The organism is Telluria sp. GW821-FHT07G12, from assembly GCF_059418525.1.
In genome coordinates this window covers 53,780-100,152 of the sequence record NZ_JBWKQA010000006.1, presented here as the reverse complement: position 1 = coordinate 100,152, position 46,373 = coordinate 53,780, and the positions used below count along the sequence as shown (strand labels likewise).

General features: G+C 64.2%; 65 protein-coding genes and 2 tRNA genes. 44 read left to right on the top strand and 23 right to left on the bottom strand.

From position 1 onward, the window contains the following. A tRNA-Leu gene (locus AC07PE_RS21400) sits at positions 1 to 79 on the bottom strand. A gap of 360 nt (positions 80 to 439) precedes the next feature. On the opposite strand from AC07PE_RS21400, the gene rnr reads away from it, so the two are divergent. From rnr to AC07PE_RS21380, 4 genes are all read left to right on the top strand, one after another. Further along, positions 440 to 3,097: a ribonuclease R gene (gene rnr, locus AC07PE_RS21395; protein WP_498768225.1), complete on the top strand. Its 2,658-nt coding sequence runs from the start codon at positions 440 to 442 to the stop codon at positions 3,095 to 3,097. A 4-nt stretch (positions 3,098 to 3,101) separates the two neighbouring features. Beyond that, on the top strand, positions 3,102 to 3,848 hold the full coding sequence (gene rlmB, locus AC07PE_RS21390; protein ID WP_498768223.1) for a 23S rRNA (guanosine(2251)-2'-O)-methyltransferase RlmB: 747 nt from the start codon (positions 3,102 to 3,104) through the stop codon (positions 3,846 to 3,848). 81 nt (positions 3,849 to 3,929) lie between these two features. After that, complete coding sequence (gene cysE / locus AC07PE_RS21385; RefSeq protein ID WP_498768221.1) at positions 3,930 to 4,670, top strand: serine O-acetyltransferase; 741 nt, start codon at positions 3,930 to 3,932, stop codon at positions 4,668 to 4,670. Between the two features lie 26 nt (positions 4,671 to 4,696). Further along, positions 4,697 to 5,377: a YceH family protein gene (locus tag AC07PE_RS21380; RefSeq protein WP_498768219.1), complete on the top strand. Its 681-nt coding sequence runs from the start codon at positions 4,697 to 4,699 to the stop codon at positions 5,375 to 5,377. Between the two features lie 3 nt (positions 5,378 to 5,380). Here the strand turns inward: AC07PE_RS21380 and AC07PE_RS21375 are convergent, their stop codons facing one another. From AC07PE_RS21375 to AC07PE_RS21335, 9 genes are all read right to left on the bottom strand, one after another. Continuing rightward, positions 5,381 to 6,094, bottom strand: coding sequence for a hypothetical protein (locus tag AC07PE_RS21375; RefSeq protein ID WP_498768217.1), 714 nt, complete (start codon positions 6,092 to 6,094; stop codon positions 5,381 to 5,383). Further along, on the bottom strand, positions 6,091 to 6,918 hold the full coding sequence (locus AC07PE_RS21370; RefSeq protein ID WP_498768216.1) for a hypothetical protein: 828 nt from the start codon (positions 6,916 to 6,918) through the stop codon (positions 6,091 to 6,093). The genes AC07PE_RS21375 and AC07PE_RS21370 overlap by 4 nt, the downstream gene beginning before the upstream one ends. Beyond that, positions 6,915 to 7,700, bottom strand: coding sequence for a hypothetical protein (locus tag AC07PE_RS21365; RefSeq protein ID WP_498768215.1), 786 nt, complete (start codon positions 7,698 to 7,700; stop codon positions 6,915 to 6,917). The genes AC07PE_RS21370 and AC07PE_RS21365 overlap by 4 nt, the downstream gene beginning before the upstream one ends. Before the next feature lie 7 nt (positions 7,701 to 7,707). Beyond that, positions 7,708 to 8,700, bottom strand: coding sequence for a hypothetical protein (locus AC07PE_RS21360; RefSeq protein WP_498768214.1), 993 nt, complete (start codon positions 8,698 to 8,700; stop codon positions 7,708 to 7,710). Further along, positions 8,697 to 9,569, bottom strand: coding sequence for an ABC transporter ATP-binding protein (locus AC07PE_RS21355; RefSeq protein ID WP_498768213.1), 873 nt, complete (start codon positions 9,567 to 9,569; stop codon positions 8,697 to 8,699). Before AC07PE_RS21355 ends, AC07PE_RS21360 begins: the two co-directional genes overlap by 4 nt. Next, positions 9,566 to 9,931 carry a GntR family transcriptional regulator gene (locus tag AC07PE_RS21350; RefSeq protein ID WP_498768212.1) on the bottom strand — a complete coding sequence of 122 codons (366 nt, stop codon included), beginning with the start codon at positions 9,929 to 9,931 and terminating at the stop codon, positions 9,566 to 9,568. Before AC07PE_RS21350 ends, AC07PE_RS21355 begins: the two co-directional genes overlap by 4 nt. A gap of 249 nt (positions 9,932 to 10,180) precedes the next feature. Next, the gene (locus tag AC07PE_RS21345) at positions 10,181 to 10,945 is read right to left on the bottom strand and encodes a UDP-2,3-diacylglucosamine diphosphatase (RefSeq protein WP_498768210.1); all 765 of its coding nucleotides are present in this window, start codon (positions 10,943 to 10,945) and stop codon (positions 10,181 to 10,183) included. Between the two features lie 50 nt (positions 10,946 to 10,995). Further along, the gene (locus tag AC07PE_RS21340; RefSeq protein WP_498768208.1) at positions 10,996 to 11,487 is read right to left on the bottom strand and encodes a peptidylprolyl isomerase; all 492 of its coding nucleotides are present in this window, start codon (positions 11,485 to 11,487) and stop codon (positions 10,996 to 10,998) included. 38 nt (positions 11,488 to 11,525) lie between these two features. Continuing rightward, positions 11,526 to 12,119 carry a peptidylprolyl isomerase gene (locus tag AC07PE_RS21335; RefSeq protein WP_498768206.1) on the bottom strand — a complete coding sequence of 198 codons (594 nt, stop codon included), beginning with the start codon at positions 12,117 to 12,119 and terminating at the stop codon, positions 11,526 to 11,528. 240 nt (positions 12,120 to 12,359) lie between these two features. On the opposite strand from AC07PE_RS21335, the gene cysS reads away from it, so the two are divergent. From cysS to AC07PE_RS21305, 6 genes are all read left to right on the top strand, one after another. Further along, positions 12,360 to 13,757, top strand: coding sequence for a cysteine--tRNA ligase (gene cysS / locus AC07PE_RS21330; RefSeq protein WP_498768204.1), 1,398 nt, complete (start codon positions 12,360 to 12,362; stop codon positions 13,755 to 13,757). A gap of 11 nt (positions 13,758 to 13,768) precedes the next feature. Next, on the top strand, positions 13,769 to 14,404 hold the full coding sequence (locus tag AC07PE_RS21325) for a DNA-3-methyladenine glycosylase family protein (protein ID WP_498768583.1): 636 nt from the start codon (positions 13,769 to 13,771) through the stop codon (positions 14,402 to 14,404). A gap of 60 nt (positions 14,405 to 14,464) precedes the next feature. Beyond that, a complete protein-coding gene (locus tag AC07PE_RS21320; protein ID WP_498768202.1) occupies positions 14,465 to 15,442 on the top strand; it encodes an acetyl-CoA carboxylase carboxyltransferase subunit alpha in 978 nt (325 codons plus the stop codon). A gap of 23 nt (positions 15,443 to 15,465) precedes the next feature. After that, on the top strand, positions 15,466 to 16,869 hold the full coding sequence (gene tilS, locus AC07PE_RS21315; protein WP_498768200.1) for a tRNA lysidine(34) synthetase TilS: 1,404 nt from the start codon (positions 15,466 to 15,468) through the stop codon (positions 16,867 to 16,869). 150 nt (positions 16,870 to 17,019) lie between these two features. Further along, complete coding sequence (locus AC07PE_RS21310) at positions 17,020 to 18,267, top strand: aspartate kinase (protein ID WP_498768198.1); 1,248 nt, start codon at positions 17,020 to 17,022, stop codon at positions 18,265 to 18,267. A 99-nt stretch (positions 18,268 to 18,366) separates the two neighbouring features. After that, positions 18,367 to 18,459 (top strand) — tRNA-Ser (locus AC07PE_RS21305). Between the two features lie 67 nt (positions 18,460 to 18,526). On the opposite strand, the gene AC07PE_RS21300 is transcribed toward AC07PE_RS21305, so the two are convergent. The 6 genes from AC07PE_RS21300 to AC07PE_RS21275 are packed head-to-tail and all read right to left on the bottom strand — an operon-like array spanning position 18,527 to position 21,362. Then, positions 18,527 to 18,742: an AlpA family transcriptional regulator gene (locus tag AC07PE_RS21300; RefSeq protein WP_498768196.1), complete on the bottom strand. Its 216-nt coding sequence runs from the start codon at positions 18,740 to 18,742 to the stop codon at positions 18,527 to 18,529. A 13-nt stretch (positions 18,743 to 18,755) separates the two neighbouring features. Beyond that, the gene (locus tag AC07PE_RS21295) at positions 18,756 to 19,073 is read right to left on the bottom strand and encodes a hypothetical protein (RefSeq protein ID WP_498768194.1); all 318 of its coding nucleotides are present in this window, start codon (positions 19,071 to 19,073) and stop codon (positions 18,756 to 18,758) included. A 58-nt stretch (positions 19,074 to 19,131) separates the two neighbouring features. Continuing rightward, on the bottom strand, positions 19,132 to 19,764 hold the full coding sequence (locus tag AC07PE_RS21290) for a hypothetical protein (RefSeq protein ID WP_498768192.1): 633 nt from the start codon (positions 19,762 to 19,764) through the stop codon (positions 19,132 to 19,134). Beyond that, positions 19,761 to 20,561: a hypothetical protein gene (locus AC07PE_RS21285; RefSeq protein WP_498768190.1), complete on the bottom strand. Its 801-nt coding sequence runs from the start codon at positions 20,559 to 20,561 to the stop codon at positions 19,761 to 19,763. Before AC07PE_RS21285 ends, AC07PE_RS21290 begins: the two co-directional genes overlap by 4 nt. After that, positions 20,558 to 20,746: a hypothetical protein gene (locus AC07PE_RS21280; RefSeq protein ID WP_498768188.1), complete on the bottom strand. Its 189-nt coding sequence runs from the start codon at positions 20,744 to 20,746 to the stop codon at positions 20,558 to 20,560. Before AC07PE_RS21280 ends, AC07PE_RS21285 begins: the two co-directional genes overlap by 4 nt. Beyond that, positions 20,739 to 21,362 carry a hypothetical protein gene (locus AC07PE_RS21275; RefSeq protein WP_498768186.1) on the bottom strand — a complete coding sequence of 208 codons (624 nt, stop codon included), beginning with the start codon at positions 21,360 to 21,362 and terminating at the stop codon, positions 20,739 to 20,741. The genes AC07PE_RS21280 and AC07PE_RS21275 overlap by 8 nt, the downstream gene beginning before the upstream one ends. Before the next feature lie 123 nt (positions 21,363 to 21,485). On the opposite strand from AC07PE_RS21275, the gene AC07PE_RS21270 reads away from it, so the two are divergent. Then, complete coding sequence (locus AC07PE_RS21270) at positions 21,486 to 22,067, top strand: hypothetical protein (protein WP_498768184.1); 582 nt, start codon at positions 21,486 to 21,488, stop codon at positions 22,065 to 22,067. A 14-nt stretch (positions 22,068 to 22,081) separates the two neighbouring features. Here the strand turns inward: AC07PE_RS21270 and AC07PE_RS21265 are convergent, their stop codons facing one another. From AC07PE_RS21265 to AC07PE_RS21245, 5 genes are all read right to left on the bottom strand, one after another. Next, a complete protein-coding gene (locus AC07PE_RS21265) occupies positions 22,082 to 22,303 on the bottom strand; it encodes a DUF551 domain-containing protein (protein WP_498768182.1) in 222 nt (73 codons plus the stop codon). Continuing rightward, positions 22,300 to 22,701, bottom strand: a complete 402-nt coding sequence (locus tag AC07PE_RS21260; RefSeq protein ID WP_498768180.1) for a hypothetical protein — start codon at positions 22,699 to 22,701, stop codon at positions 22,300 to 22,302. The genes AC07PE_RS21265 and AC07PE_RS21260 overlap by 4 nt, the downstream gene beginning before the upstream one ends. Beyond that, complete coding sequence (locus AC07PE_RS21255; RefSeq protein WP_498768178.1) at positions 22,698 to 22,997, bottom strand: hypothetical protein; 300 nt, start codon at positions 22,995 to 22,997, stop codon at positions 22,698 to 22,700. The genes AC07PE_RS21260 and AC07PE_RS21255 overlap by 4 nt, the downstream gene beginning before the upstream one ends. Then, positions 22,994 to 23,446, bottom strand: a complete 453-nt coding sequence (locus AC07PE_RS21250) for a hypothetical protein (protein WP_498768176.1) — start codon at positions 23,444 to 23,446, stop codon at positions 22,994 to 22,996. The genes AC07PE_RS21255 and AC07PE_RS21250 overlap by 4 nt, the downstream gene beginning before the upstream one ends. Positions 23,447 to 23,542: 96 nt before the next feature. Continuing rightward, positions 23,543 to 24,364, bottom strand: a complete 822-nt coding sequence (locus AC07PE_RS21245; protein ID WP_498768174.1) for a S24 family peptidase — start codon at positions 24,362 to 24,364, stop codon at positions 23,543 to 23,545. A 108-nt stretch (positions 24,365 to 24,472) separates the two neighbouring features. Here AC07PE_RS21245 and AC07PE_RS21240 point away from each other — a divergent pair, with 108 nt between their 5' ends. The 10 genes from AC07PE_RS21240 (at position 24,473) to AC07PE_RS21195 (ending at position 31,222) form a co-directional block, all read left to right on the top strand. Then, the gene (locus tag AC07PE_RS21240; protein WP_498768172.1) at positions 24,473 to 24,718 is read left to right on the top strand and encodes a hypothetical protein; all 246 of its coding nucleotides are present in this window, start codon (positions 24,473 to 24,475) and stop codon (positions 24,716 to 24,718) included. A gap of 188 nt (positions 24,719 to 24,906) precedes the next feature. Continuing rightward, a complete protein-coding gene (locus AC07PE_RS21235) occupies positions 24,907 to 25,968 on the top strand; it encodes a ParB/RepB/Spo0J family partition protein (protein ID WP_498768170.1) in 1,062 nt (353 codons plus the stop codon). Continuing rightward, positions 25,965 to 27,464 (top strand): DEAD/DEAH box helicase, encoded by a 1,500-nt coding sequence (locus AC07PE_RS21230; protein ID WP_498768168.1) that lies wholly within the window; start codon positions 25,965 to 25,967, stop codon positions 27,462 to 27,464. The genes AC07PE_RS21235 and AC07PE_RS21230 overlap by 4 nt, the downstream gene beginning before the upstream one ends. Further along, positions 27,461 to 28,417, top strand: coding sequence for a toprim domain-containing protein (locus AC07PE_RS21225; protein WP_498768166.1), 957 nt, complete (start codon positions 27,461 to 27,463; stop codon positions 28,415 to 28,417). Before AC07PE_RS21230 ends, AC07PE_RS21225 begins: the two co-directional genes overlap by 4 nt. A gap of 417 nt (positions 28,418 to 28,834) precedes the next feature. Then, positions 28,835 to 29,017, top strand: coding sequence for a hypothetical protein (locus AC07PE_RS21220; RefSeq protein ID WP_498768164.1), 183 nt, complete (start codon positions 28,835 to 28,837; stop codon positions 29,015 to 29,017). Positions 29,018 to 29,057: 40 nt separating this feature from the next. Next, a complete protein-coding gene (locus AC07PE_RS21215; RefSeq protein ID WP_498768162.1) occupies positions 29,058 to 29,303 on the top strand; it encodes a hypothetical protein in 246 nt (81 codons plus the stop codon). An 11-nt stretch (positions 29,304 to 29,314) separates the two neighbouring features. Further along, entirely contained in the window at positions 29,315 to 30,010 is a 696-nt protein-coding gene (locus tag AC07PE_RS21210; protein WP_498768160.1) for a recombination protein NinG, read from the top strand. Further along, the gene (locus tag AC07PE_RS21205; protein ID WP_498768158.1) at positions 30,007 to 30,522 is read left to right on the top strand and encodes a hypothetical protein; all 516 of its coding nucleotides are present in this window, start codon (positions 30,007 to 30,009) and stop codon (positions 30,520 to 30,522) included. Before AC07PE_RS21210 ends, AC07PE_RS21205 begins: the two co-directional genes overlap by 4 nt. Continuing rightward, a complete protein-coding gene (locus tag AC07PE_RS21200) occupies positions 30,519 to 30,914 on the top strand; it encodes a hypothetical protein (RefSeq protein ID WP_498768157.1) in 396 nt (131 codons plus the stop codon). The genes AC07PE_RS21205 and AC07PE_RS21200 overlap by 4 nt, the downstream gene beginning before the upstream one ends. Continuing rightward, positions 30,911 to 31,222 (top strand): hypothetical protein, encoded by a 312-nt coding sequence (locus tag AC07PE_RS21195; RefSeq protein ID WP_498768155.1) that lies wholly within the window; start codon positions 30,911 to 30,913, stop codon positions 31,220 to 31,222. Before AC07PE_RS21200 ends, AC07PE_RS21195 begins: the two co-directional genes overlap by 4 nt. Positions 31,223 to 31,480: 258 nt before the next feature. On the opposite strand, the gene AC07PE_RS21190 is transcribed toward AC07PE_RS21195, so the two are convergent. Both AC07PE_RS21190 and AC07PE_RS21185 read right to left on the bottom strand, forming a co-directional pair. Continuing rightward, complete coding sequence (locus AC07PE_RS21190; RefSeq protein WP_498768153.1) at positions 31,481 to 31,900, bottom strand: type II toxin-antitoxin system HicB family antitoxin; 420 nt, start codon at positions 31,898 to 31,900, stop codon at positions 31,481 to 31,483. A gap of 139 nt (positions 31,901 to 32,039) precedes the next feature. Continuing rightward, positions 32,040 to 32,222 (bottom strand): type II toxin-antitoxin system HicA family toxin, encoded by a 183-nt coding sequence (locus tag AC07PE_RS21185; RefSeq protein ID WP_498768151.1) that lies wholly within the window; start codon positions 32,220 to 32,222, stop codon positions 32,040 to 32,042. Positions 32,223 to 32,364: 142 nt separating this feature from the next. On the opposite strand from AC07PE_RS21185, the gene AC07PE_RS21180 reads away from it, so the two are divergent. The 23 genes from AC07PE_RS21180 to AC07PE_RS21070 all read left to right on the top strand — a co-directional run bounded on the left by AC07PE_RS21180 (position 32,365) and on the right by AC07PE_RS21070 (position 46,360). Then, positions 32,365 to 32,787: a hypothetical protein gene (locus AC07PE_RS21180; protein WP_498768149.1), complete on the top strand. Its 423-nt coding sequence runs from the start codon at positions 32,365 to 32,367 to the stop codon at positions 32,785 to 32,787. After that, entirely contained in the window at positions 32,784 to 32,963 is a 180-nt protein-coding gene (locus tag AC07PE_RS21175; RefSeq protein ID WP_498768147.1) for a hypothetical protein, read from the top strand. The genes AC07PE_RS21180 and AC07PE_RS21175 overlap by 4 nt, the downstream gene beginning before the upstream one ends. Then, positions 32,960 to 33,289, top strand: a complete 330-nt coding sequence (locus tag AC07PE_RS21170) for an HNH endonuclease (protein WP_498768145.1) — start codon at positions 32,960 to 32,962, stop codon at positions 33,287 to 33,289. The genes AC07PE_RS21175 and AC07PE_RS21170 overlap by 4 nt, the downstream gene beginning before the upstream one ends. A 96-nt stretch (positions 33,290 to 33,385) precedes the next feature. Further along, complete coding sequence (locus AC07PE_RS21165; protein ID WP_498768143.1) at positions 33,386 to 33,970, top strand: TerS protein; 585 nt, start codon at positions 33,386 to 33,388, stop codon at positions 33,968 to 33,970. Then, positions 33,967 to 35,538: a terminase large subunit gene (locus AC07PE_RS21160; protein ID WP_498768141.1), complete on the top strand. Its 1,572-nt coding sequence runs from the start codon at positions 33,967 to 33,969 to the stop codon at positions 35,536 to 35,538. The genes AC07PE_RS21165 and AC07PE_RS21160 overlap by 4 nt, the downstream gene beginning before the upstream one ends. Before the next feature lie 8 nt (positions 35,539 to 35,546). Then, positions 35,547 to 36,818 (top strand): phage portal protein, encoded by a 1,272-nt coding sequence (locus AC07PE_RS21155; protein WP_498768139.1) that lies wholly within the window; start codon positions 35,547 to 35,549, stop codon positions 36,816 to 36,818. Further along, on the top strand, positions 36,790 to 37,485 hold the full coding sequence (locus tag AC07PE_RS21150; RefSeq protein WP_498768137.1) for a head maturation protease, ClpP-related: 696 nt from the start codon (positions 36,790 to 36,792) through the stop codon (positions 37,483 to 37,485). The genes AC07PE_RS21155 and AC07PE_RS21150 overlap by 29 nt, the downstream gene beginning before the upstream one ends. A 70-nt stretch (positions 37,486 to 37,555) precedes the next feature. After that, positions 37,556 to 38,773: a phage major capsid protein gene (locus AC07PE_RS21145; RefSeq protein WP_498768135.1), complete on the top strand. Its 1,218-nt coding sequence runs from the start codon at positions 37,556 to 37,558 to the stop codon at positions 38,771 to 38,773. Between the two features lie 51 nt (positions 38,774 to 38,824). Further along, complete coding sequence (locus AC07PE_RS21140) at positions 38,825 to 39,007, top strand: hypothetical protein (RefSeq protein WP_498768133.1); 183 nt, start codon at positions 38,825 to 38,827, stop codon at positions 39,005 to 39,007. Positions 39,008 to 39,010: 3 nt separating this feature from the next. After that, positions 39,011 to 39,214, top strand: a complete 204-nt coding sequence (locus AC07PE_RS21135) for a hypothetical protein (RefSeq protein WP_498768131.1) — start codon at positions 39,011 to 39,013, stop codon at positions 39,212 to 39,214. Further along, complete coding sequence (locus AC07PE_RS21130; protein WP_498768129.1) at positions 39,211 to 39,681, top strand: phage tail fiber protein; 471 nt, start codon at positions 39,211 to 39,213, stop codon at positions 39,679 to 39,681. Before AC07PE_RS21135 ends, AC07PE_RS21130 begins: the two co-directional genes overlap by 4 nt. A 2-nt stretch (positions 39,682 to 39,683) precedes the next feature. After that, a complete protein-coding gene (locus tag AC07PE_RS21125; protein WP_498768127.1) occupies positions 39,684 to 40,571 on the top strand; it encodes a hypothetical protein in 888 nt (295 codons plus the stop codon). 2 nt (positions 40,572 to 40,573) lie between these two features. Next, positions 40,574 to 41,077 carry a hypothetical protein gene (locus tag AC07PE_RS21120; RefSeq protein WP_498768125.1) on the top strand — a complete coding sequence of 168 codons (504 nt, stop codon included), beginning with the start codon at positions 40,574 to 40,576 and terminating at the stop codon, positions 41,075 to 41,077. A 123-nt stretch (positions 41,078 to 41,200) separates the two neighbouring features. Further along, the gene (locus AC07PE_RS21115; protein ID WP_498768123.1) at positions 41,201 to 41,959 is read left to right on the top strand and encodes a hypothetical protein; all 759 of its coding nucleotides are present in this window, start codon (positions 41,201 to 41,203) and stop codon (positions 41,957 to 41,959) included. Continuing rightward, positions 41,956 to 42,519 carry a head-tail connector protein gene (locus tag AC07PE_RS21110; protein WP_498768121.1) on the top strand — a complete coding sequence of 188 codons (564 nt, stop codon included), beginning with the start codon at positions 41,956 to 41,958 and terminating at the stop codon, positions 42,517 to 42,519. The genes AC07PE_RS21115 and AC07PE_RS21110 overlap by 4 nt, the downstream gene beginning before the upstream one ends. After that, entirely contained in the window at positions 42,516 to 42,851 is a 336-nt protein-coding gene (locus tag AC07PE_RS21105) for a phage head closure protein (RefSeq protein WP_498768119.1), read from the top strand. The genes AC07PE_RS21110 and AC07PE_RS21105 overlap by 4 nt, the downstream gene beginning before the upstream one ends. Then, positions 42,844 to 43,359 (top strand): HK97-gp10 family putative phage morphogenesis protein, encoded by a 516-nt coding sequence (locus AC07PE_RS21100; protein ID WP_498768117.1) that lies wholly within the window; start codon positions 42,844 to 42,846, stop codon positions 43,357 to 43,359. The genes AC07PE_RS21105 and AC07PE_RS21100 overlap by 8 nt, the downstream gene beginning before the upstream one ends. Then, on the top strand, positions 43,356 to 43,754 hold the full coding sequence (locus AC07PE_RS21095; protein WP_498768115.1) for a DUF3168 domain-containing protein: 399 nt from the start codon (positions 43,356 to 43,358) through the stop codon (positions 43,752 to 43,754). Before AC07PE_RS21100 ends, AC07PE_RS21095 begins: the two co-directional genes overlap by 4 nt. Further along, complete coding sequence (locus tag AC07PE_RS21090) at positions 43,751 to 44,164, top strand: hypothetical protein (protein ID WP_498768113.1); 414 nt, start codon at positions 43,751 to 43,753, stop codon at positions 44,162 to 44,164. The genes AC07PE_RS21095 and AC07PE_RS21090 overlap by 4 nt, the downstream gene beginning before the upstream one ends. Beyond that, on the top strand, positions 44,161 to 44,361 hold the full coding sequence (locus tag AC07PE_RS21085; RefSeq protein ID WP_498768111.1) for a hypothetical protein: 201 nt from the start codon (positions 44,161 to 44,163) through the stop codon (positions 44,359 to 44,361). Before AC07PE_RS21090 ends, AC07PE_RS21085 begins: the two co-directional genes overlap by 4 nt. Positions 44,362 to 44,363: 2 nt before the next feature. Then, positions 44,364 to 45,524: a hypothetical protein gene (locus tag AC07PE_RS21080; RefSeq protein WP_498768109.1), complete on the top strand. Its 1,161-nt coding sequence runs from the start codon at positions 44,364 to 44,366 to the stop codon at positions 45,522 to 45,524. Positions 45,525 to 45,626: 102 nt separating this feature from the next. Continuing rightward, positions 45,627 to 46,001 (top strand): hypothetical protein, encoded by a 375-nt coding sequence (locus tag AC07PE_RS21075; RefSeq protein ID WP_498768107.1) that lies wholly within the window; start codon positions 45,627 to 45,629, stop codon positions 45,999 to 46,001. Between the two features lie 71 nt (positions 46,002 to 46,072). Next, on the top strand, positions 46,073 to 46,360 hold the full coding sequence (locus AC07PE_RS21070; RefSeq protein ID WP_498768105.1) for a DUF1799 domain-containing protein: 288 nt from the start codon (positions 46,073 to 46,075) through the stop codon (positions 46,358 to 46,360). The last annotated feature ends 13 nt before the right edge of the window (positions 46,361 to 46,373 follow it).

Here is a 46,373-nt window from a genome sequence, read left to right as displayed (position 1 = left end):
CCACGGAGGGACTCGAACCCCCACACCTCGCGGCACATGGACCTGAACCATGCGCGTCTACCAATTCCGCCACGTGGGCCGGGTCTTGCAATCATCGCTCGACGTTGCCGTCGAATTCCGCTACGATATCAGGCTTTGCCGGTTTGCGCTAGACCAACTTTTAAGTCGTTCAAAACGCCGGCTGCACCTTCGCAGCAACCCCGCATCCGGCTGGGCCGTTTGCGAAGAGACCGAAAGTATAGCGGATGAATGGCAAAAGTCAAAGGCCCCATGGAAGGGTAGCCATGACACGCTTGCACGGACCGTGTTAGGCGAATCCCCCGGTCCTCCGTTACACTACGCCTGTCAAGGTGTCAATCCAACCAACATTGCGCCGCCGGCAAGTGCAGACAGCACGAGCGATCGGCGCGTCACTGGCTCAACAAGAATAGAAAACGATTTGAAGCACCCAACTCATACCATTCCAAGCCGCGAGGAAATTCTCGGCGTTTTCCGCGATGCCAAGGGGCCGCTCGACAGCGGCGCACTGGTACGCGCCCTGCAGGTGGATCCGGAAGCGGAAGGCGTCCTCACGCGCCGCTTGAATGCGATGGAGCGCGACGGCCAGCTCCGCGCGAATCCCGCCGGCCAGTATGCATTGACCGACCACTCGAGCTTCGTCTCCGGCCGCGTCAGCGCGCACCGCGACGGCTACGGTTTCGTGATCCCGGACGAGCCGGGCGACGACCTGTTCCTGCCCGATAAGGAGATGCAGAAGGTCCTGCACGGCGACAAAGTGCTGGCGCGTATCGTCGGCACCGACCGCCGCGGCCGTCCGGAAGGCACGATCGTCGAAGTCACCGAGCGCGCCAATACCCACGTGATCGGCCGCCTGCTGCAGGAAAACGGCGTCTGGATCGTGGCGCCGGAAGACAAGCGCATCGCCCAGGACATCCTGGTCGACGGCTCGCCGGGCAAGGCGAAATCGGGGCAGGTGGTCAGCGTCGAACTGGTCGAGCAGCCTTCGCGCTTCCGCCAGCCGATCGGCCGCGTGGTCGAGGTGCTGGGCGAGCTGGACGACCCCGGCATGGAGATCGAGATCGCGGTGCGCAAATTCGGCGTGCCGCACGTGTTCTCGCCAGCCGCCATCAAGCAGGCCAACAAGCTGCCGAACGAAGTCCGCGACGCCGACCTCGGCGACCGCGTCGACCTGCGCGACGTGCCGCTGGTGACCATCGACGGCGAGGATGCGCGCGACTTCGACGACGCCGTCTATTGCGAACCGGTGAAGATCGGCCGTATGAAGGGCTACCGCCTGCTGGTGGCGATCGCCGACGTCAGCCACTACGTGAAGCCGGGCGATGGCCTGGACAACGACGCCATCGAGCGCTCGACCTCGGTCTACTTCCCGCGCCGCGTGATCCCGATGCTGCCGGAGAAGCTGTCGAACGGCCTGTGTTCGCTGAACCCGGCCGTCGACCGCCTGTGCCTGGTGTGCGACATGGTCATCACCGCCGCCGGCGAAGTGACCGCCTACCAGTTCTACCCGGCCGTGATGCACTCCGCGGCGCGCATGACCTACAACGAGGTCGCCGCCATCCTCGGCAACACCAAGGGCCCGGAAGCCGCACGCCGTCCCGGCATCGTGCCGCACCTGCTGAACCTGAACGAAGTGTTCCGCGCGCTGCTGCAGCAACGCCAGGCGCGCGGTGCGATCGACTTCGAGACCACCGAGACCTACATCGTCTGCAATGCGATGGGCAAGATCGAGAAGATCATCCCGCGCACCCGCAACGATGCGCACCGCCTGATCGAGGAATGCATGCTGGCGGCGAACGTCTGCGCGGCCGATTTCCTGATCCGCCACGACCAGCCGAGCACCTTCCGCATCCACGCGGTGCCGACCGAAGAAAAGCTGAACCAGCTGCGCACCTTCCTCAAGCAGGTGGGCCTGAACCTCGGCGGCGGCAACAAGCCGGAAGCGCGCGACTACGCCGCACTGATGCAGCAGATCAAGGAGCGCCCGGACGCGACCCTGCTGCAGACCATGCTGCTGCGCTCGATGCAGCAGGCGGTCTACAGCCCGGACAACGTCGGCCACTTCGGCCTCGCCTACGAGCACTACGCCCACTTCACCAGCCCGATCCGCCGTTATCCGGACCTGCTGACCCACCGCGCGATCAAGGCGGTCCTGCTGGGTAAGAAGTACGAGCCGACCGGCATCGATCTGTCGAAGCTGAACAGCACCGTGTCGAACGCGACCCGCAAGCAGCAGGCGAAAGACAAGGCCGAGGGCAAGCAGAAGAACCCGAAAGACCTGACGATCTGGGACGCGCTGGGCGTGCACTGCTCGGCCAACGAGCGCCGCGCCGACGAAGCCTCGCGCGACGTCGAGAACTGGCTCAAGTGCTACTACATGAAGGACCGCCTGGGCGAATCCTTCACCGGCGTGATCTCGGGTGTGACCCCATTCGGCATCTTCGTGCAGCTGGATGAACTGTTCGTCGAGGGCCTGGTGCACGTGACCGGCCTCGGACAGGATTATTTCGAATACGACGAAGCCCGCCACGAACTGCGCGGCAAGAACAGCGGCCAGGTCTATGCGCTCACCGGCCAGGTGACCGTGCAGGTGGCGCGCGTGGATCTCGAAGCGCGCAAGATCGACCTGGTGCTGGCCGCGCCGGAACAGCAGCAGGGGATTCCTGCGCCGCTGGAGCGCGCCCGCGCCGCTGCCGTCGATTCGATGGGATCGAAGCCGCCGCGCCGCAGGAAAGCCAAAGAAGCGGCCAAGGCCGAAGCCAATGGCCGTGTCGCTCCCGTGCCGGCCTCGCCGCAGCAGATACACGGCATGAAAGGCGAGCCGCCGGTGCCGCCCGATTTCAGCACCAGCGACGAGAGCGAGGACGACATCGTCTTCGTGCCGCCGACCCGCCGCAGCCGCGGCCGCAACAGCGGCAACGGCAGCAGTGGCAACGGCAGCAACGGCAACGGCAGGGCGAACGCCAAGCCGGCCGCCAAGAAAGCGGCCGCCAAGAAACCAGCAGCAAAACAGAGCGCTCCGAGCAAGAGCGCCGCCAAGGCCCCCAAGGCCGTCTCCAAAACCAGTAAAAAGAAGTAAGTGAATGAAAAATAAAATGATTTTCGGCTTCCATGCGGTGACCTCGCGGCTGCGCCACGAGGCCCAATCGGTGGAAGAGATCTTCGTCGACGCAGGCCGCAACGACCGCCGCATGACGGACCTGATCGCCAACGCCAAATCGGCCGGGGTCCGCGTGATGCCGGTCGAGGCCGAGCGTCTCGACAAGATCGTCGGCACCCGCCGCCACCAGGGCGTGATCGCCTTTGCCAGCCAGCTGTCGCTGGCGCGCAATCTGGATGAGCTGCTGGATGCGGTGGAAGGCCCGCCGCTGCTGCTGATCCTGGACGGCATCACCGATCCGCACAACCTGGGCGCCTGCCTGCGCGTGGCCGACGGCGTCGGCGCGCATGCCGTGATCGCCCCGAAGGACCGCTCGGTCGGCCTGAACGCCACCGCGGCCAAGGTCGCCAGCGGCGCCGCCGAGACCGTCCCATACATCACCGTGACCAACCTGGCGCGCACCATGCGCGACCTGAAGGAACGCGGCGTCTGGCTGATCGGTACCTCCGACGATGCGGACAAGGGCCTGTACGAAGGCGATTTCACCGGCCCGACCGCGCTGGTGATGGGTTCGGAAGGCGAGGGCATGCGCCGCCTCACCCGCGAAACCTGCGACGTGCTGGTCAACATCCCGATGTTCGGCTCGGTCGAGAGCCTGAACGTGTCGGTGGCCTCGGGCGTCTGCCTGTACGAAGCGCGCCGCCAGCGCCTGGCGCTGGAACCAAAATAACTCGTCGTTCCCGCGCAGGCGGGAACCGAAGTTCTGGTACCGGCCAAGCAGGGGCGGCACGGATACGTTACCATCTCGCCTATGTTTTTTTCCAAGCTGCGCGAAGATATCCAGAGCATCATCGAACGTGACCCGGCCGCCCGCAACGGCTGGGAGGTGCTCACCTGCTACCCCGGCCTGCATGCGGTCGTCATGCACGGCTGGGCGCATGCCTGCTGGCGCGCCGGCCTGAAGTGGCCGGGGCGCTTCATCTCCTACATTGCCCGCATCATCACCGGTATCGAGATCCACCCCGGCGCCATCATCGGCCGGCGGGTCTTCATCGACCATGGTTTCGGCGTGGTGATCGGCGAAACCGCCGTGGTCGGCGACGACTGCACCATCTACCAGGGCGTGACCCTGGGCGGCACGACCCTGGTGGCCGGCACCAAGCGTCACCCGACGCTCGAGCGCGGCGTGATCGTCGGCGCCGGCGCCCAGGTGCTGGGCGCCTTCACGGTCGGCGAATACGCCAAGATCGGCTCGAACGCGGTGGTGGTCAAGCCGGTGCCGGCCGGCGCCACCGCGGTCGGCAACCCGGCCCACATCGTGCGCAAGGAAGACCAGACCCGCAGCGCCCAGATGTTCGCGGCCTATGGCGTCACGCCGAACGGCGACGATCCGCTGTCGAAGGCGCTGCGCAACCTGATCAACCACGTGGCCCAGCAGGACGAGCAGATCGAGCGCCTGTGCTCGACCATCAAGGCCGCCGGCATTTCCTGCGCCGGCCTCGCCGAGAACGACAAGCTCGACCAGGATCAGCTGAACCGCATGGTCGAATGAGCAGTTTAAATTACTCAAGTGAGCAAATGAGCCAAGACGATATTCCCGGCAGCTTCGACCTCGCATCCGATTTGGACCCGAACGAAGTCCGCGTGCTGGCCGTGCTGGCCGAAAAAGAAGCGCTTACGCCCGACAATTACCCGATGTCGCTGAATGCGATCATGAACGGCTGCAACCAGCTGTCGAGCCGCGACCCCGTCATGCAGCTGTCCGAGGACGTGGTCCACGACACCCTGCAGCGTCTCATGCAGCGCAAGCTGGTGGGCAGCATGTCGCAGGCCGGTGCGCGCGTGATCAAGTACGAGCACCGGATGCGCATCAAGTGGTCGCTGGAGCAGGACAAGGTGGCGGTGCTGACCGTGCTGATGCTGCGCGGCCTGCAGACCGCCGGCGAGATCCGCACCCGCAGCGGCCGCCTGCACGAGTTCAAATCGGTGGCCGAGGCCGAGAGTGCGCTGCAGTTCCTGATCGATAAGTACCCGCCGCTGGTGGTGCGCCTGGAGCGCGCGCCGGGCACCAAGGAGCCGCGCTACGGCCAGCTGCTGGGCGGCGAGATCGATGTGGCGCGCATGGATGCCGGCGCCGGCGCCTCGGCTTCATCGGGCGGCGGGCGCACGGCCCAGTTGGAGCAGGAAGTGGCGGCGCTGCGTGCGGAAGTCGACGAACTCAAGGCGCAGTTCGCAGCCTTCCGCCAGCAATTCGAATAAACCTCAGGGCGCGTACTTCAGCGTGATGAGCGCATCGTCCGGCCAGGCTGGGTTGCCGAGCGGCGCCATGTAGGCGTCGCCATGCAGCTCCAGCTCGGACGAGCGGCCACCGTGGCTGATGACGGCGCCCTCGAGCCCGCGCTCGCCGGGGAAGCTTGCATTCATGTCCTTCTTGCCGCACCAGTCGGTGCTCAGCATCAGCGTGTTGATCGCGGCCCTGGCCAGCAAGGGGATCTGTTCCTTGACGATGGCCACGCCGACCCGGCATTCGAGGCGCAGGTCGCCCAGGCGTCGCACATTGTCCGCCAGGCCGGGCGTGCGGATCTCGGGACGCGCCGTGAAGCGGCCGCTCTTCTGGTTCAGGATGAAATAAGCGTCGGCATCGTAGGCGGCCCGGCTGCGCGCGATATCCAGCATGCCGCCGGCGCCGATGGCGACCGGCACCGAACTCTCGTCGCTGGCCAGCCGCAGCGCCAGGCCCTCGGTGGCGGCGGGCTTGCCGTCGGGGCCCAGCAGCTGGAAGCGCAGCGGCGCCGCCGGTGCCATCCCGTGATGCTCGTCGAAGGCCTCGAAGCCGGCCCAGATGCTGCGGTAGGAGCGCATCTCCGGGTTTCTAATGCTGTTGACCTCGACCGACTTCGGCGCGGCCGCGGACTCCTCGGCCGCTTGCGCTCCACCGGCCAGCGCCAGGCAGAGGAAGAGGGCGCGCGCGCTCATGGCGCTTTGTCCTTCGTTTGCTGCTCCGGGATCACCATGCCCTCGGGCGCCGGCGGCTCCGGCTGGAACGCATATTCGACCTCGACGATCGCGTCATTGCTCCAGCTGGTATCGCCGATCGGCAGGCGGAACTCCTTGCCTTTCACCTTCAATGCCATGCTGCGCTCACCGTCGCGCAGGGTGGCTGCGCTCAGCCGGGCCAGCGCCTGGCGCGACCAGGTGCGGTCGCCGCCTCGCGGGGTCTCGCCCTTGAACCACGAGCACCAGTCGGTAGTCAGCAGGAAGCTGTTCCCCAGGGCGATGGCCCAGAACGGCGCCTCTTCCTTGGCGATCGCGATCTTGATCTGGCAATCGAGGCGGACGTCGCCCATCCGGTACTGCTTGTCGCCCAGGCCCGGGGTGCGGATGTAAGTATCGAAGCGGGCGTCGCTCTTCTTGCGGTTGAGGAGCATCTCGGCCTTGGCGTCGTAGGCCGCCTGGCTGCGCGGGACCGAAAAGCGCAGGTCCTGGTCGATCGCGAGCGGGATCGAGAAGTCGTCGGCGGCGATGCGCGCCGCCAGCGGTTCGCTGCCCAGCGTCTTGTCGCGCCGCGCCTCGATCTGGAAGCGCAGCTGGGGCACTGCGGGCGCCAGCGCGTGCAGCTCTTCGAACTTGTCCAGCCCGGCGACGACGGCGCGGTAGCTGTGCATTTCCGGACTCTTGATGGCGTTGATGTGGACGGTGCCTGCTTCGTCCTTGTCCGCCTGCGCCGCCAGGGCAGGGGCGCAGGCCAGCATCAAGGGCAGCAGGAGGACGGCAGGGTGCAGCGTTGCGGTGTTCTTCATGGTGCGGATGCTTTCATTATTGTCGTGGTTTCGACGATGGCCTCGTTGCCCCAGCTGGTATCGCCGATCGGGACTTCGACCCGGTGTCCCTTGACGCGCAAGGCCGTGCTGCGCGGGCCTTCGCGCAGGACTGCGCTGGCCGGCTCCTCCGGCATCGCGACGTCCCAGGTGTTGTCGGCATCCTTCATGAAGGCGCACCAGTCGCTGCCGCGCATGACGGTATTCCCGAGCAGGACGATGTGCAGCGGTGCTTCCTTCTTGGCGATGGCGACGAAGACCTGGCATTCGAGGCGGATATCGCCCAGGCGGCGCTGGTTGCCGGCCAGTCCGGGCGAGTGCACGTAGGGCCAGACCCGCACGTCGCTGCGCTTTTTACTGAGGCGCAGTTCGGCGTCGGCGTCCAGGGCCGGGCGGCTGCGCGGCACCTGGAAGCGGCCGGCGTCGTCGAGCGCGAGGGGCAGGGCGTAGCCCTCGTCGCCGGCCAGCACGGCGCCCAGCGGTTCGCCGCCCGGCGCGTCGCCACCGGGCGCGCCTTTCAGCAGCGCTTCATCCAGCAGCTTGCCGGAGCGCGTGCGGGCCTGGAACAGGAGCGGCGCCTGCGGCGCCAGCGCGTGCAGCTCGTCGAACTTGTCCAGCCCGGCCGTCACGGCGCGGTAGGTATGCGTCTCCGGGTTTTTGACGCCCTTCACCTGGACCGTGCCGGCCTCCTTGTCCTGCGGCGCGGCGCCGGCGGCGCCGCTCCACAAGGCCAGTCCCAGCATGGCGTAGCAGATGGCTCGCATGCGGGCCTCAGCCCTCGTCGCGCCAGCGGCGCAGGCGGATCGCGCCGAAGATCATGGCGCCGCCGATTGCCGCGCCGATCCAGGCCTTGGCAGTGGCCAGGGTCAGCCACGATGCCGTGAACAGGACCTGGGTGTCGACGCCGCCGCCGGCGCGGTGGACGGCTTCCGGCACACCGCCGGTGAAGCCGAACCAGATGCCGGGCAGCAGGCCGCCGATACCGCGCGCCACCACTTCATTGGCGAACCACTGCACGTCCAGCGCATCGTTCTGGAAGCCGCCGAGGGCCATGCTGATCCACTTGGCCAGCAGCAGCACCATCAGCGGCACGCCGACCGCCCACAGGAAGGGCTTGGTCCGGGCCCAGCTCGAGACCAGCATCAGCCAGCCGATGGTCGGCAGCGCCCACACCATGTACACCGGCAGCAGGCCCAGCATGCGCACCGGCTGCAGGTAGAGGTCGGGCGAGGCGAGCAGCATGCCGAACATGTTGATGCCGGCGGAGGCCATCACGGCGGCGCCGATCAGCAGGAGGGCCAGCGAGGCCACGATGGCGAAGCCCATGGTGATCAAGGGCGCCACGCACAGGGCGGTGGCCACCTTCGACAGCACGGTGGTGCCGTCCGAGACCGGCAGCGATTTCCAGAACAGGATGCTGCGGTCGCGGCGCTCATCGTACAGGGCGCCCAGGCAGTAGAAGAACAGGGTGGCCGTCATCAGGATGAAGAGCGGCATGCCGGCCGCGAGATACATGCCGCTGGCGATGCCGGCGATTTCCGAGCGCGCTTCCATCGGCATCGCGGCGGCGAGAGCGCCCTGGCTGACGACGTGGCCGTTGATCATCACGCGCGTGGGACCGCCGTGCACGACCACGGCGTACACCAGCGAGCCGCCGACGAACAGCACCAGCGCCGCCGCCACGATCAGCTGGGCCCAGAACATCGATCCCTTGTGCTCCCAGAATTCGCGGCGGAGCAGCCAGTTCATGGTCTTGGTGTTCATGCGTAGCTTCCTTTCATGGTCGCGACGAACAGGTCGGCGACGCTTGGATTGCGGGTTTCGCCGAGCGCGGCGAGCTGCTGGCGCGAGGCGCTGCCCGGCGCGGCCGAATCGAACAGCATCACGGCCTTGCCGAACACGGTGCGGCGGTCGATCGGCGACAGCGCATTGGCGGCGCTGATCTTGTCGTGCGAGACCATCACTTCCACGTAGCGCTCGCCGATTTCCTCCATCGAGGCGGCCAGCACGATCTTGCCTTCGCGGATGAACATCAGGTCGGTCAGGATGTGCTCGACTTCCTCGACCTGGTGGGTGGTGATGACGATGGTCTTGTGCTCGTCAAAATAGTCTTCCAGCAGGTTCTGGTAGAACTGCTTGCGGTAGATGATGTCGAGGCCCAGGGTCGGCTCGTCCAGCACCAGCAGCTTGGCATCGATGGCCATCACGAGCGCCAGGTGCAGCTGGACGATCATGCCCTTGGACATCTCCTTGACCTTCATATTGGGCTTGAGCTTGGTGTTGGCGATGTAGCGCTCGGCCTTCTCGCGGTTGAAGCGCGGATGCACGCCCTGCACGAAGTCGATCGCATCCTTGACCTTCATCCAGCGCGGCAGGATGGCGACGTCGGCGATGAAGCAGACGTCCTGCATCAGGTCGTCGCGCTGGGTACGCGGATCGAAGCCCAGCACTTTCAGCTGGCCGTCGAAGGGGATCAGGCCGAGGGCGGCCTTCAGGGTGGTGGTCTTGCCCGAGCCGTTCGGGCCGATCAGGCCGACGATGCGGCCGGCCGGCACTTCGAAGTCGATGCCGTCGACGGCGACGCGCTTGCCGTAGCGCTTGGACAGGCCTTTGGCGGAGAGGACGGTGCTCATGCCCGGCCTCCGTGTTCGCTGGCGAGCAGCTGGTCGACGTTCAAGCCGAGCAGGCGGATGCGCTCCAGCATCGCCGGCCATTCTTCGCGCAGGAAGCGCTCGCGTTCGCTTGCCAGCAGTTTTTCGCTGGCGCCTTCAGTGACATACATGCCGATCCCCCTTCGTTTTTCTACTAGTTGTTCGTCGACCAGTTCCTGGTAAGCCTTCGAGACCGTGATCGGGTTCAGCTGGTACTCGGCCGCGATCTGGCGTACCGAGGGCAGCGGATCGCCGGCCTTCAGGGCGCCGTCGAGCATCATGCCGATCACTCTTTCCTTCAATTGCCGATAGATCGGCGCGTTGTCGTTCCAGCCGATGCTCATTGCCGGCTCCTCTGCGTTGCGGTGCGGCTCGTGTGCTTCATGCCTGCCTCCTCGTTGATGGGGCACTACTTCAGCGTAGTATTGAAGTGGTGTTGTAGTGAAGTATAACACCAGTTCGGGAGCCGTCAACAGAATTTGAACGTATGTATTCAGAGGAGGAAATGCAGTATTAGCTCGGCAATTCCGGAAAGGCCCAGTGTAAGGATACTGTTGCCCTTCATGCAAGCTGGGAATTCTGTCAGGGGTGCTTCAGAGCGGCTGGCCGTCGAGGCCGTGTCGGGTGATGGCGCCGTCGTTGGTAATGGCGATCCAGCCGCCGCGTACCGGTTCGGCATCCAGTTCCCAGTCGGGCAGGACGAAGCGGCGGCGCCCGGTCTGCGGATCAAGGTGCAGGGCAGGGCGGTGTGTATGGCCGTGGATGATGGTGTTGGCTTGCGTAGCCTCGTGCAGGGCGGCCACGGCATCGGGCGTCACGTCCATGATCTCATAGGACTTTTCGCCATGCGCCTGGCGGCTGCCTTCGCGCAGGCCGGCGATGATGGCCTTGCGCTGGGTCAGCGGCATGGCCAGGAACTGCTGCTGCCAGGCCGGGTCACGCACCTGGGCGCGGAAGGCCATGTACTTGAGGTCGTCGGTGCACTGGGCATCGCCGTGAACCAGCGCGATGCGTTGGCCGCCGATGGTGGCCACGTACGGGTCGGGCAGGATGGTCAAACCGGCTGCATGCGCGAAGTCCTGGCTGACGAGGAAGTCGCGGTTGCCGGCCATCCAGTAGACGGCGACGCCGCTGTCGGACAGCGTGCGCAGCGCAGAGACGACGCGCTGGTGGAAGGGCGTGGCGAGGTCGTCGTCTCCGGCCCAGTATTCGAAGATGTCGCCGAGCAGGTAGAGCGCTTCGGCTTGTGCAGCGCGCTCGGCCAGGAAGGCGAAGAAGGCCTCGGCCGTGCGTGGATGCGATTCCTGCAGGTGCAGGTCGGAAATGAAGAGCGCAAGCGTGCGCGCGGGACTGTTCATCGGTGTAACGGTGGACGGTCCCACACGCCTTGCTTGAATGACTTACTTATTTAGACGATTTCAGCTTTTTCGATGATCACTGCTTCGGTCGGCACGTCCGAATGCATGCCCGAGCGGCCGGTCTTCACGGAGTTGATCTGGTCGACCACGTCCTGGCCTTCGACGACCTTGCCGAACACGGCATAGCCCCAGCCGTCCTGGCCCGGATAGTTCAGGAAGTCGTTGTTCTTGGTGTTGATGAAGAACTGGGCCGATGCCGAGTGCGGGGCCATGGTGCGGGCCATCGCGATGGTGTACTTGTCGTTCTTCAGGCCGTTCTTGGCTTCGTTCTCGACGGTCTTCTCGGTCGGCTTTTGCGACATGTTCGGCTCGAAGCCGCCGCCCTGGATCATGAAGTCCTTGATCACGCGGTGGAAGATCGTGTTGCTGAAGTGACCCTGGTTGACGTATTCAACGAAGTTGGCAACGGTCTTCGGCGCTTTTTCGTCGTCGAGTTCGATCTTGATGTTGCCCTTGTTGGTGGTCATGAGTACGGTGGTCATGGTTTTGTCCTGTGGCTTATTGTTAAGAGTTCGGTATTTTACTTCGCTTTGACGATGGTCGCGGACTGGATCACGACTGGCGTCACCGGCACGTTCTGCATGCCTTTCACGTCGTCCACCAGCACACCCTTGATCTTGTCGACCACTTCCTTGCCCTTCACCACCTTGCCGAACACGGTGTAGCCGGCGTCCATGCGGTTGATGGCGTCGAGGCCGAAGTTGTCGACCACGTTGATGAAGAACTGCGAGGTGGCGGAATCCGGATTGTCTTCGCGCGCCATCGCGACCGTGTACGCGGCGTTGGACAAGCCGTTATTCCCTTCGTTCTTGATCGGCGGACGGGTCTTGCGGCCTTTCAGCTGGGCGTCCATGCCGCCGCCCTGGATCATGAAGCCGTCAATCACGCGGTGGAAGATGGTGCCCTTGTAGAAGCCCGACTTCACGTACTGCAGGAAGTTGGCGACGCTGATGGGGGCGTTTTCCTGGTCCAGTTCGAGCACGATCTCGCCCATCGAGGTTTTCAGCGAGACCTGCGGGTCGGCTGCCCAGGCTGCCGTCGACAGCAGCAGGGCGCCGGCGGCGGCCGCGACACGTGTCAGCAGGCGGGTGTGGGACGGTTTCATGGTGTGCATCGTGGCTTCCTCTCTGTGGGCAAACGCAAAGTGATGTCAAGAGTTTTGCAGAAAAATAAACCTGTGGCATATGCGGCCAGTCAGGATTTTATCAATGCTATACTTTGCGACGGACTGTTGATTTTATCAAAGTAGCTTGGAAATCAAGTCCTGACGGTCGCGAATGGGTCACACCCCGGCACGCTGCCCTGCAGCCTGTGCGTCCGAGCGTCAAGCTCCAACCATCCAGAACACCATCCGATGAGCCAACTAAAGATCTACAACACGCTCGCGCGTGACAAGCAGGTATTCGTTCCCCTCCAACCCGGCAAGATCAACATGTACGTGTGCGGGATGACGGTTTACGATTACTGCCACGTCGGTCACGCAAGGATGATGATGGCTTTCGACGTCATCTACCGCTGGTTCAAGGCCTCGGGCTACGAGGTCAAGTACGTCCGCAACATCACTGACATCGATGACAAGATCATCAAGCGCGCCGTCGACAACGGCGAGACCATGTCCCAGCTGACCACCCGCTTCATCAAGGCGATGGACGAGGATACCGCTGCCCTGGGCATCCTGCCGCCCGACTTCGCGCCGCGCGCCACCGACCACGTGCCGCACATGCTCTCGATTATCGAGAAGCTGGAGCAGAAGGGCCTGGCCTACCAGGGCGAGGACGGCGACGTGAACTACGCCGTGCGCGAGTTCCAGGGCTACGGCAAGCTGTCCGGCAAGTCGCTGGACGACCTGCGCGCCGGCGAGCGCGTCGACGTCAACACCGGCAAGCGCGATCCGCTCGACTTCGTGCTGTGGAAGGCCGGCAAGGAGTCCGAACCGGCGGAAGCCAAATGGGATTCGAAGTGGGGCATCGGCCGCCCGGGCTGGCACATCGAATGCTCGGCCATGTCCTGCGCGCTGCTGGGCGAGCACTTCGACATTCACGGCGGCGGCGCCGACCTGCAGTTCCCGCACCACGAGAACGAAATCGCCCAGTCGGAAGGCGCCTTTGGCCCGCCGATGGCGAACTTCTGGATCCACAACGGCTTCGTGCGCGTCGATAACGAGAAGATGTCCAAGTCGCTGGGCAATTTCTTCACGATCCGCGACGTGCTGAAACAGTACGATGCGGAAGTCGTGCGCTTCTTCATCCTGCGCGCCCATTACCGCAGCCCGCTGAATTACTCGGACGCCCACATCGACGATGCCAAGGGCGCGCTGACCCGCCTGTACACGGCGCTGGCAGATGTCGAACTGGGCGGCAAGCAGCCGGCCGTGGACTGGGACGAAGCGCACGCCGTCCGCTTCCGCGAAGCGATGGACGACGACTTCAACACCCCGCTGGCGGTGGCCGAGCTGTTCGACCTGGCGACCGAAGTCAACAGGACCAAATCGGTAGCGACCGCGCGTCAGCTGAAGGCCCTGGCCGGTGTGCTGGGTGTGCTCGAGCGCTCGCCGCAGCAATTCCTCCAGGCCGGCAGCCCGGGCGAGGGTGGCATGGACGAAGCCGGCATCACCGATGCGATCGCCCGCCGCGCCGCCGCCAAGAAGGCGCGCAACTTCGCCGAAGCCGACGCCATCCGCGCCGAATTGACGGCGGCCGGCGTCGTGCTCGAAGACAAGCCCGACGGCACGACCAACTGGCGCCGCGCGTGACGAAGGAACCCATGGGCGCGGCCCCGGCATTGCCCGACCTTCCCCCGTACTGGGCGGAGGCGAAGGCCGAGCTCATGCGGCGGGACCGCATCATGAACAAGCTGATCCCGCAGTTCGGGGACATGCACCTGCGCGGCCATCCGGATCCGTTCACGACCCTGGCTCGCTCGATTGTCGGCCAGCAGGTCACGGTCAAGGCTGCCGAGGGGGCCTGGGGCAAGCTACGCGAGCTGTGCCCGAAGATGACGCCTTCGCAGGTGATCAAGGCCGGTGCGGTGGAACTGGCCGCCTGCGGCCTCTCGAAACGCAAGACCGAATACATCCTGGATCTGGCCGACCATTTCAAGGAAAAGCGGGTCCACGCCGACCTCTGGTCGCAGATGGATGACGAGGCCGTGATCGCCGAGCTGGTGCGGATCCGCGGCATCACCCGCTGGACAGCAGAGATGTTTTTGATATTTAATCTACTCAGGCCGAACGTGCTGCCGCTCGACGACGCCGGCCTGATCCAGGGCATCAGCCAGAACTATTTCTCGGGCGAACCCGTGTCGCGCAGCGATGCGCGCGAGGTTGCCGCCAATTGGGAACCCTGGCGAACGGTTGCCACATGGTATTTATGGCGTAGTTTGGACCCGGTTTCGGGTTAAAATGCGCCTTTGCCGCCGCATTCCCAGCGCATGCGGGGCCACAAGAATAACGGAGTTACGATGAGTAAAACAACTTTCCTCAGTTTTGAACAGCCGATCGCCGAGCTCGATTCGAAAATTGAAGAGCTTCGCTTCGTGCAGGACGATTCCGCCGTCGACATCTCGGAAGAGATCGACCGCCTGGCCAAGAAGAGCCAGGAACTGACGAAAGACATCTACGCCAAGCTGACGCCCTGGCAGGTTTCCCAGATCGCGCGCCACCCGCAGCGTCCGTACACGATGGACTACGTGAACGCGATCTTCACCGACTTCCATGAACTGCACGGCGACCGCACCTTTGCCGACGACCAGTCCATCATCGGCGGCCTGGCCCGTTTCAACGGCCAGTCCTGCATGGTGATCGGTCACCAGAAGGGCCGCGATACCAAGGAACGCGCGATGCGCAATTTCGGCATGCCGAAGCCCGAAGGCTATCGCAAGGCCATGCGCCTGATGAAGCTGGCCGAGAAGTTCAACCTGCCGATCTTCACCTTCGTCGATACCCCGGGCGCCTTCCCGGGCATCGACGCCGAAGAGCGCGGCCAATCCGAAGCGATCGGCCATAACCTGTACGTCATGGCCGAACTGAAAGTGCCGCTGATCGCAACCATCATCGGCGAAGGCGGTTCGGGCGGCGCGCTGGCGATCGCCGTCGGCGACGCCGTGCTGATGCTGCAGTACGCGACCTACTCGGTGATCTCGCCGGAAGGCTGCGCCTCGATCTTGTGGAAGACCTCGGAGCGCGCGGCCGAAGCCGCCGACGCGCTGGGCCTGACCGCCCACCGCCTCAAGGCCATCGGCCTGGTCGACAAGATCGTCAGCGAACCGCTGGGCGGCGCCCACCGCGACCCGGCCGCCATGGCCCAGGGCCTGAAGCGCGCGCTGGCCGACACCCTGCGCCAGTTCCAGGGCATGAAGACCAAGGATCTGCTGGAAGCCCGTCACGCAAAGCTGATGGCTTACGGCAAGTTCAAGGAAATGACCCCGCGCGACGAGTGAGCCGAAGCAAGAATGGGCCGGGCATGAGCGCCGGTCCGGCCGCTGCCACGGCGGCAAGTTTCACGCAGGCTTTCCTGAGCCTGCGCACCGGATACTCCCCATCCCGTATGGCGGTCGCCCTCAGCGGCGGTCTCGATTCCATGGTGCTATTGCACCTGGCGCACGAGGCTGCCTCTGCGGCCGGCCTGCCGCTGTTCGCCTTCCATGTTCACCACGGCCTGAGCCCGAATGCCGATGCCTGGCGCGCGCATTGCGCATCTGCCGCGGCGGCGCTCGGCGTCGCCTTCGATCATCGCGACGTCACGGTAGAGAAGGGCAAGAGCGGCGTGGAAGCGGCGGCCCGCAAGCAGCGCTACGCGGCGCTGGGCGACATGTGCCGCGCCCACGGCGTCGGCCTGCTGCTGACCGCCCACCACCTCGACGACCAGGCCGAGACCGTGCTGCTGCAGCTGCTGCGCGGCTCCGGCCCGGCCGGCCTGTCCGGCATGGATGCGGCGAATCGCGCGCCTTCGCTGCTCGGCGGCGACCGGATCGTGATGGCGCGTCCGCTCTTGGCCGTGGCGCGCGCCGGGCTGGAAGCCTATGCTGCGCAGCAGCAGATCGCCTGGGTCGAGGACGAATCGAATACGGACCAGCGCTACGCCCGCAACGCCCTGCGCCACCAGGTGATGCCGGTGCTGGCCCAGGCCTTCCCCGGCTTCCAGGCCCGCATCGCACGCAGCAGCGCACACGCGGCCTCAAGCCAGCGCCTGCTGGACGAGCTGGCGAAGCAGGACCTGGCCGCCTGCCTGGACGGCGATGCGATCGCCCTGCCGCGCCTGCGCCTTCTCAGCCGCGACCGCATCGACAACCTGCTGCGCCACTGGTTCTCGAAACGGGGCCTGGGCATGCCGTCTACCGCCTGGCTGGACCAGATGGTGGCCCAGCTCACCAGCGCGCGCGAGGATGCGCAGCCGCTGGTCGCCCATCCTGAGGTCGACGTGCGCCGCTACCGCGACCGCCTGCTGCTGGTGCCCAAGCTGGCTGACCTGGCCGGCCTGCGCGATCCGGACGACGAGGGCATCATCGTCAAGCATGCCCAGGCGTTCAAATGGAATGGCGAGGCCAGCCTGGCCTTCCCGGACTATGGCGGCGTGCTGCATTTCGATGTGGCGGCGCTCGGCCTGGACCCCGCCTGGCTGCGTGCCCAGGCGCTGGAGATCGACTTCCGCAAGGGCGGCGAGCGCCTGAAACTGGCGCCGAACCGGCCGACCCGCGGCCTCAAGCAGCTGTTCCAGGCACACGGTGTGCCGGTCTGGGAACGCAGCCGCCTGCCCATCGTCAGCAGCGGCTTCGATCTGCTGTTCGCGGCCGGCCTGGGCATGGATTGCCGTCATATAGCCGAAGGGGAAGGGCACATCGCCCTGCGCTGGGAGTCCAGGCAGTAAGCGGCAGAAAGCGCATAATATTATGCTCTTTCTGCATTACCATATTCCAATTTGGTATAGCTTTCGCATCCCGGCATCTTGTGATTCTGCAGCGCAGCATGTAGAGTTAAAGACCCCTTCTATTTTTTACAAGCGGAAACCTCCACAGTCATGGCATTAATAGTCCACAAATACGGCGGTACGTCGATGGGATCGACGGACCGCATCAAGAACGTCGCGGCGCGCGTCGCCAAATGGCACGATGCCGGTCACCAGATCGTCGTCGTCCCTTCGGCGATGTCGGGTGAAACCAACCGTCTGATCGGCCTCGCCAAGGAAATCATGGCGCAGCCGGACCCGCGCGAACTGGACATGATCGCCTCGACTGGTGAACAGGTTTCCGTCGGCCTGCTGGCCATGGCACTGCTGGCGCGCGGCAAGGACGCCGTGTCCTACACCGGCTGGCAAGTGGGCATCCGCACCGACTCGGCCTTCACCAAGGCCCGCATCCAGTCGATCGACGACACCCGCGTGCGCGCCGACCTCGAGGCCGGCAAGATCGTGATCATCACCGGCTTCCAGGGCATGGACGAAGACGGCAACATCTCGACCCTGGGCCGCGGCGGCTCGGACACCTCGGCGGTGGCGATCGCGGCCGCGATGAAGGCGGACGAATGCCTGATCTACACCGACGTCGACGGCGTCTACACCACCGACCCGCGCGTGGTCGACGAGGCGCGGCGCCTGTCAAAGATTACGTTCGAGGAGATGCTGGAGCTGGCCTCGCTGGGCTCCAAGGTCCTGCAGACCCGCTCGGTCGAATTCGCCGGCAACTACCGCGTCCCGACCCGCGTGCTGTCGTCGCTGACCGATCCGCTGATGCCGCTCGAAGAAGAAGCCAACTCGGGCACCCTGATTTCGTTTGAGGAAGAAAATAACATGGAACAAGCAGTCATCTCGGGCATCGCCTTCCACCGCGATGAAGCCAAAATCACCGTCCTCGGCGTGCCGGACAAGCCGGGCGTCGCCTATCACATCCTGGGCCCGGTCTCGGATGCGAACATCGAGGTCGACATGATCATACAGAACGTGTCCGTGGACGGTAAAACCGACTTCACCTTCACCGTCTCGCGCAACGACTACCAGCGCGCGCTGGCCGTGCTGGAATCGCAGAAGGAAGAGCTGGGCTTCACCCGCCTGGTCGGCGATGCGAAGGTGTCGAAGGTGTCGGCGGTCGGCGTCGGCATGCGCAGCCACGTCGGCGTGGCCTCGCAGATGTTCCGCACGCTGGCGGAAGAGGGCATCAACATCATGATGATCTCGACCTCCGAGATCAAGATTTCGGTCCTGATCGACGAGAAATACATGGAGCTGGCGGTACGTGCCCTGCACAAGGCGTTTGATCTGGAGAAAGCTTAACTTTATCGCATATTTTTGGCTGCGCTTTCTTGACGAAATGGAGTGTGGCCATTAAGATGCTTGCACTCAGCGACAACGAGCAACATTGTTGAGCTGATTGGAGACGTGGCCGAGTGGCCGAAGGCACATCCCTGCTAAGGATGCATATGGCTTATACCCGTATCGTGGGTTCGAATCCCACCGTCTCCGCCAGAATCACTGAAAAGCCCCTATGAAGGGGCTTTTCTCTTTCTCCCTACCCCCGACTCTACCCCCGACCTTAAACGAGCTCTTTTTTGACGCCCGTCGTGAGGTTTGCCTGCCATTCAGATATCTTCGCTTCCTCCCAGGCCACAGCTCGAGGGCCGAGCTGGACCGGTTCGGGGAACGTACCGGCCTTGATCCGTTTGTAGATCGTGGCGCGCGCCAGGCCGACTGCTTCAATGACGGCCGGTAGGCGGAGAAATTTCTTAGGTGTGTTCGATGTGGTGTTCATCGCCTGGGTCCAATCATGGTTGTGCGGTTTGAGTGCCTGGATCGCTTACGCGGCGCTTTCGTTTGCCGGAGCGCTTCCTCAGCAGCCGGTGATGGAGGATCTTGTCGACCGCATCCCCCAGGGTCATGTCCTTGAACTTGATGTAGCCGGCAAGCGCCTCCGCGACCTGCTGCGACACCACGACCGGCGGCAGCAAGGTTTTGCCTTGGGCCTGCAGCCTTGCGCGGCGGCGCGCCTGGCGCTCGGATGGTGACAGGGCGGTTCCTGTGGCCGGTCGACCGCGCTTCCTCGGCGCTTCCGGCGTCACTGCTGTGTTATCAATCGTCGTCATGGTCTTTTCTTGCGCTAGGAATTAACGTGAGAAATCACGATTTTTCTACGAGTGGAAATCACACGAAGTTGGCTTCGGCTGCGGCCAACGCGACATTCAGCTCGGACATCGCTTCGTGACTGCCGCCCGGTCGGTCTGGATGGCGCTGGAGCGCCAGCACGCGGTATTTGTCGCGCAACAGCGGGCGGGTGACTACGACATCTGGTGCGAAGCCGAACACGTCGCGCCAGTGCTTCGCTTGCGCTGGCGCCGGGAGCGCGGTGAACCCTGTGAATGCCCGGTCGAGAATCTGGGCGCCGCCGTGGCGCTCGATGGCGCGCATCGCATCCAGCGTCGCTGCGATGGCGGCCAGGTTCTCCTCGACCTTGTAGTACTGGTCGATGGCCATCACGCGGCGCTCGCTCTTCTTGGTCTCCCAGTAGACCGCGACGCCGGCATCGCGCGGCGCGGCCTGGCCGGAACGTGGCAGGCCGTCGAGGCGCAGCTGGAGGTTGGTCGAGATCACCACATCCTGGCGGTCGATGCCCATGCGCGCCAGCTCGGCGAGTACACGGGCGGTGGCCTCGGCGACCGTGATGTCGGTCACGCGGCTGGACGAGCCCTTCTTGCTGCCGAACTTACCGTAGCGCTGCTGGACTATGGGCGTGCGCGGCCAGCCGGCAGGCCACTGGAGCGGATAGGCCGGGATCACGCTGCACCGTCCTTTCTGCCAATGGCGCCGACTCTCGACATGGCGGCGCGGGCCAATTCGATAAAGTGCTCGAAGAATACGGGAGCGAGCAGGTCATAGTTCGGCGTTTCTTCCAGCGGGAAGCCGATCACTTCGTCCAGGTGATCGGTCAGTTTCTGCGTGGCGGTATGCACAGCCACGTAGTCATCGTTGTGCTCGATGCGCACTTCCTCCTGGTCGATGCAACCATGCTCGACGGCCAGGAACATCTGGCACAGCTCCATGTGACGGGTCGCTTTCTCGGCGCCGTCCCAGCGGCCGTGTGCATTGGCCATCAGGTAGCGATGGATCGAATGCTGCATCAGGAACCACAGGGCGTTGTCGAGCTTATCCTGCTTCTCGTCAGCATCCCGCGCATCCTCTACTGCTACCGCCACCGGAGCGGCAGCGAGAGCAACCAGTTGGTCCGCCAATTCCAGCACCAGATCGGCGGCCGCATGGCGCGCGTCACGATGGCCGCGCCTGTATTCGTCGCTCTGGTACTGTTCGACCGCGATGTCCATGATCGCCTTCGGCACAGCGAGCACGTCGGGTGGGGTGACGGGAACAGCGTCGAGGCGCCGGCGGACCAGCGCAATTATTTCCGCCGCATCGTTGTCGTCGCCGATCAGGACGTCGCCTTCTGGATTCCCCGGCGAGCGTGCGATGAATGAAAGCTTGATGCCCGGCTTGAACATCGTCGAGATGGTTTCTAGCGCGGCTGAGACAGCAGCGTACATGCGCTGCACTTTATCGTGAGGCGTGGTGGTGAGGCTCATTCGATTTTGCCTTTCTTGTCGTTGGTCTTGTTCGGATTGGGCTTGCTGAAGGTGACCTCATCGAGCTCGCGACGGTGGCGCCTCGACAGGACGAACCGACTGGGGCCAGGTGTCCAGCCGGTCTCTTGCTTGAGGCCGAGGCGGGCGAGCTTCGCCGCCATGGTCTCCCGCACCTTCTCAGTCATGGTGGCCACCCTCGCTGTCTGCGTGCTCGGTGTACGCCGCCGCCATGTCGGCGCGGGAGACGATTACCTTGCCCTGGCCGTGGCACTCGTCGCAGGCTTCCTTGCCGTTGCAGGCCGGGCAGTCGACCGTGGTGAGGCTGGCACTGGGCACCAAGGCTGTGCGGTCGATGCGCTCGATCTCGGCGATCAGCAGGGCTGCGGCTCGGACCAGGTTGGCGCGCCGGTCGCGCGGCTTCCACCACTCCTTCGGCCAGGGCCAGAAGGCGGGCGGGTTGTGCTGCTTCATGTAGAGCGCGTAGCAGACTGCGGCCCAGCGCAGCTCTTCGGCGCGGTAGTCATCGTCGTGCGCCGGCGTGAAGCCCTCGGCCTGCTGCTGGCGCTGGCGCTCGGCCAATACCGCCAGCGCGGCCGGCGTCGTCGCGGAGACACGGGCTGGCGCAACCTTAGCGGCTGCGATCGCGAAGGCGCGCAGCTCGGCGATCTCTGCCTCCATCGCCCACTCGACGCTGCTCGGGATGTACAGCGGGAAGTCGGCGGCGAGGCCCAGGCGCTGGCGCCAGGTGCGGACCGGCACTGCGTTACGCACTATCTCAGGCTTGTTCAGGTTTTCGCTCATTTATAAATTTCCTCTCAGGAGCCCAGGAAGGGTCGTGATACGATTTCGCTAATATTTCGCGAGGGAACTATGTTTTCGGAACTGAGGGCGTGGCTTCGCCCGTGGTACAACACGTATGCGGTAATGGTGCTGAGCGCCGCTATCGGGCTGGGTGCCTACACGTGGATCAACTGGTCGTCTCTGACGCCATCTGACTGGGGCACGTGGATCGGCGCTATCGGGACTGTGGCTACACTTGCTGGGACGATATGGTTGGCCACCGAAGGAGAACGTAAGCAAGCGCGGAGTTCTCTCGTTTTGGCGAAATTGCACAGTGCAAGCATGTTGTTGCGATTGGTCCATGCTAAATCCGCAATCACCCATGCGTACACGACGGTTGCGGTTTCCGTTGAGACTCCCATGGAGCTGGGTCCTGACCATTTGAAGGACATGTTGCACAGGCTCAGCGCGGTAAACATGTGGCAGGTTAGTGACGTGGTTCCCTTGATCGCACTGCCGAATAACACGGCAGTCAAGCTGGCGCAGGTGGCCGACCATGTGAACACTGCCAAGCAACTTCTTGCAGACAGCATCCGGCACTACTCTGGCCTCAGCCACGAAGAACGAATGGATTTCTCCATCACGTGTTATTCCATGCTGGCCACGACGCTGAGGTTTTTGGAAGAGTCGCTGACCGTCTGCAACGGAGGCGTTGCCCTTGACTGAAATGTCACGCTGCCTCACGCCGCAGCCCTTTCTTCAGGCGTGCACAACGCGGGCGCCTGCGGCAACTGCATCCAGTGCGTCACTCGCTCGACGGTGATCGGCATGGCGTCGACGTAACGCCATTCGTCACAGAGGCGGAAGCCGGGCCACACGTCGTCGTCGTTGAGCGCGAGCAGCACCAGGGTTTCGTCGTCAGGCAGCGCGGCCGCGACATCGATCCATTCGAGAGTGATCATGCTGCTGCTCCAGGTGCTGGGCCGAATAGCGCCACATCCATCCAATGACGCGCGATGCCCAGCTGGCGCGCCGGCACGATCACTGCGCGTTGGGCGCCCACGTCGACCTGGTCAGCTTCGCCGGCCACGCCGGTTCCCATCGTCCACAGCGCACGGCGGTGCCCGTCGAAGCCGCCAGTGCGGCGCGCCTGGCCGGCAGCCAACAGGCGATAAAGGTAGTCGTGGGCAGTGCCGCGGCTGATGCCAAGGGCGGCAGCGACTTCGTAGCCGGTGACCTGGCGCTCGGCCAGCATGCCGCGCAGCTGCTCCAGCAGGTCCTCGCGACGCATCGCCAGTTCATCCGGCGAGAGGCGGCGGTCACCGTCGAAGAGAATCGAAGATGAGGTGCTGGCGCTCATGGCTTCGCTCCCCGGCAGCCCATGTGCGTGAAGCCGTCGGCAGCGACGCGCTTCGTGACAGATTCGCCGTACACGCCCAGGTACTGGCAGCCGGTGTCCGGGTCAGTGATGATCGCCAGGGCGCTGCGGCTGCCGATGGTCTCGGTCGGCGCGCCTGGCGCTGGCGAACACCCAATGCAGGAGGCCAGCACGGCCAGCACCAGCACCAGGCCGATGAACGCGCGGCCTGTGACGCCAGCCAGCTGCAGGTGAGGGTCGCGGGCTGGCGCCGGCGGCGAGGTAGTCGGGCGGGTCATTGCATCCGCCCCTTGATCAGCGCGGTCAGGTCCGTAAAGCCGTAGTGCGCGGCGGCGCCGGCCAGCAGGGTCATGGCGCAAGCCGCGTAGAAGCTGTCGATGTTGCGGAGCACCCATTCGAGAGACTGGGTTCTAAAGTGCTTCCCAGTCGCGTCGACGATGCTGATTGACAGTGCGCTCTCGCTGTCAAATTCAAAGCTCAAGTTACCGCCCGCGTAAAAGAGCGGGGGCAACACCACATGCCCGTCGAGTTGCACGATAGAGAGTCGCGGCACCGAAGTTGTTGATTTTCCCGCAACAGTGGTGCTATTCTTATGATTCGCCAATTCTTCCTCCAGAAGCGTAAGGGCGTAAGGGGCCATCCGATGCGAAATCACCGGGTGGCTTTTTTGTATCCAGACAAATAACGGAACGCTTCTATTATTAGCTGCGCTATTAATCGAAGTCAATAGCTCTGCTTATATTTTTTGTCGAAGCTGCGATGTGCGAGGAAGGGGCGAAAAAAAAGCCTGCACTCGGCAGGCTTTTACGCAACAGGGGAGAGGTTAAAAGCGCTCAGTCTCTCTCCGGACAATACGTCCAACGATAATGCACGCGTCCCCGCTGCATACCTTGCGATGATACTTGCGCTGATCAGGATTGTCGGAGGTTAGCCACCATTGGCCTGCGTCGCGCGTCATGCGCTTCACGACTGGCTCGCCTTCATAATTGATGGCGTACACGCCACCGTCAATTGGTCGCGTATCGGCCGTATTGAGGATCGCCAGGTCTCCCTCGTAAAAAGTCGGCTCCATGCTCTCGCCGCGGATGTGGATCGCGATGAGGTTGCTTGAGGAGAAACCCCGCTGTACAACCCAATCTGTCGGAACGGCAGTCATCAACGGCTCGTCGTCTTCCACCTCTGGTTCTACTGAGAAGCCGGTGATGCCGGCAGTGAGCTGGAGGCGAACCTTTGGGATGAAGGTAAAGCGCGGATCGCCTGGCTCGGCGATGGTCACTGGGATAAATGGCGACTGCGGCTGCGCCGGCGCGCGGTACACACGCGGCACTTGAATGACCTGGGCTTGGTTTGCTGCTGGCGGCTTGGCCGGCGGCGGGGTTGGCACGCCGGTCAGCGGGTTCATTAGCCGAGGGCTTACGAAGTAAGGATCGGCATCGATAACCCTGCAGATAGAGATGAGCGCCTGCAGGTTTAGCGGGATCACGCCACGCAAATACTGGCTGACAGCGCCCTGGGTGCCCAGCCCTGCGGCGCCAGCCAGCCAAGCCTGGGTGCTCCCGGGATTTGCCTTGCGGTAGTCGTCCCAGAAGGAAGTAAGGCGTCGCGCTTCTTCCTGTTCTTCGGGGGTGAGGGGTCGTCTGTTCATGGTCGCCATCTTATAAGCAAAACTTTTTTTGTCAACACTGTTCAAAAGCACAGCTATTGCGTGTAGAATCGCTGCTATTATTAGCATTGCTCTTAAACAGGTGACTTGATGCATCTCGACGAATACCTCAAACAGACGAGGCAGAACCAAGGTGACTTCGGCGCCACGCTGGTCCCTGCCGCGTCCCAGGCCTTAGTTAGCCAGTGGGTGCGCGGCGTTACACGCGTCACCCTGGACTATGCCTTGCAGATCGACAAGCGCAGCAACGGGCTCGTAAAGCCCCAGGACTGCGCTGACATGTACGTCGGACCGTCGGCGCGCGCCTCGCCTCAAGCGGCACAACTCCCAGCTTAAACAACCCAGGTATCCAAGATCGGACACGGCAGAACAGCCGTGCAGGGCCCCTTTTTGCCCAAATTTCGTGAGCACGCCATGAACACCATCATCAAGCGCATCGTCATCACCCTTTACTGCCGGGATTTGCTCAGCAAGTTCACGGTCGCCCGCGTGTTCGCGCGCCTCAACCTCAGGAAGGCCTGACCATGGCGACGACCGATACCGTGGGCCAGCTGGCGCTGCACCCCCTTTGCACGTTGTTCCCGCGGCTGACAGGCGCCGAGTTCGATGCGCTGAAGGCCGACATCCTGGCGAACGGCCAGCGCGAGCGGATTGTCGTGCACGAAGGACTGGTGCTGGATGGCGGCAACCGCTACCAGGCCTGCCTCGAGGCGGACGTCGAGCCGCTGCTGAAGGAATACACCGGGACCGACCCGGTCGCATATGTGCTGTCGGCGAACTTGCACCGCCGCCACCTCACCCCGGGCCAGCAGGCGGCCATTGTTGCGAGCGCGCAGGACTGGACGCGTGCCCACGGCGCCGGCGGCGACCGCAAGAGCGATCAAACGGCAACGTTGCCGCTTGATTCCGTTGCCGACCGCGCGGCGCAGTCGGGCGCCAGCGAGCGCACCCAGCGAATGGCCGACAAGGTGGCGAAGGCATCGCCCGAGCTGGCGCGCCAGGTGGCCCACGGCGACATCAGCTTGCCGAAGGCGCTCGAGCAGTTGGCGCCGAAAGCCGCGAAGCTGCAGCAGGCGTCTGCTTGGCCGTTCCCGGGGGACGCGTCGCCCGGCTCGCCGGCGGCAGAATACAACGCCTCGCTCGAGGCAGCGGCGCGCGCCGGCGCTGTTGAGGCAGACCAGCAACAAACTGCGCAACAAAATATTCCAACAATTATTCCGAACACGGCTGCGGACGCTGCACCGGACGAGCAGGGCGATGCTGATCAGTCGGCGGACGGGGCTGAGGCCGATCCGTTCGACCAGCTGCTCGCCGACTACAACACGCTCCAGGCTACGAATGCCGCGCTCGAGCAGCGAATTGCGGCGCTGACGGGCAACGATCTCGCCGCTCAGGTCGACCAGCTGGCGCTCAAGTGCGCCCAGTTCGACGCCCTGGCCGCCAGCCGCTTCAACGAGATCGCCGAACTGAAGACGGTGATCGACCGCCAACGCAGCTTCCTCGAAGGCCTGCGCCGTGCCGCAGGCCTGCCGAAGGGTGGCGACCTGCTCGCCTGGATCAAGCACGCGGCGCAGAGGGCGGCATGAAAGCCGAGCAGATCAGGCTGCGCCCGTACCAGCTGGACAGCGTCGAGGGGCTGCGCGCCCAGCTGCGCGCCGGCAAGCGCAATGTGATCCTGTCGGTGCCTACCGGCGGCGGCAAGACCGTCATCGGCTCACACCTGGTGGCCGAATGCTACGGCAAGCCCGGGCGTCGCGCTGTATTCGTTGCCGACCGCATCGCGCTGATCGAGCAGACGAGCGCCACCTTCGACAAGTACGGCATCCCGCACGGCGTGATCCAGGGCGATCATCCGCGCTGGCGGCCGTACGAGCGGATCCAGGTGGCTAGCATCCAGACCCTGGCAAAACGCGGCTGGCCCGACGCCGACCTGATCATCGTCGACGAATGCCACGCAATGATGAAGACGGTCACCGACCGCATCAAGGGCCGCGACACGGTCGTGATCGGCCTGAGCGCCACTCCGATGACGAAGGGACTTGGCAAGCTGTACGACGGCATCGTGACCACGATCACCACCAACGAGCTGATTGCCGGGCCGCTGCTGGAAGACGGGACGCGCGACCAGCCGTATCTGGTGCCATTCCGCGTGTATTCGGCCAGCGAGCCGGACATGAACGGCGCGAAGACGGTGGCCGGCGAGTGGACCGAGGACGAGGCGGCATCGCGCGCGCTTCCGATCGTGGGTGACTGCGTCGCTGAATACCTGCGCCATGGCCAGGGCAAGAAGTTCATCGCCTTCGGCTGCAACGTGGCGCACTGCGAAGAGATGCAGCGCCAGTTCGCTGCCGCGGGCGTCATAACCGATATGTACACCTACCGGACCGACGACGATGCGCGCACGGCCCTGGTCGAGGAGTTCCGCAAGCCGGACAGCGTCGTGCGTGGCCTGATCAGCGTCAGCGCCCTGAGCAAGGGGTTCGACGTGTCCGACGTCGAGGTGATCATCATGGCGCGCCCGCTCAAGTCGAGTCTGGCCGAACACATCCAGATCCTTGGCCGCGGCCTGCGCATTCACCCGGGCAAGACGGAATGCATCGTGCTGGACCACAGCGGCAACTGCGCGCGGTTCTGGGGTCCGATGCAGGCGTTCCTGGCCAAGGGCGTCACCGAGCTGGACGACGGCACACGGAAGCCGCGCACGCCGGCGCCCGAGTTCGAGAAGAAACCAGCGAAATGCCCGAACTGCGCATGCGTCCATACGCCCCTGCCAGCCTGCCCGTCGTGCGGCCACATCTACAAGACGCGCCCGGCGGTCGAACATCGGCCCGGCTCGCTGCGCGAAGTCACCACGCCGAAGGACACCGGCCCGACCAAGCAGGAAAAGCGCGAGTTCTACGCGCAGCTGCAGTACATCGCCGCCGAGAAGGGCCGTAAGCCGGGCTGGGTGTCGCACAAGTTCAAGGAAAAGTTCGGCGCCTGGCCGGACTATCGCGACGTGCCGCCGATGGTGCCGTCGACCGCGGTTCTCAAGTGGGTCAAGTCCCGCGAGATCGCATTCGCAAAGAGTAATCGAGCATGAGCACGTTTCACCAATTCGTCGAGGCCAACGGCATCATCGTGCCCGAAACCTTTACACCCGGGCGCTGGATCCGCTGCCGCACCACGAGCCACCCGCGCAAGAAGAACGGCAGCATCAAGCTGGCCGACGATGGCCTTGTGGGCTGGTGCCAGGACTATGCGGCCCACACCGAGCCGCTGACATGGCGTGCTGGCGATGACGCCGTAGCAGCCGCGCCGATCAGCCGGGCGGAGATCGAGCGCCGCCAGGCCGAGCGCCGTGCCGCGCTTCGTCAGGCCACCAATGAGGCCCGCGCCTATTACGCCGCGTGCGCGCCGCTGCGCGATGGCCACCCGTACCTGGTCGACAAGGGCCTGGGCGTGGCCGGCTGCCGCGGCCTGCGCGTCGATGCCGCCGGCTGGCTGGTGATCCCGATGCTCTACAACGGCAAGGTGCTGAGCCTGCAGCGCATTTCGCCGGCCGGCGAGAAGAAATTCCACTATGGCGCGACCACCAAGTACGCCTACTACGCGATCGAGCGCCCGCGCGCCGCCGTGACGATCCTCGTCGAGGGCTTCGCCACCGGCCTGACGGTGTTCAACGCCGTGCCGAACAGCCGCGTCATTGTCGCGTTCAACGCTGGAAACCTTGCGCTGGTCGCCGAGCGCATAGAGCGCGCCGGCATGGCTGTCGTCTGCGCCGACAACGACCACGAGACCGAGCAGCGCCGCGGCTTCAATCCCGGCCTGGACGCCGCGCGCGCCGCTGCCGAGGTGCTGGGCGTGGGCGTCGCCTTTCCGAAATGTGAGGGCACCGACTGGAACGACTACGTGATGGAGCAGATGGAGCTGGCGCACGCCGGCCAGGCCTTCAGCTTCGTCCGAAAGCGCACGGCGATGCAGATCCAGTCCGCCGTGTTCGCCGACGTGAAGCTGAAGGTGATGCGCGAGGCGCGGCTGATGCGCCCGAAGTAGCGTCAGCACCAGGTGGAGCGGGCGACACCTCAAAAAACGTGCACGGGCTTGGGATCGGCCCCCACCGCAGAAAGACCGGCCGCACCGCCGAACACCAGGGCACAGCAAGAACAAGGCGCAGAGGGGGCCTTGCCGAGGCCTGAGAGCACAGGCCAGAGCGAACAGAGGTACAGAGTTGGAAGGCTTGGCCGATGTGGCTGGCGCATTCAAGCGAGTGCGCCAGCCAGATGGGCAGAGGGGGCGGCCTGGGCGAGCCGTAGCGGGATTGACCACCCGTGAATACGTCACTTTCGATAGCAGTTTTTGCTGATTTTGCTCAGGGGCCAGGAACATCAACCCCCTACATCAACCGAGGCTGAGGGGTCCAACCAACCCCTCTAAATGACGACTATGGCTGAACGAAACGGACGAAAAAAAATGCGAGCACTGCCGGACAAGATCGAGAAGCGCCTGGCCGCGCTGGTGCAGCTGGAGGACTTCGACCAGAACGACGTAACCCACTGCCGCCGCACCTACTGGGGCGCGCGCGACGACTGGCACACGATCCTCATCGACTGCTACGACAGGGCTGTGCAGCGCCAGCAGGCCGCCCGGAATTAACCGCGCGCGAGCGCATAACAACGACAAGGGGAACCTGAACATGATCACCGTCGATTACACCGAATTCGACAAGGCGCTGCTGGCGAACATCGACGCCGGCCGCAACACTATGACGCAGCTGTGCGGCCGGGCCAGTCCGCTGCGCGAGCAAGCCGCGCCCTTTGCCGCCCATGGAACGCCGGTCTACCGAATCATCGAGCGCCGCCTGCAGGCGCTACGCAAGCGCCGCGTCGTGCAGCACGACGGGAAGGCTTGGGCTCGCGCGCAGAAGGCTGGGCAGGTATGAAACGGACACCGATGACCCGTAAGACGCCGATGTCGTCCACCGGCATCAAGGCGATAGCGCCGGCTGCTGGCGCTGGCAGGCTGCGCGTTCCCGCAGTCCAGCGCCAGGCCCGGCAGCGCAAATGCGCTGTGAAGACCTGCCGCGCCTACTTCACGCCCCTTCAGTCCTTCGTCCAGTGGTGCTCGCCCGCGTGCGGCGCCGTCATTGCGCTCGGCAAGCTCGCGAAGCAGAAGGCAACGCAGGAGCGTCTCAAGCGCGCTGCCGAGCGTGCCGACCGGGCCGAGACCCGCAAAAAGCTGGAAAAGTTCAAGCGCAAGCCAGAATGGATCGCTGAGGTTCAGGAGCTGTTCAACAAGATTGTCCGGCTGCGCGACCGCGAAAAGCCGTGCATATCGTGTCGCCGGTTCGTCGTCGACGACGGCCGTCCGGGCGGTGTCTGGGACGCAGGCCACTACCTCACGCGCGGCGGCTCGCCCCATCTGCGCTTCGACCTGCGCAACGTGCACAAGCAGTGCAAGGGCTGTAATCGACCTGGCGGCACGACGCGCACTGCCTTCCGCAGCGGCATGGAAGAACGCATTGGCTTGGAAGCCTTGGAGGCGCTCGAAGCGGACCAGGCGCCGCGCCACTACACCATCGAAGACCTGAAGCGCATGAAAGTCGAGTTGTCGGCCCAGTTGCGCGCACTGAAGGGGGCATTGCCTTGAACGCGGAACGCACGAAGATTACCCTGAACTGGCGGCCAGCTGGCGCGCCGGCGCAGCGCCTGGACGACTTCCAGGAAGAGGAGGGCGCCGCTGCACAGCACCAGGAGCGTCGCCATCGCATCGAGGTGGTACCGGAGCGCCGCAGCATCGGGCGCCGACTGGAGAACTGGGGCGCCTGGGCCAACATGGATACCCGTGGGGGCGGCCGTGCGGACAGCATGACCGGCGTCATCTGCGAAAGCATGCGCCGACACGCCGTCGGCGAGCTGCACCCGCCAGCGCCTGTCAACGACCGGATCGATGTGCCAGACGCCGAGCGCATCAACCTCGGCATCACCAAGATCGACGAGGCGCACCGATGGGTGCTGCATTGGACCTACGTGGTGTGCTCGAAGCCGTGGGCCGTGGCTGGCGCCTGCGGCTTCCCGACGAAGGAATATCCCACTCGGCTGGCCGATGCGCAGCGTGCGATAGAATCTGTTGTCGGAACGAATATGGAGCGCAGACGGTGAACTGGGACGAAAGCCAAGAGGTCGACGAATTGCCAGCGCCGCCGCGCAAGACGATACCGGCCGCTGACCGCGAACTGCTGGAGCTGGCGGCACGCGCCCTCGGTGCCGAGTTCAAGGAGGTCGACGGCGAAGGCTACGGCAACCTGCACTTCCCGGACGGGGCGGTCGTCTACAGCTGGAACTCGCTGCAGTTCAGCGGCGATGCGCTGGAGCTGGCGGTGAGGCTGGGCCTGACTGTCGGTCGCGATGAGTTCGACGGGCAGTTCTACTCTGAAGCGGTCCCGCCAGGAACGCATCAAGGTTGCGACGAGTTGCAGGGCACCGACCCGTTTGCTGCTACCCGTCGCGCGATCACGCGCGCCGCGGCCGAGATGGGTAAATCCAAGGTATGAGCGATAGCGATAACAATCGCGAGCAGCTGACCCTCGCAGCCGCTGCGGCTGGCCTGACGATCGAATGGCGAGGAAACGAGGCATATCTTGATGGCAGGCGCTGGAACCCGCCTGAGAGTGACGCCGATGCTCAGCAGCTCGCAGACATCCTCGACATGGATGTGACGAACACCCCGCAGTTAATTCGCGTCGAGGCGCACGGAGTAATCGTCATGGACAGTCCGGGCAAGAAGTCCAGGTCTGCTCTTCGCCGAGCGATCTATAGTGCCGCCATTGAGATCGGTAAGCAACGTTCCCATTCGAAATAAATTGACAGGCGGGAATCTCAGCAGTACATTCCTAGCATAAACATTTTCCGATCGGACAGCAGTGGGTTCCCAGTGGGAGCCCCTCGCACGTCTGGACGACAAAGGCTCCGCGATCAGCAATGACGTGGGGCTTTTTGCATTGCGTGATTGACCAGCCGGGAACAGCAGCGGCACCAATTCCAGCGTCTCCAACCCTAGCGCAGGCTGGGGATTTTGCCGCCTGCCGCAGTTGATGCGGCGGCGGTTATTTCTTGTAGATCAGACCAGCGCGACGGCCAGCGTCTTGCCGAGCGCCTTCGCCGCCTGTTCAACGAAATCGAGCTTCGACGCGTGGCCCAGGTCGAATAGCCGGTCTACCTGTGGCGTGTGAACGTTGAGCAGGCGCGCCAAGTCGGCTTTGCGCAGCTGCTGCGCGAACATCTCGTTCCACAGCAGAACCTTCGCCTCGGACAGTGCTGGAAGCGTAACGCTAAGCTGGCCTGGCTCGACCGGTGATGGCAGGGGAACCGGCTTGCGGCGTTCGAAGTAACCCTGCAGGGCTGTTTCGAGTGCGTCCAGCGCCTCGCCTGGTGCTTCGGCCTCAGTCTCCGCTACCGAGTTCACGGTCGGGAAATCGGGAAAGCCGATGAGGAACGTCCCGTTGGTATCGGGTTCCAAGATAATCGGATAGGTCAACATATCAATCCTTTGGTCAATGCCGCTTAGCGGCTAAGTACAGCTTGGTCTTAGGTAGTGCTACTTAAGTCAGTGATGACTTATCAATTAATGCCGAGGTCACGAATTAGCGAGTTCGGAGAAACCCCTTTCGGGGCCTCTCCTATTTGAGTTTCAAGTCTTTGAGAATCTTTTTTCTTAACCCTTCTCCCATCTCTTTTGCACCGTGATCTGGGAAGGTGCTGAATTCTCCGTTTAGCTCTACGTCGAAGTGGCTGCCGCGTTTCGGGGGAGTGAACTTTGCTCCCTTGCGCTCCAGCCACCTACGAAACTCGCTGTATTTCATAACCTCCCTTTCGTGTTGTCAGTGAAATCATTATACAACACTTCTGTTGTGTTTCAAGTCTTTTTCAACAGATGTGTTGAATTATTTTCGGGCCGCCCAGTGCAGCAGTGCACAGGCGGCTTTCTTCTTCGTGAGGTGCGCCATGCGTGATGTCCCGATGCTGCGTGTAGAGGTGAACGGCGCTGTGGAGCACCGACCGGGCGTGCTCGACGTGCTGCAGTACGACGGCGACGGCAAGCCGACGCTGTCACGCATGCGGCCGCAGCTGCTGCCCGGCGAGAGCTTGGTCGAGCGGGTGGGGCAGATCCCTGCCATCGTGGGCGCTGGCCCGACGCACGTCAGCGACATGATGCGGCACCAAATCATTCGGGCAGTGACAGGCGAGCACCCGGCCATGCTGGTGAAGGAGGCCGACCCGGTGGCGCTGAACTGCCTCTGCCATCGCCTGGTAGACACCGCCGAGGCCGCGCGCCTGCTGTGCGCGAACGGCTACGGCTGGCCGGCGCAGTCGCTCACCGACATGGTGAAGCAGGCGCTGGGCCTGAAGGATGAGGAGCCCGCATGATCGCCCTGCTGGTTATCGCCATCGTGCTGCTTGGTGCGGGCGTGCTGGTGCTGGGCGCTGTCGCACGTCAGCAGTACAGGCACGCGGTCAACGAATGCAGCAGCATGCGCGGCGAGGTGGCCCAGCTGCGCGACGAGGTGAACCGCCTCCGTGCTGCAGCGAGAGTCCCACGATGACGGTCGAACGCCTGCGCGGCCGCGCGCTGCAGCGTCAACGTGAGCGGGTCTGGCTGCGCGACAAGGGCGTCTGTGCCCGCTGCGGCCGCGTCACCACCTTCCCATCCGGCTTCGAGCTTGACCACAAGGTCGCGCTGGCCAACGAGGGCACCAACGACGACGCGAACATGCAGGTCCTGCACCACGAATGCCACGAGGCGAAGACGAACGAGGACCTGGGCTACACGCCGAAGGTTACGACCGGCCTCGATGGCTGGCCAGTCGACGAGCCGACCGACCCGAGCAGGCGCCGCACGGCGCGATGGAAGCGCGCGGCTCGCGGCTGACGCCTCACCCGGGGCGGGTCAAAAGTCTGGGTGACCAGCGCCGGAAACCGGCTATGCAGCTTCGATTTAACGCTAACCCACAAAACGACGACCAACATGGCCACCACGACCCAGCCCAAAACCACGACCCGGCCGCGCGCGAAGCGCACGCCGGCAGTCGCGGCCAGCGCCGTCACAGCACCGGCCAAAACAAAACCGAAGCCGCCGGCCAAGCCGCGCACGAAGCGCGCCCGGTCCGACTCAGTCGCCAGCGCGGTCAAGGCCATGGTCGATGCCGCGCTACCGGACATCGAAGTTCCTGCCTGGGTGATGCTGACCGAATCGGCGAAACCGTTCTGGGTCGGTGTTGTGCGCGCGCGTGCGCGAGACGAATGGCAGGACGTCGACCTTGTGGTGGCGGCGCAGCTGGCCCAATGCCAGGCCGACATCGCGGAGGAAGATGAAGCGCTGCGCGCCGAGGGGCGCGTGATCAAGAATGACCGCGGCTCGCCGGTGATGAACCCGCGCACGACGGTGCTCGAGCAGCTCGCCCGGCGCGAGATGGCGTTGATGCGCACGCTGCGAATGGGTGGCCGTGTCGCCGGTGATCAGCGCGACGACCTCAAGAAGCGCAAAATCGAACGCGATGCTCGCACGGCCAAGGGCCAGGTCGAGGACGACGAAGACGAGTTGCTGGCATGAAAAAGCGGTCTGCAAAGGCCGCCCCCGAACTCGACACTGACGACAAGTACTGCCTGAAGAAGCCGCTGACGCGCGGCGAAAAGGTCTGCGCCTTCATCGAGCGGTATTGCGTGGCGCCGGAGGGCGACCACATCGGCCAGCCGATCAGGCTGGAGCCGTTTCAGCGCAAGTTCATCCTTGAGATCTACGACAACCCGCACGGGACGCACAGCGCCTACCTGTCGATCGCGCGAAAGAATGGCAAGACAGCGCTGATCGGCTCCATCCTGCTGGCCCACCTTTGCGGCCCCGAGGCGGTCCAGAACTCCCAGATCGTCAGCGGCGCCCAGTCCAAGGAACAGGCTGCGGTGGTGTTCGAGCTGGCGCGCAAGATGGTCGAGATGTCGCCGATCTTGTCAGGCTTGGTCAAGGTCCAGCCCAGCGGCAAGCGCCTGATCGGCCTGCGCAAGAACGTGCTGTACCGCGCGCTGGCCGCTGAGGGCAAAACCGCGCACGGTCTGTCGCCGATCCTGGCGATCCTCGACGAGGTGGGGCAGGTGGTGGGCCCAGTCGATAAATTCGTGTCGGCCATCACCTCGGCTCAGGGCGCGTACTCGAATCCGCTGCTTATCGCGATCAGCACGCAGGCGCCGACCGACGCCGACCTGTTCTCGACCTGGATCGATGCGCAGACCAACTCGCCGGATCCGCGTGTCGTGTGCCACGTGTATGCGGCGCCAGCCGATTGCGAGCTGGACGACCCCAAGGCGTGGGCAGCGGCGAACCCAGCGCTCGGCGTCTTCCGTTCGCTGGAAGACCTGCGCAAGCAATGCAAGCAGGCCATGGACATGCCGGCCAATGAGCCAGAGTTCCGCAACCTGATCCTGAACCAGCGTGTTGAGGCGGTCGCGCCTTTTGTTGCTCGCTCGGTATGGGAGGCGAACGGCGGCGCACCTGGTGACGCAACCCGCCGCAAGGTGTGGGCTGGCCTGGACTTGTCCAGCGTGAACGACCTGACGGCGCTGGTCGCCGTCGACGATACCGGCGGCGTGCATTCGCAGTTTTGGTTGCCGGAGCATGGTTTGCGCGAGAAGTCGCGCAAGGACAAGGTGCCGTATGACCTATGGGCCAAGGCAGGCCTGCTAAGTACCACCCCGGGCAAAGCGATCGAGTACGAATTCGTGGCGAAGTACCTGCGCGAGTTCTTCGATCGTCATGACGTCCAGGCGCTGGCATTCGACCGCTACAACATGAAGTTCCTGCGGCCTTGGCTGGAGAAGGCCGGCTTCACGGATGCCGAGCTGGAAAAGTTCGTCGAGTTCGGCCAGGGCACAGCCAGCATGACGCCTGCGCTGCGGGAGCTGGAAGTGAAGCTGCTGAACAACAGCCTACGCCACGGCAAGCACCCGGTACTGAGCATGTGCGCGGCGAACGCCAAGGTGGTCGGCGACTCTGGCGCCCGCAAGTTCGACAAACAGCGCGCCCGCGGCCGCATTGACGGCATGGTGGCGCTGGCCATGGCGGTCGGCGTCATGCCTGTCGCTGCCCCCAAGGCGAAAACCATCAAGAAGGGCTTCGCGAGTTTGTAAGGAATACCATGGAAATGTTCGACGCCCTTGAAGCCACCTCGCATTGGCGGCCAGAGAAGACATATCGCCCGCAGGACAGCGCGACGGTGATCAAGAGCAGCGATCCACAGATCGTCGCTATGCTGGGTAGCGCGCCGGCGGCAAGCGGTTTTGCGGTTACGTCCGAGACCGCGATGCGCGTTTCGGCGGTCTACGCCTCGGTGCGACTGCTGGCTGGCGCCGTCGCGTCCATCCCGCTCGACGTTATCCGCGAGACAGACGGGGAGCGCGAGAGCATAAGCCCCGAGCTGTGGTGGCTACTGAATGAGCAGCCGATCGAGAACTGGACGGCCGCCTCGATGTGGGAGTGGGTGGTCCAATCCATTTGCCTGCGTGGCGACGGTTTCGTCGAGATCGTCCGCCGGGGCGCCAGCGTCAAGGCGCTGCGCCCACATCACCCCGATCTGGTGCAACCGATCAGGGTCGGCGACGGCCTGATGTACCTCGTAACCGACGAGAATTCTGTGGCGCGGCCTGTCCACCAGGATGACATGCTGCACTTCGCCGGCTTCGGCTTTAACGGTACGCGCAGTATGTCCGTCATCCAGTGGGCCGCGTTCCAGTCCATTGGGATCGCGCTGGCCACCGATGCGCTGTCCGGTAACTTCTATGCCAACGGCGCGGCGCCGAAGCACGTCATCCAGTCGGATGCCGAGATGGATGACGAGCAGATCGAGCAGCTGCGCAACGAATACAAACGCAAGTATGCGGGCGTGAACAATGCCGGCCTGCCGATGGTGTTGACCGAAGGCCTGGACATCAAAGAGATGAGCATGACCTCGGTCGACGCTCAGCTGCTCGAGTCCCGGAAGTTCCAGGTGATCGACATCGCGCGGGCGTTCGGCGTGCCGCCACATATGATCGGCGCCCAGGAAACAACCAGCTCGTGGGGCACCGGCATCGAGCAGATGTCAATCGGCTTTATTCGCTGGTCGCTGCAGCCCTACATCAACCGCATCCGCCAAGAGCTCAACCGCAAGTTGTTCCGCCGCGCGTCTCCATTTGTCGAGCACAAGATGGAAGCGCTGCTGGCCGGCGATTCCAAGGCTGAAGGCGAATACTTCCGTCAGGCGATCGGTGGGTCGCAGGGGCCCGGCTGGATGACGATCAACGAGGTGCGGAAATCGAAGAACCTGCCGCGAATCGACGGCGGCGACAAACTCTATCGTCCCGACAAGGGCGGTAACCCCGAAACGAAAGGGACAAAAACCGATGAAACAGCTGGTGCAACTGATTCGTAATAATGCGCGGCGCGAGCCTGCGCGGATCTCGGCTGAGGACCAGCCCGAAACGCTGTACCTGTACGACGTCATCGACCCGTACTGGGGCGTCAGCGCGAGCGATTTCAACAAGGCCCTGGCCGGCATGGCTGGCAAGAAGGTCACGTTGCGTGTGAACTCGCCCGGCGGCGATGTGTTCGATGGCCGGGCAATGGCCGCAGCGATCGCGCAGCACGGCGACGTCCACGCCATCATCGAAGGTGTTGCAGCCAGCGCGGCCACCTATGTGACCGCCGCGTGCGCCAGCGTCACTATCGCAGCCGGCGCTCTGTACATGATCCACAACGCCTGGACGATGGCCTACGGGAACAAGGCCGACCTGCTGCAGACGGCCGACCTGCTCGACAAGATCGACGGCACCATCCTGATCGACTACGAGCGCAAGACCGGCCAGAGCCGTGAGCAACTTGCCGCGTGGATGGACGCCGAAACCTGGTTCAACGCCGAGGAGGCTGTCGAACACGGCTTCGCTGACTCGGTGACCGAGACCACCCAGGCAAAGAACGCATGGGATCTGTCCGCCTACAAGAACGCGCCGAAGCCTTCGCCGCCACCCGACAACACCGCGGACTGGGAAGCCATCCGCCAGCGCAACGAGAACCGGCTGCGCCTGCACGAACTGGGATAGCGCGCTCGCGCAATCCAGCACCCGCCGCCCTGAGCGGCTTTTTTTTACGTCTGTCACAAAAGGAAAACGGATGAAATCCATTCAAGCATTGCGCGAGCAGCGTCAGCAACTCGCCCGTGAAGCCCGCAACCAGCTCGAGCAGAAGGGCGACCGCACCTGGACCAAGGAAGACCAGGCCATCTTCGATAAGCGCGCCGACGAGATCGAGGCTCTCGAAAGCGAGATCGCCGCCGTCGAGAAGGTGATGGCGCTGGAAGTCGACAAGGAATTCAAGGACGTCGAAGAATTCCGTCGCAAGCCGGAGAATCGCGCCGAAGCGGAAGCCCGCGCCCTGTTTGCCAAGCTGCTGCGCCACGGCCCGAGCGCCCTGTCGAACGAAGAAATCCAGAAGATGCGCAATACCATGTCGACCGGCACGCCGGCGCAGGGCGGCTACACCGTCCAGACCGACGTGGCAAGGGAACTCATCGACACGCTGAAGCTGTACGGCGGCATGCGCGGCGTGGCCGGCAGCATTACCACCAGCCAAGGCAACCCGCTGAGCTATCCGACTTCGGACGGCACTTCGGAAGAAGGCGAATGGGTCCCGGAAAACACCCAGGCATCGAGCGGCGACCCGACTTTCGGTACCGTGGGCCTGACCGCGTTCAAGGCCAGCACCAAGATCATCACCATTCCGTTCGAACTGCTGCAGGATACCTCGATCGACGTGATCGCAATGGTCAACAAGCGTCAGCGCGACCGCCTGGGCCGCACCATGAACAAAGGCTTCACCATCGGCACTGGCACCGGCCAGCCGACCGGCTTCGTCACGGCCGCCCCGGTGGGCAGGACCGGCGCCACCGGGACCAGCACCGCGCCCACCTATGAAGACCTGGTCGACCTGCAGGAATCTATCGACCAAGCCTACAAGGACGCCGGCACCTGCCTGTTCATGATGCATCAGCAGACCCGCAAGACCGTACGAAAGCTGAAAGACGGCGCCGGCCGCCCGATCTGGGCCGAGTCGTACGAATCGGGCATCAAGTCGGGTATCCCCGCCCAGCTGCTGGGCGAGGACGTCAAGATCAACAACGACATGGCCCAGCCTGCCGCGAACGCCAAGACCATCGGCTACGGGGACTTTTCGAAATACATGATCCGCGACGTGCTGGATTTGCTGCTGTTCCGCTTCGAAGATTCCGCGTTCACCAGCAAGGGCCAGGTCGGCTTCCTGGGCTGGGCGCGCGCCGGCGGCAATCTGCTGGACGCGAACGCGATCAAGACCTTCCAGCACTCCGCAACCTGATCGTAACCGGCGGCCGGCCTGGCGCCGGCTGCCATCATTGGAGATAGAAGAATGCCACGAACCACCAAGCCCGCTGAGGGCACCGTCAAGGCGCGCGTCCTGGTCGACTGCGAGCACGGCAAACCGAACGATGTGATCGAGATCGACGCTGCACTGGTAGAAGGCCTGGCCGGCGTGATCGACACCGAGCCGGCAGCTGTCGCATACGCGGAATCCCTTGTCACGGCGCAGTAAGTCATGAGCCCCGCTGACGCCGCTGGGCTCGCCAACGTGCGCGCCCTGGCGGCGCTGCCGGGCGCCCGTGTCGTCACCGTTCGCGGCCAGGCCGGCACGGTGACGATCCCCAAGAACGACATAGTCGGCAAGTCCGACGACGAGCTGCTGGCGTTCATCGCCGCGCGGCTCGCTGAACAACATCCTGACATCCAGAAGGCCCCATGAGCGCGAATACCGACGCATTCGAAAATAAGCTGATCGACTTCCTGTTCCGCGGCCAAGCGCTGGGCCTGGCCAACTCGTCGGCCGGCGCCGGCAGCGGCCCCACCAGCCTCTATGTCGGCCTGATCACCGCGGCCGGCAGCGACGCCGCCGTCGGCACCGAAGTGTCGGGCGGCAGCTACGCGCGCGTCCAGGTTGCGTGCTCGCTGGCCAACTGGGCCGGCACCCAGGGCGCCGGCTCCACGACCGCATCGAGCGGCAGCAGCGGCACCACCTCGAACAACAACGCGATCACGTTCCCGACGCCGAGCGCGGCCTGGGGCCAGGTGGTCGAGTGGGGTTTGTTCGATTCCGCGACTGGCGGCACCGAACTGATCCGTGCATCGCTGGGCGCTTCGAAGACCATCAACAACGGCGACCCGGCCCCGTCCTTCGCCGCTGGCGCGCTGACCTACCAGATCGACAATTAATCATGCTCGGCAACGCGATCAAGCAGACCACCGCAACCACCGGGACGGGCAACCTTACCCTGGTGGCCGCGACCGGCTATCCGAAGATGTCCGATGCGTTCCCGGTCGGCTTCCCGCTGTCGTATGTTCTGCTCGATGGCGCCGGCCTGTTCCTCGAAGCGGGTATCGGCTACCTGAGCGACAGCACTACCTTGGTCCGGGCCAAAGTCTGTGCAACGTTAGTGTCCGGCGCCTACAACGCCTCCAATCCGACCGCGGTCAGCTTGTCCGGTACGACCACCGTTGAAGTATCGCCTCACGCTGCCACGCTGGAATCGATACTGCCGACGGTAGATAAGGTGTCGGCTTCAGTCGCCCGCTTTGTATCGTCGGCGGCCCGAACGTTATCGTTTGCGTCCGTGTCGCTCATTGCGAATCGGGTCTACTACGTGCCGTTCTTGTTGCGTGTAGCTACGCCGATCAGCTCCCTCCGCATTCAGGTGAGTACTGCTGGAGCGGCCGGATCGGTAACCCGCGCCGGGATATACACCTGCAGCGAAAATGGATATCCGGGTACGCTTTTGGCTACGACGGGCGACCTTGATACGACGACGAGCGGGGGGAAGGTAGGCACGCTTTCGGCTCCTTTAAACCTGCCGCCAGGTTGGTATTTCACCGCAGTGGTGACGAATTCGACGAGCGGGGCCACTCCGACGATAACTACCTACAGTTCGAATGCCGGCGCAGTTCTGGGCGGTACGCCGCTTGGTTTCGTAGATTCGACCATGGTGGGGTACGACTATCGCACGGAGAATGTGGCCTCTGCTGTCTTGCCCACCACGCCATCGCTTGCAACCACCTCCAGCAATATTGGCGTTGCGCACACACCAGCTGTGTTTTTGGGACTTTGACGATGTCGATTAATTACGTAGAAAAAGGAATCGGCCTGCATGAAGCGGTCGCGAGCGCTGGGCAGTGGCTCGTTCAGGTCGACGGAGTATGGGAATCCAGCGACGATCAGGCCGTACAGGCGATCATAGACGGCTACACGCTCGAACAGGCGAAGGCCGAAAAGTGCGCTCTGGTCCTGGCGCACGCCGCGTCGCTGCGAAACAAGGTGACGGCACAGGTGGCACCCGGCGAAATGGCCGCGTGGCCGATCAAGCGCGCCGAGGCTGAAGATTACAGCGCAGTCGGCGAAAGCGCCGCCTGCCCAGGGCTGCGGGCCGAAGCGCAAGCACGCCAAGTAACGCTTGCGCAGTTGGTTGCAAAAGTGAATGCGAACGCTGCCCGATTCATCGCCGCGGAAGCAGCAATCGGCGGGACGGACGGCAGGCACCGGGACGCGATCAACGCGCTGACTACCTTCGAGGAAGTGGCAGCGTATAACTATTTCACCGGCTGGCCGGAGGTCTAATCCATGGCTCTGGGCCTCTACCCACTGGCCCTATCGCCGCTGGGGCTTGCGCCTGGCGCGGCGGCGCCAACGTCTATCGCACTCACGGGCGCTGCAACAGCGTCGGCGTCCGGTTCCGGAGCCTTGACCACGTCGCTCAGGCTGATCGGCGCGGCCACGGTGCTGGCCACTGCAGCCGGCAGCGTGTCGACGTCCATCCCGATGCAGGGAGCAGCAGCCACGCAGGCAAGCGGGGTGGCCGCGTTGGCGACTGGCATTGCGCTGCAGGGCGTCGCACAGGCGCAGGCTTCCGGCTCGGCTTCGCTGGCGGCATCCGCGACAGCTTTGACGGGTGCGGCAACTGTCCAGGCGTCAGGATCCGGCAGCCTCTCGACAGCGGTCGCGCTGAACGGTGCCGCCGTCGCGATCGCATCCTCGAATCCGCCGCCCGTGCTGGCAAACGCGAACGCGTCGCTGGGCGCCGACCTGGCTGGCGCTGCTGCAGCCAGCTGCTCAGGAACCGGAGCACTGACCACGGCGGTCCGGCTCGCCGGCGCGGCCGTAAGCCAGGCATCAGGAACGGCGCAGCTGGCAGGCCTGGCTGCCGCGCTCAGCGGCTCCGCCAGCGTTGCGGCTGCCGGCCAAGCGACTCTGTCGACCGGAATCCGCCTTGGTGGCGCAGCCGCCGGCCAAGCCGGCGGCGCCGGAACCTTGACGACCGGGATCAGCTTGTCCGGATCGGGGCTGAGCGCGTCGACGGCCATGGCTGACCTGACGCTCGGCGTCATCTACGCGCGGGCGCCGGCCGGAAGCGGCTACACGCCGCAGCAGCACTACAACGAACGCCGACCGGCGGCGACCAGTTCGCCGCGTCCGGCCGCAACCCAGAGGAACTACCGATGACCACTCGCGAAATCGCGCCGCCGGCGGCCCTGGCGGTGACCCTCGCCGCAGCAAAGGACCAGCTGCGCCTCGAGCAGAGCGACACGGCCTTCGATGCGCAGCTGTCCATCTGGATCGCTGGTATCGCCAAGGAGGCAGAGCACGCCACCAAACGCGTATTCGTCAACCGGGCGATGCGAGTCACGCTCGACCAGTTCGAGCCATCGATTCGCCTGAGCGCGCCGACGTTCAGCGTCGAAAGCGTCAAGTACGTCGACCTGGGCGGCGTGGAGCGCGTGCTGGATACTGCCGACTACTTCGTCGACAAAGTAACCGAGCCGGGCTACGTCATGCCGCAGGTCGGGAAAGCCTGGCCGGCGACGCTCGCCCGTGCAAATACCGTGACGGTCGACTACACCGGCGGCTACGGCGTCACCGCCGCCACCGTACCGGACGCCGCAAGGCTTTACATCCTGGCCCGCCTGACAGAGCTATGGGACCCGGCCACGAAAGAGTTCAAGGAGACGGTGCGCTCGAACTTCACGGCCCGCCTGCTGGACACGCTGAGGGTGTACGGATGAGCAACGCTTTCAAGCTCGACAAGCGGGCGATCCTGCAGGCGCCGGCCGGTGGTCGGGACGCCCTGAACGCCCCGGTCAAGGGCTGGACCAACGTTCTCCCGGGCGACGGCGCGCTGTGGGCCGGCATATCCGACATCAGCGGCCGCCAGTATGTCGCCGCCGGCGGCGTCAAGAACGCTGTCCAGACTGAAATTTGCATTCGGCACCGCGCCGGCATCGTGCCGAGCATGCGCCTGATCCACGGCGGCTTCGCCTACGGTATCGACGCCGTGCTCGAGCGCGGCCCGGACTGGATGACCCTGATGTGCAGAAAGGAACCGTTCAATGGCTGATATGAAAGTGCAGGGCCTCGACCAGCTGCGCATGCGCATGGCGGGCCTACCTGATCGCCTGATCAAGAACGCGCTGCGCAGCGGGCTTCGGAAGGGCGCCGGCGTGGTGCGAGACCAGGCCAAGGCCAACTTCAATGGCGCGCCCGGCCCGAAAGAACTGACCGGCGCGCTGAAGGCATCCATCCGCGTCACCCCGCGCCGCGGCTCGCCAACGCGTGTCGTGTTCAACATCGTGGCCGGCACCCTCAGCAAGGCTCAGTCCAAGCGCTTTGGAACTGGCTCCGCTTTCTATGCCCTGATGGTCGAAAAAGGCCACTGGATCAACAAGGGCAAGGCGCTCGGCGGCAGTCGCAAGGCCGAGGCGCGCGCCAGGCGAATCGCCGGCGGCGAGAACCAGCACGTGCCGGCGCACCCGTACATGAAGCCGGCCATCGAGGCGAAAGCACAGGAAGCGATCGACATCATGATCCAGACCATCGGCGACAAGCTGCCCGAGGTCGCCAAGTGAGCGCCCAGGCTGCAATCCTGGCTCTGTTGCAGGCCTCGGTCGACCTGGTGGCGCTGGTGGGCGATCGGATCTACCCGGACCAGCTGCCGGACGAGCCGCAATTTCCGGCGCTGACTTTCCAGAAGGTCGGCGGCGGTGGCGAGCGCGGCGCCACCTCGAACCCGGGCCTCATGTCGGCACCGGTCCAGGTGACGGCCTGGGCGCGGTCCCGGCTGGAGACAATTGCGATCACCCAGCAGGTGCGCAAGGCGCTGGACCGGAAGCGAAAACTGATCGCCGGTGGCGTGCCGGTGGACGACTGCTTCTACGAGAGCGACGTCGACCTGGACGACATCGAGGACCAGGTCTACTACACGCACATCGACTTCACGATTCACTACCGGGATACCCCATGACGAAAACCGAACAGATCGTCGCCGCAATGGAAGCGGTGCTGGTGGGCGCGGGCCTGACCGTACGCAAAGACACCGAGGCGCTGTACAGCTTCGAAGACAAGCCCTGCATTGTGCTGGACTGTGGCGACGAGTTTCCGGCTGGCTCCAGGATCGGTGTCCAAGACTGGAGCCTCGAGGTGCGAGTCATGATCGGCGCGGACGCGGCTGATGGCGAAGCGCCGAAGATGGCGCCGGAACCCACCCGTCTGGCTGCGCATACGGCTCTTTACGCTGACCGCAACCTGGGCGGGCTGGTGATGGATCTCACCGTCGGCCCGATCACGCGCGGTATCGACGAAGAAAACCCGGCCTGCGGCATCACCCAGGTCGTCTACAACCTGATGTACCGAACCCAGGAAGGAACGGCATGAATCACGAACACGAAGGCAAGGGCGGCAGCTACGTCGTCGGCGAAAACGACATCACGCTGGTCGAGCGCACCCGGCAACCCGGTGAAGAGCCGGAACCGGACGAGCCGGCGCCAGCCGAAGCCAACAAGACCACCAGGGCCGCGAAAGCGGCCCTTTCTTCGCCGGCCGCCCCGGCTGAACAAACCTCGAAGGAGTAACAATGGCACTTCTGACCCGCAAGCGCACCATTCTGGCGAAGATTGAAGCGATCTATAACCAGGACCCGACGCCGACCGCAGGCGCCGACGCGATCCTGATGAGCAATCTGGTCGTGAGCCCGATGGAGCAAACGCTCGTCCAGCGCAACAATGTGAAGGCCTACCTGGGGAATAACCCGTCGGTGCTGGCCGCGATCTATGCGAAGGTGAGCTTCGACGTCGAGGTCGCTGGCTCTGGGACCCCCGGCACTGCGCCGGCGTACGACGAGATGCTGCGCGCGTGTGGCCTCTCGGCGACGACCCTGGCATCTGCTCTCAGCGGTACCGCAACAGCCGGCAGCACCACCAGCATGACACTGGCGGCTGGCGCGTCGGCTGTCGATGGCGCTTATGTCGGCATGACCATCAACCTGACCGGCGGCGCCGGCGCAGGCCAAAGCGCCGTTATCGCCTCGTATGTGGGCTCGACCAAGGTCGCGACGTTCACTGCGCCGCTAGCCACCGCTGCTGCAGCGACGACCGCGTACACGCTGCCGTTGCAGGTCGTCTATCGCCCGGTGTCGGATCTGTTCGAGTCGGTGGCATTCTACGTCAACGTGGATAGCGTCCGCCACCTGATGCTGGGCGCGCGCGGCAGCGTGTCCCTGAAGATCAACGCCCAGGGCATCCCGATGTGGAGCTTCGCGTTCACTGGCCTGTACACCACGCCGTCCGACGTCGCAATTCCGGCTGTAACGCTGACGCAGTTTGCTCAGCCGCTCGCCGTCAATCAGCAGAACACCGGCAGCGTGAACATCTCCGGCTACCTCGGCGCCGTCGTCAGCGACTTCAGTCTCGACCTAGCCGCGTCGGTCGTGTTCCGCTCACTGCCGGGCGGTACCGAGCAGGTGCTGCTGACCGATCGCCAGCCGACGGGCTCCGTCACGTTCGAAGCCACCACCGTGGCCGCGAAAGACTGGTGGACCCTGATGAAGAACGTGGTGCTGGGCCCGTTCTCGATCACTCACGGCAAGACGGCCGGCAACATCGTCAAGATTGACGCCCCGCAGCAGCAGCTGACGGCGCCGACCTACGGCGACAAGGACGGCATCACCATGCTGACCTGCAAGCAGACCTTCAACCCGCAGAACGGTAACGACGAAGTCACCTTCTGCTTCATGTAATCCCGGCGCAAGCCGTACTCGAGCACCGACCTGCCGCCGTCGCCCTTCGCGTGGGCGCGGCGGCAGGCACGGGCAAATGTCACTCACGCGAAAGGATACACCATGCTGGTTCTCTCCCAATCGAAAGAAAAAACCCTCAACTGGCCGGTAAAAGTCAGCATCGCCGCCGATGGCGGCCGCACGGTCGAACACACCTTCACCGGCACCTTCAAGGTGCTCGACGAGGACGAGCGCGACGCGCTGTTCCCTGACGCTGCGGACAAACTGGCCGAGCCCAGCTCGCTGGAAGTGGCTGTCGACGACATCCTGAAGGTCATGACGGACTGGAGGCAGGTCGTCGACGGGGACAAGAACCCGATCGACTTCAACCGCGAAACCTTGCTGACTGCCGTTCGCAGTGCCCACGGCTACAGCATCCTGCAGGGTATCTGGGAAGCACTGCGCCAGATCCGCGTGGGCGCCCGCGCAAAAAACTGAAGGACGCCGCCGCGTACTGGGCGCGCGGCGGTAAGGACGACGGCAAGTCCGCCCTGGATGACTTCGAGCTGTTGAGCGGCGCCGTCTCGGATGAGGTGGCCGCCTGGATCGGCGTCGAAGAAGGCCCGATGCAGTTCGAGGTCTGGCAGGAAAACTGGCACATCGTCGAGGTGTTCCTCGCGATGAGTCGTCAGTGGATCTGGGTCGGCGCCATGGAGCCGCAGCGTGTCGGCCTGAACCTGGCGGCGCTGCCGGTCGTGTACGAAGGGCTGGGCGTGCCTCCCGAAAAACGCCCGGAAGTCTTCCAAGGCGTTCGCGTGATGGAGGACGCCGCGCTCGCCGCAATGCAAAAAACGTAACACCGATCAGCCG

Bases quoted from the DNA above. Each gene is read 5' to 3' on its own strand.
- rlmB (WP_498768223.1), top strand. From the start codon at position 3,102: ATGAAAAATAAAATGATTTTCGGCTTCCATGCGGTGACCTCGCGGCTG.
- cysE (WP_498768221.1), top strand. From the start codon at position 3,930: ATGTTTTTTTCCAAGCTGCGCGAAGATATCCAGAGCATCATCGAACGT.
- AC07PE_RS21380 (WP_498768219.1), top strand. From the start codon at position 4,697: ATGAGCCAAGACGATATTCCCGGCAGCTTCGACCTCGCATCCGATTTG.
- AC07PE_RS21375 (WP_498768217.1), bottom strand. From the start codon at position 6,094: ATGAGCGCGCGCGCCCTCTTCCTCTGCCTGGCGCTGGCCGGTGGAGCG.
- AC07PE_RS21370 (WP_498768216.1), bottom strand. From the start codon at position 6,918: ATGAAGAACACCGCAACGCTGCACCCTGCCGTCCTCCTGCTGCCCTTG.
- AC07PE_RS21365 (WP_498768215.1), bottom strand. From the start codon at position 7,700: ATGCGAGCCATCTGCTACGCCATGCTGGGACTGGCCTTGTGGAGCGGC.
- AC07PE_RS21360 (WP_498768214.1), bottom strand. From the start codon at position 8,700: ATGAACACCAAGACCATGAACTGGCTGCTCCGCCGCGAATTCTGGGAG.
- AC07PE_RS21355 (WP_498768213.1), bottom strand. From the start codon at position 9,569: ATGAGCACCGTCCTCTCCGCCAAAGGCCTGTCCAAGCGCTACGGCAAG.
- AC07PE_RS21350 (WP_498768212.1), bottom strand. From the start codon at position 9,931: ATGAGCATCGGCTGGAACGACAACGCGCCGATCTATCGGCAATTGAAG.
- AC07PE_RS21345 (WP_498768210.1), bottom strand. From the start codon at position 10,945: ATGAACAGTCCCGCGCGCACGCTTGCGCTCTTCATTTCCGACCTGCAC.
- AC07PE_RS21340 (WP_498768208.1), bottom strand. From the start codon at position 11,487: ATGACCACCGTACTCATGACCACCAACAAGGGCAACATCAAGATCGAA.
- AC07PE_RS21335 (WP_498768206.1), bottom strand. From the start codon at position 12,119: ATGCACACCATGAAACCGTCCCACACCCGCCTGCTGACACGTGTCGCG.
- cysS (WP_498768204.1), top strand. From the start codon at position 12,360: ATGAGCCAACTAAAGATCTACAACACGCTCGCGCGTGACAAGCAGGTA.
- AC07PE_RS21325 (WP_498768583.1), top strand. From the start codon at position 13,769: ATGGGCGCGGCCCCGGCATTGCCCGACCTTCCCCCGTACTGGGCGGAG.
- AC07PE_RS21320 (WP_498768202.1), top strand. From the start codon at position 14,465: ATGAGTAAAACAACTTTCCTCAGTTTTGAACAGCCGATCGCCGAGCTC.
- tilS (WP_498768200.1), top strand. From the start codon at position 15,466: ATGAGCGCCGGTCCGGCCGCTGCCACGGCGGCAAGTTTCACGCAGGCT.
- AC07PE_RS21310 (WP_498768198.1), top strand. From the start codon at position 17,020: ATGGCATTAATAGTCCACAAATACGGCGGTACGTCGATGGGATCGACG.
- AC07PE_RS21300 (WP_498768196.1), bottom strand. From the start codon at position 18,742: ATGAACACCACATCGAACACACCTAAGAAATTTCTCCGCCTACCGGCC.
- AC07PE_RS21295 (WP_498768194.1), bottom strand. From the start codon at position 19,073: ATGACGACGATTGATAACACAGCAGTGACGCCGGAAGCGCCGAGGAAG.
- AC07PE_RS21285 (WP_498768190.1), bottom strand. From the start codon at position 20,561: ATGAGCCTCACCACCACGCCTCACGATAAAGTGCAGCGCATGTACGCT.
- AC07PE_RS21280 (WP_498768188.1), bottom strand. From the start codon at position 20,746: ATGACTGAGAAGGTGCGGGAGACCATGGCGGCGAAGCTCGCCCGCCTC.
- AC07PE_RS21275 (WP_498768186.1), bottom strand. From the start codon at position 21,362: ATGAGCGAAAACCTGAACAAGCCTGAGATAGTGCGTAACGCAGTGCCG.
- AC07PE_RS21270 (WP_498768184.1), top strand. From the start codon at position 21,486: ATGGTGCTGAGCGCCGCTATCGGGCTGGGTGCCTACACGTGGATCAAC.
- AC07PE_RS21265 (WP_498768182.1), bottom strand. From the start codon at position 22,303: ATGATCACTCTCGAATGGATCGATGTCGCGGCCGCGCTGCCTGACGAC.
- AC07PE_RS21260 (WP_498768180.1), bottom strand. From the start codon at position 22,701: ATGAGCGCCAGCACCTCATCTTCGATTCTCTTCGACGGTGACCGCCGC.
- AC07PE_RS21255 (WP_498768178.1), bottom strand. From the start codon at position 22,997: ATGACCCGCCCGACTACCTCGCCGCCGGCGCCAGCCCGCGACCCTCAC.
- AC07PE_RS21245 (WP_498768174.1), bottom strand. From the start codon at position 24,364: ATGAACAGACGACCCCTCACCCCCGAAGAACAGGAAGAAGCGCGACGC.
- AC07PE_RS21240 (WP_498768172.1), top strand. From the start codon at position 24,473: ATGCATCTCGACGAATACCTCAAACAGACGAGGCAGAACCAAGGTGAC.
- AC07PE_RS21235 (WP_498768170.1), top strand. From the start codon at position 24,907: ATGGCGACGACCGATACCGTGGGCCAGCTGGCGCTGCACCCCCTTTGC.
- AC07PE_RS21230 (WP_498768168.1), top strand. From the start codon at position 25,965: ATGAAAGCCGAGCAGATCAGGCTGCGCCCGTACCAGCTGGACAGCGTC.
- AC07PE_RS21225 (WP_498768166.1), top strand. From the start codon at position 27,461: ATGAGCACGTTTCACCAATTCGTCGAGGCCAACGGCATCATCGTGCCC.
- AC07PE_RS21220 (WP_498768164.1), top strand. From the start codon at position 28,835: ATGCGAGCACTGCCGGACAAGATCGAGAAGCGCCTGGCCGCGCTGGTG.
- AC07PE_RS21215 (WP_498768162.1), top strand. From the start codon at position 29,058: ATGATCACCGTCGATTACACCGAATTCGACAAGGCGCTGCTGGCGAAC.
- AC07PE_RS21210 (WP_498768160.1), top strand. From the start codon at position 29,315: ATGACCCGTAAGACGCCGATGTCGTCCACCGGCATCAAGGCGATAGCG.
- AC07PE_RS21195 (WP_498768155.1), top strand. From the start codon at position 30,911: ATGAGCGATAGCGATAACAATCGCGAGCAGCTGACCCTCGCAGCCGCT.
- AC07PE_RS21190 (WP_498768153.1), bottom strand. From the start codon at position 31,900: ATGTTGACCTATCCGATTATCTTGGAACCCGATACCAACGGGACGTTC.
- AC07PE_RS21185 (WP_498768151.1), bottom strand. From the start codon at position 32,222: ATGAAATACAGCGAGTTTCGTAGGTGGCTGGAGCGCAAGGGAGCAAAG.
- AC07PE_RS21180 (WP_498768149.1), top strand. From the start codon at position 32,365: ATGCGTGATGTCCCGATGCTGCGTGTAGAGGTGAACGGCGCTGTGGAG.
- AC07PE_RS21175 (WP_498768147.1), top strand. From the start codon at position 32,784: ATGATCGCCCTGCTGGTTATCGCCATCGTGCTGCTTGGTGCGGGCGTG.
- AC07PE_RS21170 (WP_498768145.1), top strand. From the start codon at position 32,960: ATGACGGTCGAACGCCTGCGCGGCCGCGCGCTGCAGCGTCAACGTGAG.
- AC07PE_RS21165 (WP_498768143.1), top strand. From the start codon at position 33,386: ATGGCCACCACGACCCAGCCCAAAACCACGACCCGGCCGCGCGCGAAG.
- AC07PE_RS21160 (WP_498768141.1), top strand. From the start codon at position 33,967: ATGAAAAAGCGGTCTGCAAAGGCCGCCCCCGAACTCGACACTGACGAC.
- AC07PE_RS21155 (WP_498768139.1), top strand. From the start codon at position 35,547: ATGGAAATGTTCGACGCCCTTGAAGCCACCTCGCATTGGCGGCCAGAG.
- AC07PE_RS21150 (WP_498768137.1), top strand. From the start codon at position 36,790: ATGAAACAGCTGGTGCAACTGATTCGTAATAATGCGCGGCGCGAGCCT.
- AC07PE_RS21145 (WP_498768135.1), top strand. From the start codon at position 37,556: ATGAAATCCATTCAAGCATTGCGCGAGCAGCGTCAGCAACTCGCCCGT.
- AC07PE_RS21140 (WP_498768133.1), top strand. From the start codon at position 38,825: ATGCCACGAACCACCAAGCCCGCTGAGGGCACCGTCAAGGCGCGCGTC.
- AC07PE_RS21135 (WP_498768131.1), top strand. From the start codon at position 39,011: ATGAGCCCCGCTGACGCCGCTGGGCTCGCCAACGTGCGCGCCCTGGCG.
- AC07PE_RS21130 (WP_498768129.1), top strand. From the start codon at position 39,211: ATGAGCGCGAATACCGACGCATTCGAAAATAAGCTGATCGACTTCCTG.
- AC07PE_RS21125 (WP_498768127.1), top strand. From the start codon at position 39,684: ATGCTCGGCAACGCGATCAAGCAGACCACCGCAACCACCGGGACGGGC.
- AC07PE_RS21120 (WP_498768125.1), top strand. From the start codon at position 40,574: ATGTCGATTAATTACGTAGAAAAAGGAATCGGCCTGCATGAAGCGGTC.
- AC07PE_RS21110 (WP_498768121.1), top strand. From the start codon at position 41,956: ATGACCACTCGCGAAATCGCGCCGCCGGCGGCCCTGGCGGTGACCCTC.
- AC07PE_RS21105 (WP_498768119.1), top strand. From the start codon at position 42,516: ATGAGCAACGCTTTCAAGCTCGACAAGCGGGCGATCCTGCAGGCGCCG.
- AC07PE_RS21100 (WP_498768117.1), top strand. From the start codon at position 42,844: ATGGCTGATATGAAAGTGCAGGGCCTCGACCAGCTGCGCATGCGCATG.
- AC07PE_RS21090 (WP_498768113.1), top strand. From the start codon at position 43,751: ATGACGAAAACCGAACAGATCGTCGCCGCAATGGAAGCGGTGCTGGTG.
- AC07PE_RS21085 (WP_498768111.1), top strand. From the start codon at position 44,161: ATGAATCACGAACACGAAGGCAAGGGCGGCAGCTACGTCGTCGGCGAA.
- AC07PE_RS21080 (WP_498768109.1), top strand. From the start codon at position 44,364: ATGGCACTTCTGACCCGCAAGCGCACCATTCTGGCGAAGATTGAAGCG.
- AC07PE_RS21075 (WP_498768107.1), top strand. From the start codon at position 45,627: ATGCTGGTTCTCTCCCAATCGAAAGAAAAAACCCTCAACTGGCCGGTA.